The organism is Marinobacterium zhoushanense, assembly GCF_014641945.1.
Taxonomy (GTDB): domain Bacteria; phylum Pseudomonadota; class Gammaproteobacteria; order Pseudomonadales; family Balneatricaceae; genus Marinobacterium_D; species Marinobacterium_D zhoushanense.
This window is the reverse complement of sequence record NZ_BMIJ01000011.1, coordinates 1-57,501: the sequence shown is the minus strand read 5'-3', so window position 1 is coordinate 57,501 and position 57,501 is coordinate 1. Positions and strand designations below refer to the sequence as shown.

At 58.7% G+C, this 57,501-nt stretch carries 53 protein-coding genes (1 of these 53 only partly in view); 23 read left to right on the top strand and 30 right to left on the bottom strand.

What is annotated here, in order from left to right; translation table 11 throughout:
• From ctaD to ilvC, 10 genes are all read right to left on the bottom strand, one after another.
• Window positions 1–1,309 carry the 5' portion of a cytochrome c oxidase subunit I gene (ctaD, locus tag IEX40_RS21340; RefSeq protein ID WP_188752169.1) on the bottom strand. Its footprint begins 281 nt before the window's first position, so only the first 1,309 of its 1,590 coding nucleotides appear in the window; it begins with the start codon at window positions 1,307–1,309; its stop codon lies off the left edge, out of view.
• Entirely contained in the window at window positions 1,306–2,454 is a 1,149-nt protein-coding gene (gene coxB, locus IEX40_RS21335) for a cytochrome c oxidase subunit II (RefSeq protein WP_188752166.1), read from the bottom strand. The genes ctaD and coxB overlap by 4 nt, the downstream gene beginning before the upstream one ends.
• Before the next feature lie 215 nt (window positions 2,455–2,669).
• Window positions 2,670–2,879 carry a DUF2970 domain-containing protein gene (locus IEX40_RS21330; protein WP_188752164.1) on the bottom strand — a complete coding sequence of 70 codons (210 nt, stop codon included), beginning with the start codon at window positions 2,877–2,879 and terminating at the stop codon, window positions 2,670–2,672.
• 57 nt (window positions 2,880–2,936) lie between these two features.
• A complete protein-coding gene (locus IEX40_RS21325) occupies window positions 2,937–3,185 on the bottom strand; it encodes a DUF3144 domain-containing protein (RefSeq protein WP_188752162.1) in 249 nt (82 codons plus the stop codon).
• A 16-nt stretch (window positions 3,186–3,201) separates the two neighbouring features.
• Window positions 3,202–3,504, bottom strand: a complete 303-nt coding sequence (locus tag IEX40_RS21320; RefSeq protein ID WP_188752160.1) for a hypothetical protein — start codon at window positions 3,502–3,504, stop codon at window positions 3,202–3,204.
• Between the two features lie 155 nt (window positions 3,505–3,659).
• Window positions 3,660–4,295 carry a protein-methionine-sulfoxide reductase heme-binding subunit MsrQ gene (msrQ, locus tag IEX40_RS21315; RefSeq protein ID WP_188752157.1) on the bottom strand — a complete coding sequence of 212 codons (636 nt, stop codon included), beginning with the start codon at window positions 4,293–4,295 and terminating at the stop codon, window positions 3,660–3,662.
• Window positions 4,286–5,290 (bottom strand): protein-methionine-sulfoxide reductase catalytic subunit MsrP, encoded by a 1,005-nt coding sequence (gene msrP, locus IEX40_RS21310; protein ID WP_188752155.1) that lies wholly within the window; start codon window positions 5,288–5,290, stop codon window positions 4,286–4,288. Before msrP ends, msrQ begins: the two co-directional genes overlap by 10 nt.
• Before the next feature lie 189 nt (window positions 5,291–5,479).
• Window positions 5,480–6,241 (bottom strand): CDP-diacylglycerol--serine O-phosphatidyltransferase, encoded by a 762-nt coding sequence (gene pssA, locus IEX40_RS21305; RefSeq protein ID WP_188752153.1) that lies wholly within the window; start codon window positions 6,239–6,241, stop codon window positions 5,480–5,482.
• Window positions 6,242–6,315: 74 nt separating this feature from the next.
• On the bottom strand, window positions 6,316–7,305 hold the full coding sequence (locus tag IEX40_RS21300; protein WP_188752151.1) for a patatin-like phospholipase family protein: 990 nt from the start codon (window positions 7,303–7,305) through the stop codon (window positions 6,316–6,318).
• 206 nt (window positions 7,306–7,511) lie between these two features.
• Window positions 7,512–8,528, bottom strand: a complete 1,017-nt coding sequence (gene ilvC / locus IEX40_RS21295) for a ketol-acid reductoisomerase (protein ID WP_188752149.1) — start codon at window positions 8,526–8,528, stop codon at window positions 7,512–7,514.
• A 143-nt stretch (window positions 8,529–8,671) separates the two neighbouring features.
• Here ilvC and ilvY point away from each other — a divergent pair, with 143 nt between their 5' ends.
• Window positions 8,672–9,547 carry an HTH-type transcriptional activator IlvY gene (gene ilvY / locus IEX40_RS21290; protein ID WP_188752147.1) on the top strand — a complete coding sequence of 292 codons (876 nt, stop codon included), beginning with the start codon at window positions 8,672–8,674 and terminating at the stop codon, window positions 9,545–9,547.
• Between the two features lie 372 nt (window positions 9,548–9,919).
• Here ilvY and ilvN read toward each other — a convergent pair whose 3' ends face one another.
• Together ilvN and IEX40_RS21280 are read right to left on the bottom strand one after the other, a co-directional pair.
• Window positions 9,920–10,414: an acetolactate synthase small subunit gene (ilvN, locus tag IEX40_RS21285; RefSeq protein WP_188752145.1), complete on the bottom strand. Its 495-nt coding sequence runs from the start codon at window positions 10,412–10,414 to the stop codon at window positions 9,920–9,922.
• A gap of 2 nt (window positions 10,415–10,416) precedes the next feature.
• Window positions 10,417–12,138 (bottom strand): acetolactate synthase 3 large subunit, encoded by a 1,722-nt coding sequence (locus IEX40_RS21280; protein ID WP_188752136.1) that lies wholly within the window; start codon window positions 12,136–12,138, stop codon window positions 10,417–10,419.
• A gap of 416 nt (window positions 12,139–12,554) precedes the next feature.
• On the opposite strand from IEX40_RS21280, the gene IEX40_RS21275 reads away from it, so the two are divergent.
• Window positions 12,555–12,821, top strand: a complete 267-nt coding sequence (locus IEX40_RS21275) for a hypothetical protein (protein ID WP_188752134.1) — start codon at window positions 12,555–12,557, stop codon at window positions 12,819–12,821.
• Between the two features lie 19 nt (window positions 12,822–12,840).
• Here the strand turns inward: IEX40_RS21275 and IEX40_RS21270 are convergent, their stop codons facing one another.
• From IEX40_RS21270 to purT, 4 genes are all read right to left on the bottom strand, one after another.
• Entirely contained in the window at window positions 12,841–13,680 is an 840-nt protein-coding gene (locus IEX40_RS21270; RefSeq protein WP_188752132.1) for a 23S rRNA (adenine(2030)-N(6))-methyltransferase RlmJ, read from the bottom strand.
• A 40-nt stretch (window positions 13,681–13,720) separates the two neighbouring features.
• A complete protein-coding gene (locus IEX40_RS21265) occupies window positions 13,721–14,419 on the bottom strand; it encodes a hypothetical protein (RefSeq protein WP_188752130.1) in 699 nt (232 codons plus the stop codon).
• A gap of 11 nt (window positions 14,420–14,430) precedes the next feature.
• Window positions 14,431–15,210 (bottom strand): response regulator, encoded by a 780-nt coding sequence (locus tag IEX40_RS21260; RefSeq protein WP_188752129.1) that lies wholly within the window; start codon window positions 15,208–15,210, stop codon window positions 14,431–14,433.
• 106 nt (window positions 15,211–15,316) lie between these two features.
• Window positions 15,317–16,498 (bottom strand): formate-dependent phosphoribosylglycinamide formyltransferase, encoded by a 1,182-nt coding sequence (gene purT, locus IEX40_RS21255; protein WP_188752189.1) that lies wholly within the window; start codon window positions 16,496–16,498, stop codon window positions 15,317–15,319.
• A 402-nt stretch (window positions 16,499–16,900) separates the two neighbouring features.
• On the opposite strand from purT, the gene IEX40_RS21250 reads away from it, so the two are divergent.
• The 3 genes from IEX40_RS21250 to IEX40_RS21240 all read left to right on the top strand — a co-directional run bounded on the left by IEX40_RS21250 (window position 16,901) and on the right by IEX40_RS21240 (window position 22,143).
• Complete coding sequence (locus IEX40_RS21250; protein ID WP_188752127.1) at window positions 16,901–19,855, top strand: EAL domain-containing protein; 2,955 nt, start codon at window positions 16,901–16,903, stop codon at window positions 19,853–19,855.
• Window positions 19,856–19,960: 105 nt separating this feature from the next.
• Window positions 19,961–21,178 (top strand): ABC transporter substrate-binding protein, encoded by a 1,218-nt coding sequence (locus tag IEX40_RS21245; protein WP_188752124.1) that lies wholly within the window; start codon window positions 19,961–19,963, stop codon window positions 21,176–21,178.
• A 191-nt stretch (window positions 21,179–21,369) separates the two neighbouring features.
• The gene (locus IEX40_RS21240; protein WP_188752122.1) at window positions 21,370–22,143 is read left to right on the top strand and encodes a ferredoxin--NADP reductase; all 774 of its coding nucleotides are present in this window, start codon (window positions 21,370–21,372) and stop codon (window positions 22,141–22,143) included.
• 52 nt (window positions 22,144–22,195) lie between these two features.
• Here the strand turns inward: IEX40_RS21240 and IEX40_RS21235 are convergent, their stop codons facing one another.
• The gene (locus tag IEX40_RS21235) at window positions 22,196–22,990 is read right to left on the bottom strand and encodes a DUF5602 domain-containing protein (protein WP_229680879.1); all 795 of its coding nucleotides are present in this window, start codon (window positions 22,988–22,990) and stop codon (window positions 22,196–22,198) included.
• A gap of 256 nt (window positions 22,991–23,246) precedes the next feature.
• Here IEX40_RS21235 and IEX40_RS21230 point away from each other — a divergent pair, with 256 nt between their 5' ends.
• Window positions 23,247–23,657 carry a DUF4399 domain-containing protein gene (locus IEX40_RS21230; protein WP_188752120.1) on the top strand — a complete coding sequence of 137 codons (411 nt, stop codon included), beginning with the start codon at window positions 23,247–23,249 and terminating at the stop codon, window positions 23,655–23,657.
• 132 nt (window positions 23,658–23,789) lie between these two features.
• Here IEX40_RS21230 and IEX40_RS21225 read toward each other — a convergent pair whose 3' ends face one another.
• The 4 genes from IEX40_RS21225 to IEX40_RS21210 all read right to left on the bottom strand — a co-directional run bounded on the left by IEX40_RS21225 (window position 23,790) and on the right by IEX40_RS21210 (window position 26,879).
• A complete protein-coding gene (locus IEX40_RS21225) occupies window positions 23,790–24,521 on the bottom strand; it encodes an SDR family oxidoreductase (protein ID WP_188752119.1) in 732 nt (243 codons plus the stop codon).
• Window positions 24,522–24,527: 6 nt separating this feature from the next.
• Entirely contained in the window at window positions 24,528–24,959 is a 432-nt protein-coding gene (locus IEX40_RS21220) for a GFA family protein (RefSeq protein ID WP_188752117.1), read from the bottom strand.
• A gap of 115 nt (window positions 24,960–25,074) precedes the next feature.
• Window positions 25,075–25,884 carry a DODA-type extradiol aromatic ring-opening family dioxygenase gene (locus tag IEX40_RS21215; protein WP_188752115.1) on the bottom strand — a complete coding sequence of 270 codons (810 nt, stop codon included), beginning with the start codon at window positions 25,882–25,884 and terminating at the stop codon, window positions 25,075–25,077.
• A gap of 47 nt (window positions 25,885–25,931) precedes the next feature.
• Window positions 25,932–26,879 (bottom strand): glutathione S-transferase family protein, encoded by a 948-nt coding sequence (locus tag IEX40_RS21210; RefSeq protein WP_188752113.1) that lies wholly within the window; start codon window positions 26,877–26,879, stop codon window positions 25,932–25,934.
• A 177-nt stretch (window positions 26,880–27,056) separates the two neighbouring features.
• On the opposite strand from IEX40_RS21210, the gene IEX40_RS21205 reads away from it, so the two are divergent.
• From IEX40_RS21205 to IEX40_RS21180, 6 genes are all read left to right on the top strand, one after another.
• The gene (locus IEX40_RS21205) at window positions 27,057–27,953 is read left to right on the top strand and encodes a LysR family transcriptional regulator (RefSeq protein WP_188752111.1); all 897 of its coding nucleotides are present in this window, start codon (window positions 27,057–27,059) and stop codon (window positions 27,951–27,953) included.
• Window positions 27,954–28,129: 176 nt separating this feature from the next.
• Window positions 28,130–29,320 carry an EAL and HDOD domain-containing protein gene (locus tag IEX40_RS21200; RefSeq protein ID WP_188752109.1) on the top strand — a complete coding sequence of 397 codons (1,191 nt, stop codon included), beginning with the start codon at window positions 28,130–28,132 and terminating at the stop codon, window positions 29,318–29,320.
• Between the two features lie 269 nt (window positions 29,321–29,589).
• Window positions 29,590–29,889: a DUF1127 domain-containing protein gene (locus IEX40_RS21195; protein ID WP_188752106.1), complete on the top strand. Its 300-nt coding sequence runs from the start codon at window positions 29,590–29,592 to the stop codon at window positions 29,887–29,889.
• 401 nt (window positions 29,890–30,290) lie between these two features.
• On the top strand, window positions 30,291–31,337 hold the full coding sequence (locus tag IEX40_RS21190; protein ID WP_229680878.1) for an HAD family hydrolase: 1,047 nt from the start codon (window positions 30,291–30,293) through the stop codon (window positions 31,335–31,337).
• Window positions 31,338–31,491: 154 nt separating this feature from the next.
• Window positions 31,492–32,622, top strand: coding sequence for a metallophosphoesterase (locus tag IEX40_RS21185; RefSeq protein ID WP_229680877.1), 1,131 nt, complete (start codon window positions 31,492–31,494; stop codon window positions 32,620–32,622).
• 310 nt (window positions 32,623–32,932) lie between these two features.
• A complete protein-coding gene (locus IEX40_RS21180) occupies window positions 32,933–33,265 on the top strand; it encodes a hypothetical protein (RefSeq protein ID WP_188752101.1) in 333 nt (110 codons plus the stop codon).
• A 156-nt stretch (window positions 33,266–33,421) separates the two neighbouring features.
• Here the strand turns inward: IEX40_RS21180 and IEX40_RS21175 are convergent, their stop codons facing one another.
• Window positions 33,422–33,766 carry a cupin domain-containing protein gene (locus IEX40_RS21175; RefSeq protein ID WP_036189746.1) on the bottom strand — a complete coding sequence of 115 codons (345 nt, stop codon included), beginning with the start codon at window positions 33,764–33,766 and terminating at the stop codon, window positions 33,422–33,424.
• A gap of 109 nt (window positions 33,767–33,875) precedes the next feature.
• Entirely contained in the window at window positions 33,876–34,508 is a 633-nt protein-coding gene (gene rlmE / locus IEX40_RS21170) for a 23S rRNA (uridine(2552)-2'-O)-methyltransferase RlmE (protein ID WP_188752099.1), read from the bottom strand.
• Window positions 34,509–34,672: 164 nt separating this feature from the next.
• Here rlmE and IEX40_RS21165 point away from each other — a divergent pair, with 164 nt between their 5' ends.
• Window positions 34,673–36,310 (top strand): NAD(P)/FAD-dependent oxidoreductase, encoded by a 1,638-nt coding sequence (locus IEX40_RS21165; protein WP_188752097.1) that lies wholly within the window; start codon window positions 34,673–34,675, stop codon window positions 36,308–36,310.
• Complete coding sequence (locus IEX40_RS21160; protein WP_188752095.1) at window positions 36,307–37,038, top strand: TrmH family RNA methyltransferase; 732 nt, start codon at window positions 36,307–36,309, stop codon at window positions 37,036–37,038. Before IEX40_RS21165 ends, IEX40_RS21160 begins: the two co-directional genes overlap by 4 nt.
• Window positions 37,039–37,244: 206 nt before the next feature.
• On the opposite strand, the gene IEX40_RS21155 is transcribed toward IEX40_RS21160, so the two are convergent.
• Both IEX40_RS21155 and clpB read right to left on the bottom strand, forming a co-directional pair.
• Window positions 37,245–37,739, bottom strand: a complete 495-nt coding sequence (locus tag IEX40_RS21155; RefSeq protein WP_188752093.1) for a hypothetical protein — start codon at window positions 37,737–37,739, stop codon at window positions 37,245–37,247.
• 371 nt (window positions 37,740–38,110) lie between these two features.
• Window positions 38,111–40,687: an ATP-dependent chaperone ClpB gene (gene clpB, locus IEX40_RS21150; RefSeq protein WP_188752091.1), complete on the bottom strand. Its 2,577-nt coding sequence runs from the start codon at window positions 40,685–40,687 to the stop codon at window positions 38,111–38,113.
• A gap of 236 nt (window positions 40,688–40,923) precedes the next feature.
• Between clpB and IEX40_RS21145 the strand changes: the two genes are divergently transcribed.
• The 3 genes from IEX40_RS21145 (at window position 40,924) to dapA (ending at window position 44,627) form a co-directional block, all read left to right on the top strand.
• Window positions 40,924–41,361, top strand: coding sequence for a VOC family protein (locus IEX40_RS21145; RefSeq protein ID WP_188752089.1), 438 nt, complete (start codon window positions 40,924–40,926; stop codon window positions 41,359–41,361).
• 145 nt (window positions 41,362–41,506) lie between these two features.
• Window positions 41,507–43,408, top strand: coding sequence for a PhoX family protein (locus IEX40_RS21140; protein ID WP_188752088.1), 1,902 nt, complete (start codon window positions 41,507–41,509; stop codon window positions 43,406–43,408).
• 349 nt (window positions 43,409–43,757) lie between these two features.
• Window positions 43,758–44,627 carry a 4-hydroxy-tetrahydrodipicolinate synthase gene (gene dapA, locus IEX40_RS21135; protein WP_188752085.1) on the top strand — a complete coding sequence of 290 codons (870 nt, stop codon included), beginning with the start codon at window positions 43,758–43,760 and terminating at the stop codon, window positions 44,625–44,627.
• Between the two features lie 51 nt (window positions 44,628–44,678).
• On the opposite strand, the gene tdh is transcribed toward dapA, so the two are convergent.
• A complete protein-coding gene (gene tdh, locus IEX40_RS21130; protein WP_188752082.1) occupies window positions 44,679–45,704 on the bottom strand; it encodes an L-threonine 3-dehydrogenase in 1,026 nt (341 codons plus the stop codon).
• The gene (locus tag IEX40_RS21125) at window positions 45,704–46,897 is read right to left on the bottom strand and encodes a glycine C-acetyltransferase (protein ID WP_188752081.1); all 1,194 of its coding nucleotides are present in this window, start codon (window positions 46,895–46,897) and stop codon (window positions 45,704–45,706) included. Before IEX40_RS21125 ends, tdh begins: the two co-directional genes overlap by 1 nt.
• A 161-nt stretch (window positions 46,898–47,058) precedes the next feature.
• Between IEX40_RS21125 and IEX40_RS22140 the strand changes: the two genes are divergently transcribed.
• From IEX40_RS22140 to IEX40_RS21095, 6 genes are all read left to right on the top strand, one after another.
• The gene (locus tag IEX40_RS22140) at window positions 47,059–47,436 is read left to right on the top strand and encodes a metalloregulator ArsR/SmtB family transcription factor (RefSeq protein ID WP_188752078.1); all 378 of its coding nucleotides are present in this window, start codon (window positions 47,059–47,061) and stop codon (window positions 47,434–47,436) included.
• Window positions 47,437–47,452: 16 nt separating this feature from the next.
• On the top strand, window positions 47,453–48,445 hold the full coding sequence (locus tag IEX40_RS21115; protein WP_188752076.1) for a permease: 993 nt from the start codon (window positions 47,453–47,455) through the stop codon (window positions 48,443–48,445).
• Window positions 48,446–48,475: 30 nt separating this feature from the next.
• Complete coding sequence (locus tag IEX40_RS21110) at window positions 48,476–48,709, top strand: thioredoxin family protein (protein WP_188752074.1); 234 nt, start codon at window positions 48,476–48,478, stop codon at window positions 48,707–48,709.
• A 36-nt stretch (window positions 48,710–48,745) separates the two neighbouring features.
• Complete coding sequence (locus IEX40_RS21105) at window positions 48,746–49,759, top strand: ArsJ-associated glyceraldehyde-3-phosphate dehydrogenase (protein WP_188752072.1); 1,014 nt, start codon at window positions 48,746–48,748, stop codon at window positions 49,757–49,759.
• A gap of 157 nt (window positions 49,760–49,916) precedes the next feature.
• Window positions 49,917–51,134, top strand: a complete 1,218-nt coding sequence (arsJ, locus tag IEX40_RS21100; RefSeq protein WP_188752069.1) for an organoarsenical effux MFS transporter ArsJ — start codon at window positions 49,917–49,919, stop codon at window positions 51,132–51,134.
• A 131-nt stretch (window positions 51,135–51,265) separates the two neighbouring features.
• The gene (locus IEX40_RS21095; protein WP_188752067.1) at window positions 51,266–51,724 is read left to right on the top strand and encodes an ATPase; all 459 of its coding nucleotides are present in this window, start codon (window positions 51,266–51,268) and stop codon (window positions 51,722–51,724) included.
• 41 nt (window positions 51,725–51,765) lie between these two features.
• On the opposite strand, the gene IEX40_RS21090 is transcribed toward IEX40_RS21095, so the two are convergent.
• Genes IEX40_RS21090 through imuA form a run of 3 tightly spaced genes read right to left on the bottom strand, consistent with a single transcriptional unit; the run spans window position 51,766 to window position 56,927 of the window.
• Window positions 51,766–54,885: an error-prone DNA polymerase gene (locus IEX40_RS21090; RefSeq protein WP_229680876.1), complete on the bottom strand. Its 3,120-nt coding sequence runs from the start codon at window positions 54,883–54,885 to the stop codon at window positions 51,766–51,768.
• 10 nt (window positions 54,886–54,895) lie between these two features.
• A complete protein-coding gene (locus tag IEX40_RS21085; protein ID WP_188752063.1) occupies window positions 54,896–56,284 on the bottom strand; it encodes a Y-family DNA polymerase in 1,389 nt (462 codons plus the stop codon).
• A 1-nt stretch (window position 56,285) separates the two neighbouring features.
• A complete protein-coding gene (imuA, locus tag IEX40_RS21080) occupies window positions 56,286–56,927 on the bottom strand; it encodes a translesion DNA synthesis-associated protein ImuA (RefSeq protein WP_229680875.1) in 642 nt (213 codons plus the stop codon).
• Window positions 56,928–57,501 lie beyond the last annotated feature (574 nt).

The window sequence follows — 57,501 nt, the reverse complement described above, 5'->3', positions numbered from 1 at the left end:
CGCCGATAAAGCTGCACCAGAAATGGAGCTTACCCATCCCTTCGTTCAGCGCATGTCCGGTCCACTTCGGTAGCCAGTAATAGACTCCGGCCATGATCGAGAAGATCGCACCGGGCACCAGCACATAGTGGAAATGCGCCACCACGAAGTAGGTATCGTGATACTGGAAATCTACCGGTGCGATCGCCAGCATCAGCCCCGAAAAGCCGCCGATGGTGAACAGCACGACAAAGGCAATGGCGAACAGCATCGGTGTTTCAAAGGTCAACGAGCCGCGATACATCGTCGCCACCCAGTTGAACACCTTCACGCCGGTCGGCACCGCAATCAGCATGGTGGCAAACATGAAGAAGAGCTCACCGACCAGCGGCAAGCCCACGGTGAACATGTGGTGCGCCCAGACCAGAAACGAGAGGATCGCGATTGAGGCCGTGGCATAGACCATCGATGCATAACCAAAGAGCTTTTTGCGCGAGAAGGTGGGAAGGATCTGACTGACGATACCGAACGCCGGCAGGATCATGATGTACACCTCGGGGTGACCGAAGAACCAGAACACATGCTGGAAGAGAACCGGATCGCCACCACCTGCGGCATTGAAGAAACTGGTACCGAAGTGGATATCCATCAGCATCATGGTGACGACACCGGCGAGCACCGGCATCACCGCGATCAACAGAAACGCGGTGATCAGCCAGGTCCAGACAAACAGCGGCAGTTTCATCATCGTCATTCCGGGCGCACGCAGGTTGAGGATGGTCGCGATGATGTTGATTGCGCCCATGATCGAGCTGGCACCCATGATATGAATGGCGAAGATGAAGTAGGTCACGCTGGGTGGCGCGTAAGTGGTGGATAGCGGCGCGTAAAAGGTCCAACCGAAATTGGGTGCACCGCCATCCATGAACAACGTCGAAACCAGAATCGCAAAGGCAAAAGGCAGAATCCAGAAACTCCAGTTATTCATCCTCGGCAACGCCATATCCGGCGCTCCGATCATCAACGGCACCATCCAGTTGGCCAGCCCGACAAAGGCCGGCATCACCGCCCCGAACACCATGATCAGACCGTGCATTGTGGTCAACTGATTGAAGAATCCGGGCTCAACCAGCTGCAAGCCCGGCTGGAACAACTCACTGCGGATCAGCAGCGCCATCACACCACCGATGAGAAACATCAGCAGGCTGAACCAGAGATAGAGCGTGCCTATATCCTTGTGGTTGGTGGTAAAGAGCCAGCGCCCGATACCACTGGCCGGACCGTGGTGCTCCTCATGAACACCGGGTGCTGCGGTATCCATCGTACTCATTGCGCGCCCTCCCCTGCCGTATCTGCGTTACCTGCCAATATTCCCGCGATCTGACTGGGCGATACCGCCTCACCCGTGCTATTGCCCCAGGCATTGCGTTCATAGGTGATGACCGCAGCCAGCTCGGTAGCACTGAGCTGATCACGGAACGCCTGCATCGCAGTTGCCGGACTACCGTTCAATACGATGTCGATATGGGTGCCGACATCACCCAGCGCGACGGGACTGCCCTTCAGGGCCGGGAAGGCCGGCGGGATACCGGTGCCAGTGGGTTGATGACAGGCGGCACAAGCACGCAGATAGACCTGCTCGCCCTGGGTCATCAACTCATCCAGCGTCCAGCTTTTCTCAGCCGCGGCCACTTCCGCCTGCTTCTCGGCTTTGACCTCGGCGAGCCACTGCTGGAACTGCTCGGGGGGAACGGCCTCCACCACGATCGGCATGAAACCGTGGTCCTTGCCGCACAGCTCAGCGCACTGGCCGCGGTAGATACCGGGCTCATCGATCCGGGTCCATGCCTCGTTGATAAAGCCCGGCACCGCATCCTTCTTCACCGCCAGCGCCGGCACCCACCAGCTGTGGATAACATCATTGGCGGTCAGCAGCAGGCGGATTTTGGTGTCGGTGGGCAGCACCAGGTGACGATCCACCTCGAGCAGGTAGTGCTCGCCCTTGGCCTGCTCGTTGCCGATCTGCTCTTGCGGAGTGGTGAGGTTACTGAAGAAGTCGAGATCCTGGTCCAGATAGGTGTAACGCCACTTCCACTGGTAGCCGGTGATCTGAACATCCAGATCCGCCTCGCTCGGGTCGTACATCTTGACCAGGGTGGCCGTGGCCGGCACCGCCATGGCTATGAGGATACCCAGTGGCACTATCGTCCAGGCCACCTCGACCAGCGTGTGTTCGTGAAAATGGTGAGCTTCGGCGCCACGGGATTTGCGGTGGTGGAAGATCGACCAAAACATGACGCCAAACACGACGACACCGATCGCCACACAGATCCAGAAGATGGTCATGTGCAGGTCATATACCGAGCGGCTCACCTCCGTGACGCCCGGAGACAGGTTTAACGCCCACTCAGCATGCGCCGACAGCGACAGCAGAGTGAGCGATAGACCGAATATTATTGTTCTTATCGTTCCCATCACCAGGCCTCCATAAGCGGGTCTGCCCAGGTTCCATCCTGACCCGTTCGGGCAGGTCCGGACCCCTGTGAAAGCGGGGAGTCACAGGCCGGCAGATCCGTCTTTGGCTACTCATCTGCCGGGTGACTTCATAGCGGAGTATAGCAGGCGTTGGAAAAGTGCAAGGAAGATACGCGATAAAGTGGGGATCGTCGGGTTATATCAATAAACGGGTATCAGGCGCCTGTAATACTCAGCGCCCAACGAACGAGAACAATCACGAAAATCACGAAAACTACCGCCATCACGACGCCAATTACGACGAAGTGAAGCGCCCGTCCCTCCTTGAAGTCTCGCTCCCTCGCCGACTCGGAACGGACACCGAAAAAACCGGCCAGCACTCCTAGCAGAGTGCGCCAGCAGCGCTGTATGACATCGGTATGCATAGGGCTCACCTCCATCTACAGATATAGGTCAGATGAGCCGCATTTGCGAAAATGAGATTAAAAACTGCCCTCGCGTTTCATCTCCCGGATAGCCTCTTCCAGCATCTGACGATACTGACTGGTCAGGAAGCCAACCGCTTTGGCCAGATCCTGCTCTTCGCCCTGATCCAGTACATGAAAAGCGTTAAAGCGGGCCGCTGCATGCATGATGGCGGCACTGAGCATCGGCTGCGCCCACTCGTCGAGCATCTCATTAGCCAGGTTGACAAACTCGTCGGACACCTCAAAAAAATCGGCTTCCAGCATCGTGCTACTCCTCGCGTTACTCAACCATGTCGCCGCAGAGATACTCGTCAATCTCGCGCATGATGTAGTGGTTTGCACCGATATTACGGGCCAGTGCGACGCCCTCGGATGGACTGAAACCGTTCAGGTCGAACGATAGCGAACCGGTAGGCTGATTATCGTAGAACAGGCTCAACTGCAGGCGGATACTGTGATGGAGTTCGGTCGCCAGGCGCAACCGAGCCACGACACGTAGATGCGCATCGATCGCATTGATAAAACTGAGACCCGCCGCCTTGTGTGCAAGGCCGGCATCGCCACGCTCCCGCGTACCGGACATATCCCCTCCAGATCTGACCCATCCGTAAGGGGATACTGCAGGTAGAGTGCCAATCACTCAGCCACGTCCTGACACCCAAGTGATTGAAATTAATGGATTGATATAAAGCGCACATCGACAGACGCAAGCGGGTTTGTCGGCTTTCTGTCAAAAAATCAGTGCTGTTGTAGGACCCGCTGCCGGCGTTTGACTCTATACCCCACCCGGTAACCCAGCAGCACAAGCAGAATTAGCGCATAGAACATTACCTGCCCGTAACCGGCACGGATCAGCCAGGCAAAGTGGATCATCGCCAGAATCGAGATCGGATAGACCAGATAGTGCAGTTGCTGCCAATGCCGCCCAAGACGCTTTACCCAGCCGCGTGTCGAGGTAATACCGAGCGCGACCAGCCCCGACCAGGCAATAAAGCCAACGATGATATAGGGGCGTTCCGATAGTTCACGCGCAATAAGCTCGGGTCGCCAGCCGAGAATAAAGGTCGCAAAGGCAAGTAGGTGCAGACTGGCGTAAAACAGCGTATAGAGGCCGTACATCCTGCGATAGCGCTGCATCCAAAGCCAGCCGAACAGGCGCCGACAGGGGGTGACGGAGAGCGTAATCAGCAGATACCTCAGCGTCCAAAGACCCAGGAAGGTCACGATGGTCTGCGCAGGATCCGCGCCCAGATCCTGGCTGACCGCTTTGTGGACGATCCATACCAAAGGCAAAAGCGGCAACAGAAACAGCAACCACCAGAACGCCCGGCGACCTCCCTTCGAGCGATGAATTTCCGCGATACTCAGAACCATTTGCGCAGATCCATCCCGCTGTACAGATGCGCCACCTGGTCAGCGTAGCCGTTGAACTTGCGGGTATCGATGATATTGGGACTGAACAGCGACGATGGCAGACGGCGTTCGGTGGCCTGACTCCAGCGCGGGTGGTCCACCTCCGGGTTCACATTGGCATAGAAGCCATATTCGCGGGGCGCGGTCTGGTTCCAGGTAACCTCTGGCATCTGCTCGGTAAAGCGGATTCGCACGATCGACTTAATACTTTTAAAGCCGTATTTCCACGGCACCACCAGACGCAACGGGGCGCCATTTTGTGGCGGCAGCGCGTCACCATAGACCCCCACCGCAAGAATTGTCAGCGGATGCATCGCCTCATCCATTCGCAGCCCCTCCACATAGGGCCAGTCGAGGGTACTGAAGAAGCTGCGCTGACCCGGCATCTGGGATGGATCATGCAGAGTGGTGAACTCCACATACTTGGCATTCCCGGTGGGTTCAAAGCGTTTGATCAGATCGGCCAAGGAAAAACCGATCCAGGGGATCACCATTGACCAGGCCTCTACGCAGCGCAGGCGGTAGACCCTCTCCTCCAGTGCATGAGGTTTCAACAGGTCTTCAAGGGTATAGGTGCCTGGCTTGGCCACTTCACCGCTGATCTCCACCTTCCATGGATCGGTATTGAGCCCCTGCGCCTTCGCTTTCGGGTCCTCTTTACCCAGGCCGAACTCATAGAAGTTGTTGTGACCGATGACGTGGCCATAAGGGGTTAACGACTCGCCCGCTATGGGCGCGCCGACTTTGGCCGCACGCAATTGCGACTGCAGCCAGCCGGGACCGGGGTAGCGTTTCTCATCCCTCCCCAACGAGTAACGGTCAAGCGCCAGTGCTGGCCGCGCTGCCATCAGAGCACCGCCGGCCAGCAACGCTTTTATGAATTGCCGGCGCTGTCGATATACCGACTCCGGCGTAATCTCACTGGATGCAATATCGGGCGCTTGCTTGATCAACATGCTGAATTCTCCTGGGCTTCTATCCATTGGACCCGCATTTGCGAAGGCGTTCCGTTAAAGGTGTTGCGTAGTTGAGTCGACTGAAGCGTCGAAAACTTACACCGACGGCAGGAGTTTTCTTCAGCTCCGGATGGTACAAACGCAACAGGGGGCGCCGTAGCGCCCCCTGTCTTCGATCCACCCATCCCCTCAGTGAGGGCGCCGCCGCCATAGCCACAATAGCGGCCCGGAGAGCGCGTAGGCCAGAAACAGCAGCCACAGGAAGAGCGCGGGATTGGTCGCGATTATTGCGACCACAAGCACGATCAACGCCAGCTTGAGGAACTGGATCCTCCCCTTGAAATCCACATCCTTGAAACTGTAGTACAGCACATTACTGACCATCAGCACGCCGGCCAGCACCACATATGCCGCGAACGGATAGGCAAACCCGCTCGGATCGATCTCGTTGGAGCTGCAGAACCAGATCAGTCCTGCCACAGCGGCCGCCGCTGCCGGGCTCGGCAAGCCCATGAAATAGCGTTTATCGAGAGAGCCTATCTGCGTGTTGAATCGCGCCAGGCGCAAAGCACCGCCAGCACAATAGATAAATGCGGCCAGCCAGCCGAGCTTGCCGATATCCTCCAGCACCCAGGTAAAAGAGACCAATGCCGGCGCCACACCGAAAGAGACCATATCGGACAGGGAATCGAACTCCGCACCGAACTTGCTCTGGGTGTTGGTCATACGTGCAACACGCCCATCCAAACCGTCAAAAATCATGGCCAGGAAGATCGCCACCGCAGCCGCTTCGAAGCGTCCGCTCATACCCGCGATCACCGCATAAAAACCCGCGAACAGCGCGCCCGTGGTGAACAGGTTGGGCAACAGGTAGATACCGCGTGGCCGACGCGTCTCCTGGTCCGACGCCTTTTCACTATCCTGATGCTGCGGATCACTCTGATCAGTCATATCGGTCTGTCTCTCCATAGGCGGTAAGTCGCCGATATTCTACGCTACGCCCGCGCCGACGCCCACCCGCTCCGTCACAGGAAATAGCGTTGCAGTACACAACTGGTACGCACGCCGAGCTTGGCACGGTGCAGGCCGATGAAACGCTCGGCACGCTCCCGTCCGCGTTCACGCAACTGATTGAGGAAAGTCTTACTGGTGTCCAGCTTGGTAGAACGATGCAACGCGGCCAGCGTCTCATCCGGCCCGATCAGGTGGAAGCGCAGATGGCGGAAGCGACGCGCCAGCGACCCCAGCAGCCAGGGGCGCCGGCGCATCTTGTTCTGCATCAGTACGATCGCGCGCATCTCGCGCATGAAGGTGGTCAGAAAACCCAGCTCAGCCACGCGATCGGCAATCGCCTGGGTCGTGGTCGGCACGCCGGTACGCTCAAGAGGCTGCAATAGCACCATCAGCAGGTCCCGCTGCCTCCCCTCCATCACCAGCGGATAGAGCACAGGGTTACCGGCAAAACCACCATCCCAGTAATAGCGACCATCCACCTCAACCGCCTGATGCAAGTTCGGCAGACAGGCCGAGGCCAGCAGATGCTCTACACGCAGCTCAGGTTCACGGAACAGTCGCAAGCGACCGGTTTCGATCTCGGTCGCGGCGATAAAGAGCTTGAACGGGCAGTCACGATTCAGCGCTTCGAAGTCGACCTGCTGCTCCAGCGTGTCGCGCAACGGATTGATATCGAAGGGATTTAGATCATAAGGGGATAGATGCGTGCTCAGATTCTGCCATAGCAGTCCTACCGAGCCAGCCAGCCCCGTCGATGCAACCTCCTCCGGCAGCATCAATTGGGTCCAGAACGCTGCCAGTTGCTCTTTCGCACCGACAGGCCCACCCTTGCGCCAGCCCTCGGCCAGCATCAGCGCGTTCATGGCACCGGCGCTGGTGCCACTGACCCCCTCAATGGCGAACCAGGGCTCCTCCAGCAAGCGGTCCAGCACCCCCCAGGTAAAGGCTCCATGAGCCCCACCGCCCTGCAGGGCCAGATTGATCACGATCCGATTGGTCACGGTACACCTCCGATTTTGTGCACTGCACAAAACAGTGTGACAGTTTGACCAGCCAGTCAAATGAAAGAATTATGATCAGCGTGGCAAGCTCAGCGCCGTTCCAGGGCCACCCAGGCTCCTGCGCTGCCCTGCGCCCGCCAGATAGCGTAGATCCTGTAGCAATAAAAAACCCGGCCGAGGCCGGGTTTCTTTGCTTGATCGAAAGATCAGTTCTTCTCTTTGTCGACCAGCTTGTTAGCAGAGATCCACGGCATCATCGCACGCAGTTTCTCACCAACCTGCTCGATACCGTGCGCCGCATTGTTGCGACGGTAGGCCGTCATGGACGGGTAGTTGGTAGCGCCTTCACTGATGAACATCTTGGCATATTCACCATTCTGGATACGCTTCAGTGCGTTGCGCATAGCGGCACGGGATTCGTCGTTGATCACTTCCGGACCGGTCACGTACTCACCATACTCCGCGTTGTTGGAGATGGAGTAGTTCATGTTGGCGATACCGCCTTCGTACATCAGGTCGACGATCAGTTTCAGCTCGTGCAGACACTCGAAGTAAGCCATCTCCGGCGCGTAACCCGCTTCGACCAGAGTCTCGAAACCGGCTTTAACCAGCTCGACACAGCCACCACACAGAACAGCCTGCTCACCGAACAGGTCGGTTTCGGTCTCATCCTTGAAGGTAGTTTCGATGATACCGGTACGACCGCCACCCACGCCGGAAGCGTAGGACAGTGCAACATTTTTGGCGTTGCCGGACGCGTCCTGGAAGATCGCGATCAGGTCAGGGATACCGCCGCCCTTGACGAACTCGGAGCGTACAGTGTGACCCGGCGCCTTCGGTGCGATCATGATGACGTCCAGATCCTTGCGCGGCACGACCTGGTTGTAGTGGATGGAGAAACCGTGAGCAAACGCCAGGGTAGCGCCCTGCTTGATGTTCGGCTCGATCTCGTCCTTGTACAGCTTGCCCTGGAACTCGTCCGGAGTCAGGATCATAACCAGGTCGGCAGAGGCAACAGCATCAGCCACGTCAGCCACTTTCAGGCCGTGTGCTTCAGCCTTGGCGCGGGTAGAAGAACCTGCACGCAGACCGACGGTAACGTCAACGCCGGAGTCCTTCAGGTTGCAGGCATGGGCGTGACCCTGTGAGCCGTAACCGATGATGGAAACTTTCTTGCCCTGGATGATCGACAGGTCGCAATCTTTATCGTAATAAACTTGCATTTGAGCTCTCCGCTTGGATCTCAACAGCGTTCATGGAATAGGTGACGCGCACGCCCTAGCGTGCGATGGGTGAACCTTAGGCTATCCGAAGCATTGCGTAAAATGATATATATGCAACGCAGTGTGCTAATATTTAAAACATTATGGATACCAAGCCTTTACGCCTGTTTCTCGCCCTGGCCGACAGCCTGCACTTCGGCCGTGCCGCCGAAAGCTGCCATGTCAGCCCATCCACCCTGAGCCGCTCGATCAAGCTGCTGGAGGAGGAGCTTGGGGTCGAACTGTTCGAGCGCGATAACCGTAGCGTCGAGTTAACCCGGGAGGGTGAGCGCTTCCAGGCCTACGCCCGCGACACACTGACCCAGTGGGACCTGATCCGTAACTCGCTGCTCGAGGATGCCAAGGAGCTGCACGGCGAAATCAGCGTGTACTGTTCGGTCACCGCCAGTTACAGCTTTCTTTACCAGATACTGCGCAAGTTTCGTCGCCGCTACCCCCGTGTCGAGATCAAACTGCACACTGGAGATCCGGAGCACGCCATCGGTCATGTTCTCTCCGGCAGCGAGGAGATCTCCATCGCGGCACGCCCGGACACGTTAAACAAGGGTCTGGCCTTCCGTTCCATCGGTATCACTCCGCTGCTGTTTATCGCCCCGCTCGAGCCGCAGGAGCAGATTCCGCACAGCCTGCCGTTCAGCCGCCAGCAGTGGCAGGAAATTCCGCTGATTCTGTCGGAAAGTGGCGTGGCGCGAAACCGGGTCAATCAGTGGTTCAGCGAACGCGGGATCAAGCCCCGCATCTATGCCCAGGTAGCAGGTAACGAGGCGATCGTCAGCATGGTCAGCCTGGGCTTCGGTATTGGCGTCGTGCCGCGCATCGTGCTCGATAACAGCCCACTGGCCGACAAAGTGCGGATTCTGGAGGTCAAGCCGGAGCTGGAGCCCTATGAGATAGGCCTGTTCGCGCTGGAGAAGAAACTGCGCAGCCCACTGATCAACGCCTTCTGGTCCCTACCTTGAAGGTTGCTTGCCATAAGGCAGACGACAACCGGCGTCAGAAAAAGGGCCGCCGGCCTTGACCCAACCTTCGCCCGGCGGGTACTGCAAACAGATGCGATACTGGTCGATGCGACTCTCCCAGAGATACCAAGGCGCAGGGGCGGCAAAGGTCCGCACCGCCCAGATCGTCAACAGACAGGCAAGAATAGCGAGTGCTAACCGCATATACACCTTATCGACTCCGCTTCAGTTGCTCTACGTTTACTAGACTGCAAACCTTGGGCGCAGGTTCCCACCACGGACGTCCAGAGCCGTCATAGATGAGATTTCCGCCGGTCGGAAAATAAAAAAGCCGCCCTAAGGCGGCTTGATTCACACTGCGCATACCGGCGATTACAGGCTAAGCACCTTCTCACCGCGCGCAATACCGGAAACACCGGAGCGCACCACCTCCATGATGCTGGTGGTATTGCCCAGCGAGGCGATAAACGCATCCAGCTTATCGGATGCACCGATCAACTGTACGGTATAGGTGTTCGGCGTCACATCGATGATCTGGCCGCGGAAGATATCGCAGGTACGCTTAATCTCCGCCCGCATCTGACCGTTGGCCTTGAGCTTGATCATCATCAGCTCACGCTCGATATGATCACCCTCGGTCAGATCGACCACCTTGACCACATCGATCAGCTTGTTCAGCTGCTTGGTGATCTGCTCCACCACCCGGTCATCGCCGATCGTGGTCACGGTCAGGCGCGACAGCGTCGAATCTTCGGTCGGCGCCACAGTCAGCGACTCGATGTTGTAGTTACGCTGGGAGAACAGACCCACAACCCGCGACAGCGCACCCGGTTCGTTTTCCATCAGAACTGAAATGATATGGCGCATGATCAGGTCCTCTCCGTCTTGCTCAGCCACATGTCACGCATGGAGCCTCGCGGCACCTGCATCGGGTAAACATGCTCGAACGGGTCGACGGCGATGTCCATGAACACCAGACGGTCCTTCAACGCGAAAGCCTCGCGCATGGCACCCTCAAGATCGGCATACTTGTCGACCTTCATGCCGACATGGCCGTAGGCCTCGACCAGCTTGACGAAGTCCGGCAGCGATTTCATGTAGGACTGCGAGTGACGGGACTCGTAGTTCATGTCCTGCCATTGACGCACCATGCCCAGCGACTGGTTGTTCAGACAAAGGATCTTCACCGGCAGATCGTACTGCTTACAGGTGGACAGCTCCTGAATGTTCATCTGAATACTGCCCTCACCGGTGACGCAGGCCACGTCGGCATCCGGGAAGTTCATCTTGACGCCCATCGCCGCCGGCAGACCGAAGCCCATGGTGCCGAGGCCCCCTGAGTTGATCCAGCGGTTCGGCTTGTTGAACTTGTAGTACTGCGCCGCAAACATCTGGTGCTGACCCACGTCGGAACAGACATAGGCGTCACCATTGGTGACCTTGCTCAGCATCTCGATCACCTGCTGCGGCTTCATCAGCTCGGAGTCGTCGGTGCGATAGTGACCGCCATGGCGGCCACGCCACTCGTCGATCTGCTTCCACCAGCTGTCAAGCGCCTGTGCATCGGGCTTCTTGCTGCTCTCCTTGACCAGGCCGACCATCTCTTCGAGCACCACCTTGGAGGGTCCGACGATCGGTACATCAGCGCGTATGGTCTTGGAGATCGACGCCGGGTCGATATCGATATGGATGATTCGTGCGGTCGGACAGAACTTATCGGTGGCGTTAGTGACGCGGTCATCAAAACGCGCACCGACGGCCAGGATCAGGTCGGCATGGTGCATCGCCATGTTGGCTTCGTAGCTGCCGTGCATCCCCAGCATACCGACGAACTGACGGTCGGTACCCGGATAACCACCGAGCCCCATCAGTGTGTTGGTGACCGGGAAGTTGAGCAGCTGCGCGAGTTCGGTCAGCTCGGCACTGGCATCACCAATGACGATACCACCACCGGAGTAGATCACCGGACGGCGCGCCTGCAGCAGCATATCCACCGCTTTGCGGATCTGGCCGCTGTGACCGCGGCTGATCGGATTGTAGGAGCGCAGTTTGACCGACTTCGGATACTCATACGGGAAACGATCGGTCGGCGTGGTCATATCCTTGGGGATATCCACAACCACAGGACCGGGACGGCCGCTCTGGGCGATATAGAACGCCTTCTTGATCGTTGCCGGAATATCTTCGGCGCGTTGTACGCTGAAGTTGTGTTTAACGATCGGACGGGAGATACCGAGCATATCGGTCTCCTGGAAGGCGTCCTCGCCGATCAGGTGACTCATGACCTGACCGGTGATCACCACCATCGGGATCGAGTCAGTGAAAGCGGTGGCGATACCGGTGACCGCATTGGTCGCGCCGGGGCCCGAGGTCACCAGCGCGACACCGGCCTTGCCGGTCGCACGCGCGTAGGCATCGGCCATATGGGTCGCTGCCTGCTCGTGGCGCACGAGAATATGCTGGACATCCTCCTGCTGGAACAGCGCGTCATACACATGCAGAAGCGCGCCACCGGGATATCCGTAGATGTACTTAACGCCCTCGTCGCGGAGAGCGCGTACTACCATTTCTGCGCCTGAAAGTTGTTCCACGTTATTACCCTCTACTCAGCACCGACAACCCAGTGTGCCGGTGGTAAACAGTTCAAGTTAAGTGCTTCTGAACCCACACCCGTAACCCCAGCGTTGGTGACGCCGTCACGGACACGATCCGATCAGTTCGGATACCCATCTGAATGAGCGGTGGATTCGGAGCAGACCTGAGCAAGGATCGCTTCGCTTGGTCTTATCTGTTCTGAGCCCTAAGCCGGGTACTGCTTATATAGCCACATACAATGAGCCGGCGAACGGGGGTTACCCGTGCAGCAGGCCAAAAGAGCCCGACATTCTCGCACTTAGCCATATTTTGATCAACCGGACAGCCCGTTTATCCGGCAAAAATGGGCCTATAGGCAGCTTTCAGCGCTCGGGTTATAGTGAAGGGTATAAGGCGCCAAGGAGTAGCACTGATGAAAGTATCTGAGATCAAAAACAAAGAGCGGGTTATCGATGAGCTGTTGCTGTTCGTTCGCAAGGTGTTCAACGAGCCCGAAATCTGCGATATCGCCAAGCAGATTGCGCGCAAGCACATCAATGAGAAGGATGCGGACCAGCTGATCGCGGACGAGATATCCAACACCACCAACGTCAAGATCGGCATCGAAAAAAGCGACGCGGACCGGCTGTTTCTCGAGCTGCTCAAGGATCTGGTCCGGGACGAAAAGGCGCTCTACTGAGGCAATGCGCCCTGTCCAATTACTGCGCGGCGACCAGCCATTCGTTGCGCACGGCCTTGTCGGGGTCACACCCTAGTGACTTGGCCAGCACCGGTACCGTCTGCTGCAACTGCTGGTCGAGTTGCCAGGGCGGATTGACCACCAGCATTCCCGAACCGTACATACCACCGCTGTCGGCGGCCGCGACCTGCAGTTCGCTACGCAGTACCGCGCCCTCGGCTGCGGCCTTGACCCCATCGACCAGTGCCTGCCAGCGGTTGGCCGCTAACAGCGGATACCAGATCGCGAACATGCCTGTCGGCCAGCGCCGCTGCGCCTTGCTCAGGAAGCGCACCACCTGCGCATACTCCTCCTTGACCTCATAGGCAGGATCGATCAATACCAGACCTCGACGGGGCGTCGGCGGCAGCAGCGCACTGACCCCTTCATAACCGTCGCGATGATGTACCGCCACCCGCTCGTCACGATCAAACACCTGGCGTAGCGCGTCGACCTCAGCCGGATGCAACTCCATCAGCCGGATACGGTCCTCGGTTCGCGCCATGCCCGCCGCAATGGTCGGCGACCCGGGGTAGTGGGTCAGCGCTTGACCGCTGTTAACCCGCTTTACCTGCTGCAGATAGGTCTGCAACGGCTCCGGCCACTCCTGCTCCCATAGCCGTGCAATCCCTTGACGATACTCGCCGGTTTTCTGTGCTTGGGCATCGGCAAGGTCATACAGCGCACGACCGCTGTGGGTTTCCAGATAGCTCCAGGGCTTTGGCTTGCGATTCAGCGCCTCGAGCAACGCGGTCAGGACCAGATGTTTGTGCAGATCGGCAAAGTTACCGGCGTGAAAGCCGTGCTGATAGCTGAGCATGAAAGCAGCCTATTCGAGAGATCAGAGAGGCAGCGCCGCGTCACTGGATACGCGGCACCTGCAGATGGGGGAACAAGCTGGCCAGACCGGACGCAATATCCTTGAGACGCGGCCAGCTTTCGCCATAGAGCACCGTATCGCCGGACTCGGCGTAGACCCCCATCAGTCCCGGCATGCCGCTATAAGGCTGGTAGAGCGAGCCATTGGTCTGCCCGCTGCACTCAAAATGACCCGGTCCGGTTCTTGAGAACGCCCAGCCGCTTCCGCTCCAGACCGGAAGTTGATCGGCGCCCTCTACCAGACAGATACGCGCATGCTTCAGTACCAATGCGTAACCAGGCTGACCGTTACGCACCACATCGAAGGCGTTCATCACCGCACCGGGCGGTATCGACAAGGTCACCAGCGCCCAGCGACTTTCATCCAGATTCCGCATCGTCACCACAGTCTGATGGCCGTTAGGCGAGTGGATCGCACCGCCGACCCGGTAATCCCGGCTCATCGGCAGCGGATTGGACATGCGGTACAACGGCGCGCCCAAGTAGTGAGCGATCAGTGACAGCGCCAGCTGCTGCTCTACGCCATACCCGCCCAACGTGGTGATATTCAGTGGTTTGGGTGTTACCGAGTCGGCCGGTTTGACCGGCTTGACCGGTTCCACCTTCCCGGCACAACCGGCCAACAGCGCTGCCACCATGGCAGCAGCGCACAGCGGCTTAATAGAGTTACCGAACAGCATGCATAAGCTCCTTAACGTACGCTGGCAATATACTTCGACAGGTGTGCCATCTTTTCCGGATCATCGTCGGCAAACTGCACCCGCACCTCGACATAGGGGGAGTCCTGACGCGCTTCCGTGGCCTGGACCGACAACACGAAGCCGTTAAGGCGCGCCACCGCGTCGCCCGACAGCTGCTCTATGTCCACCACGACCTGGTCGAGCAGCACCGGGAAGACCCACTCGTTTTTGATCACCACCTTCACTTCACGCAGGTTCAGGTCCTTGATCGCACATTTGAAGGTCTGGTTGCTGCAACGCAACTGCGCCAGTCCCTTGGGCTTGGGCATCGATTTGGCGGTCGGCTCCTTGCGGCCGCCGTCCTCCTGCAGCAGCTTCGCCGCACGCTCCTGCTGCTCCGGGCTCAAGCGTCCGCCCTTGCCCAAGGCCTTGACGATCTTCTGTACCAACTGTTCGCTGGTAAAGGGCTTGCCGAGGTAATCATTAACCCCGGCCTGGATCGCTTTGAGCACATACTCGCGCTCACCGCGGCTGGTCACCATCAGGAAAGGTACCGTATTGTATTCGGGCCGCGTCCGGGTCCACTGCAGCAGTTCCAGGCCGCTCATCTGCGGCATCTCCCAGTCGCACAGGATGATGTCATACTGGCGTGCCTGCATCGACTTCATCGCGTCCCGGCCGTTTTCAAACGCATCGACACTGCTGTCGGGAAAAGCATTGCGCACCATCGATGCTACTCGCTCACGGATGAACCGCGCGTCATCGACCACCAACACCTTAATTTTGCTCATCGATCAACTTAATTCCGTTTGTTCGCGAATTGTGACACTGTCCCATAATCGGCCCGATGACAGAAGCCCCACACCAAGTGCAGCAATCGTCACACTGGCCTCGAGTTCAGTATTCGATCAGGACACCGGTAGCGGCACGCTTGGCTTTATCGATCGCCTCGTCCACCGTCTCGGCACGTGCCAGCGCGACACCGAGCCGGCGGCTACCGGCAATCTCCGGCTTGCCGAACAGCCGCAGTTGAGTATCCGGCTCGGCCAGCGCCTCGGCTATACCGCCGAAACGCAGGTTCTGGGATTCGCCCTGGCCAAGGATCACCGCCGAGGCACTGGCGCCGCGCTGACGAATAGGGCCGATCGGCAAGCCCAGTATCGCGCGTACATGCAGCGCAAACTCGGACAGATCCTGGGAGATCAGGGTCACCAGTCCAGTGTCATGCGGACGCGGCGAGACCTCGCTGAACCAGACATGATCTCCCTTCACGAACAGCTCGACGCCGTAGATACCGTAACCGGCCAGGTTCTCGACTACGGCCTGCGCCACCTGCTGGGCACGCTGCAGCGCCAGCGGCGACATCGCCTGGGGTTGCCAGGACTCGCGATAGTCGCCAGCCTCCTGGCGGTGTCCGATCGGCGCACAGAACTGAACACCGTCCACAGCATTCACGGTCAGCAGCGTGATCTCATAATCGAAATCGATAAAGCCCTCGACAATCACCCGTCCCCTGCCGGCCCGGCCACCTGCCTGGGCATAGTCCCAGGCCGCCTGAATATCACTCTCGTCGCGTACCAATGACTGGCCCTTGCCTGAAGAGCTCATCACCGGCTTGACCACGCAGGGCAGGCCGATCTCGCTGATTGCCGCCCGGTATTCGGCTTCGTCATCGGCAAAACGATAGGCAGAAGTGGGTAGCCCCAGCTCCTCGGCGGCCAGGCGGCGGATCCCCTCACGGTCCATGGTCAGCCGCGCAGCGCGCGCCGTCGGCACCACCCTGTACCCTTCGTTTTCCAGCTCCAGCAGGGTCTGAGTGGCCAACGCCTCGATCTCCGGCACGATCAGGCTCGGTTGCTCCTGTTCGATCACAGCACGTAGTGCTGCGCCATCAAGCATATTGATAGTGTGGCTGCGGTGCGCCACCTGCATCGCCGGCGCGTTGTCATAGCGATCGACCGCAATCACCTCGATACCGAAACGCTGCAACTCGATGACGACCTCTTTACCGAGTTCGCCACAACCGCAGAGCAATACACGTGTCGCGCCGGGGGTAAGGGCTGTTCCCAACATCACAATTTCCTTCCACAGGAATCCGAATTGCCCGCTATTGTAGCAGCGAAGCTCGGTAATGCAGTGGCTTTACCGCCGCGACCTCGACATTGTCGATAGCGCGCGCGGCATGACTCCTCTACTCCTGTCGATTCCGGTCTCAAGCTCACGACAGGCACTCGACCGACGTTGATCTCACCCTAAATCACGCAAATTAGTGATAGATTCGCCTTTAACCGTCTTGGTTTGCGGTCGGAGATTGGCGCTACAATGACACACAGGAATCGGAGAAGAAGTTCTCATTTAAGGAAAGAGGGAGAGGATGACGCTAGGGATTTGAACGAAGAAAGATCTGTCTGAATAGAAACCTCTTCAGGTTACTTTCGGTATGGACCTACACAAAACTGGTCTGGCACTGAGGAGTCTCCATTGAAAAAATGGATGCGGATGCTGGCAAGCCGCCTTCGTTTCAAGGCGCTCTGCGCTGCCTTGGGTGTGGTACTGATAACCTGTATCAGCGGCTGGATCGGATTACGCTACACCCATACCGTTTCAACCTCTGTCACAGACACGACCCAGACCTACCTACCTCTGCTTACCCAAGCCATCAACGCCTCCAACTCGATGCGCAGCCTGACCAGCCGGGCGCACGGCCTCTTGCAGGCGTGCAAGATCGCCGACGGTTCCCACCGTGTGTCACTGAATGGCTCAAGGGAGAAAGATTTCGCGATCATCGAGGAACTGGCCACCTTTTTACACAACGTGGATACGACGTACGAAATGAAGGTGCGCTCCGCAAAGGAGGAGCTTCAGCACGCATTCAATAACCTCATCAGCAGCTGCGATACCCAGACCAGCCTGCAGATGGAGTTCGAGGTACAGCGATATAACGCCAGCACAGCCATCATCGAGTTGGACAACCTCATGGCAGCGCTGCATGCACAAATTGCAAGCAGCTCTATACCATTAGGCGACGGGCAAGTCCGGCGCGATGTCGCTAACCTCCCGCTGGATGCAAACCTGATATTTACACAGCTGGAGTTGATCAGAGCCCGTCTTGGCGAACTGGATAACAGGCTGCAGCATGCCCACTCGATCCAGCTGGTCGAGGGCGATACACAGGCGATCCAGCTTAACGAGTCCGAACTGGGAACACTCGCATCCAACTTCGAGCGTTTAACGCCCTTACTGCTCAACGCGCCGTTCGCATCATTCAAAGCGCAGATCGACCAACAGTGGAATAAGCTGTCGCAAGCGATTCTAAGCCCTACAGGCATCCACGATATCTGGCAACGGACAAGCCTGTTTTACTCCGGCTCTGTCATCACCCGGATGGCAATGAGCCGCACGGATATCGCGCTGACATCGGCGCTCAATGGCCTGGAAAAGGAGGCTCGAATCCGCTACCAGCAGGCGCTTGATACAACCCAAGTGACCGTTGATGAGGCAAAGTGGGTGATTATTGGCGTGACGGCTGTAACGGCGGTTGTGCTGCTAGGCTTAAGCTTGCTACTGGCAGCAGGACTTGTCAGGCCGATAGAACGCCTGAACGCCTTTGTTGTTCGGTTACGGGGAACAGAAGATCTTTCGCAGCAGATGCCGGCGCAGTTGATTACCCGAATGGATGAGGTCGGCACCCTGGCACGAAGTTTCAACGCGCTGCTGGTCGATCTGATCGACGCCCGCCAACGCCTGCTGTCGGAATCGAGCAGCAAAATCAATACCCAGTACGAGCGTCTGTCCGCAGCCATAGAGAGCATCCCCCAAGGATTGTGTCTTATCGACGCCGATGACCGTATGCTGATGAGTAATAGCCGGTTCATGACGCTGTATGACTTGACCCCCGATGAGGTACGAGAAGGCACACCGCTCCGGACGGTTATGGATACCTGCATGGCCAAAGGCGCACGGGAGATAAAGCCCGACGACTCGGAAGCCACAGCTGAACGCTATTCCGCTTTCTCGCGCAGACCGTTGGTACTCAACTACCGTAACGAGCGTACGATCATGGTGCGCACCGCACGGACTCCGGAAGGCGGCTTGGTATCGGTACATGAAGACATTACCGAAAGGCGCCAGCAGGAGCAGCAGATTGCACACCTGGCCTACCACGATACGCTGACCGGTCTGCCGAACCGCCGCTTGTTCCGGGACTCCTTCGGCAAGCTGCTGAGCAACCTGGAACAGAAGCGGGACGTCGCACTTCTGTTCATGGACCTGGACCTGTTCAAAACGGTCAACGACACCCTGGGCCATCCGGTGGGCGATCAGTTGCTTATCGCGGTTGCCGAACGTCTGCAGACCTGTATGCGCGATACGGACGAGGTCGCCCGCGTGGGCGGTGATGAGTTCGCCATACTGCTGAAGGATGAACGAAACGAGGAAGAAGCTATCAGGATCTCGCGCCGCATCATCGACAAGATCGGCCAACCCTACGATATCGAAGGTCACATAATCGTGGTCGGCATGTCCATCGGCATCGCGATCAGTCCACGGGACGGCTATGATCCCGACCGGCTGATGAAATGCGCGGATCTGGCGCTATACCGGGCCAAAGGAGAGGGGCGCAACCGCTTCTGTTTCTTCGAACCGGAAATGGGCGCTCTGGTCCAGGCACGCAGAACTCTGGAGATGGAACTCAGGAAAGCCACCGATGCGCAAGATCTGCAGCTGGCCTACCAACCGCAGGTGGATATTGCTACCGGCAACATCGAAGGATTCGAGGCACTGTTGCGCTGGCAGCACAAAGAGCGCGGCTTCATCTCACCGGAAGAGTTCATCCCGATCGCAGAGGAGACCGGCCTGATCAAGACCATCGGCCGCTGGGTATTGGAGCAGGCCTGCCGGGAAGCCCGCAAATGGCCGGCAAATTTGCAAGTCGGTGTAAACGTGTCACCGGTGCAGTTCCGTGCCAACACGCTGCTGGCCGATGTCGAAGCGGCACTTAGCTCTTCAGGCCTGCCCCCCGAACGTCTCGAGCTGGAGATAACCGAGGGCATACTCATGCAGGATACAGTGGCCAATCTGGATACGCTTGAAGCCTTGCGCGGGTTGGGGGTCCATATCGCCATGGACGATTTCGGTACCGGCTACTCCAGCCTCGGTTACATACGCAAGTTTCGTTTTGACCGAATCAAGATCGACAAGTCCTTTATTCACGATGTCCTCACCTCCAGTGACAGTCAGGCTGTGGTACAGGCCGTTTGCGGCCTCTGTACAACCCTGGAAATACAGTCTGTGGCCGAGGGCGTGGAGGATGAGCAACAGTTGGAGTTCCTGAGACAGGAGGGGTGTCACCAGGCGCAGGGCTACTATTTCGCAAGACCCATGCCCGCGGTGGCAGCACTGGAGATGGCAACTTCAGGGATAGCGACCACGAGATGATCGAGATGCCTGCGACATTAATAACCAGGGCCTGACGCCATGAGAAACGAGCTGCTAACCCGACGTGGATTCCTCAATGCGGTCGCAGGAATCACCGGAACCCTTATGTGTTCCAAACTCTGGGCGACCGACGCCCGCCTTAGATTTATATGGTGGGGCAGCCCTGAACGCGCCAAACTGACCCAGCAGGCGCTCGACCTGTTTACCACTGCCAACCCCGGTATCGATATCGATACCGAATTTCTCGACTGGCTCGATTACTGGCAACGCTTCGTGTCGCTGGTTGCCATACGCCAGACACCGGATCTTATCCAGATGGATTACCGTTATCTGAGGCTCTATGCCGGTCACGGTGTACTACTACCGCTGGACAAGTACCTGGGAAACGAGCTCGATATCGGCTCTTTCGGTCAACACAACATCGACTCCTGCAGGGTCGATGGTACCCTCTACGGGGTGAACCTCGGCATCAACTCGACGGCTCTCATCATTGACAGTGAGAGCTGGGCCTCGGCCGGTGTGCAGCCACCTACATTCGGTACCACCTGGGACAGTTTCAGCGACAAATGCGAAGCCTTTGCCAAAGGTAACCGGCAACAAAATTTATACGCCTCCCCCGACGCCAGCGGCACGGCGATCGCCTTTGAAAACTGGCTTCGACAAAGAGGCAGAGGCCTGTATACATCCGAGGGTTCACTGAATTTCGAAATCGACGATGCCGTCGAGTGGTTCAGCTACTGGGCGAAGATACGTGCCTTTGGCGGTTGCGTGCCCGCCGATATCCAGATGTTGGACAAGCACTCCATCGAGACCTCAGTGCTAGTGCTCGGTTACGCGGCCATGGACTTTGCCCACTCCAATATGCTGTCCAACTACCAGCAGCGCATCAATAAGTCGCTCGACATCACCGCATTCCCAACAACAGCCGGCGGCCAACCCGGGCATTATTACAAGCCCTCGCAGATGCTTTCCGTGGCCGCCAGCTCCCAGTGGCCGGATCTCGCCGTGGAACTGGCCAACTTCCTGGTAACTTCGCCCGAAGCGGTCAAGATTCTCGGGGTCGACCGCGGGATACCCGCCTCCCCGGACCTGCGCGGGCTGCTGTCCTCTCAACTAAGTGCTGTGGACAGGAAAACGATCAACTATATCAACAACCTGACCCAGTACGTCGACCCCTTGCCACCTACACCACCCCAAGGCGCCGGTGAGATTGCCATCACGATTCAGGCCGTAGGGCATGAGATCGCCTTCAACCAGCTAACGCCAAAACTCGGGGGTGAAAAACTGGTCAGAATGGCTAAGGAAATACTGTCCAAAACTTAATGTCGCCGCTGACGCTTGTCGCGCCACCGATTGCCATCGGCCACTTACGTGAGACTAAAGCCTGGCCATAGAGCGACAATCTACCTATTAATTCGATAGCATCTACACAATTAACCCGTTTAGACGATTGAAATAACTCCGCTACACTCGTCCCTGTTGGTTTATTGACCAGAAAAGGGGAGTAGAGACCTATGACAAGCCTGGTAAAAGAGACTGTGACCCATGTGCATCACTGGAATGACACGCTGTTTTCCATCCGCACCAGTCGCGGCCAGTCGATGCGCTTTGAGAACGGTCACTTCGTCATGCTGGGCCTGGAGGTTGAGGGTCGCCCCCTGATGAGGGCCTACAGCATCGCCAGCGCCAATTATGAAGAGGAGCTGGAGTTTTTCAGTATCAAGGTGGCCGATGGCCCCCTCACCTCCCGCTTGCAAAATATCCGGGTAGGCGATGAGGTACTGGTTAGTACCAAGCCGACCGGCACGCTGGTCAGCGGCCACCTGCTCGACGGCAAACACCTCTACCTGGTCTCCACCGGTACCGGTCTGGCGCCTTTTATGAGCATCATCAAGGATCCGGAGATCTATGAGCAGTTCGACAAGGTGATTCTGACCCACGGTGTCCGTTACCGGTCGGAACTGGCCTATATGGACTACATCGAAAACGAACTGCCCAACCATGAAATCTTCGGTGACCTGGTCAGGGACAAACTGATCTATTACCCGACGGTGACTCGCGAAGCGTTCACGAACAACGGTCGCCTGACCGACCTGATGCTCTCCGGCCGCCTGTTTCGCGACATCGGTCTGCCCCAGCCGAATACCGAGGACGACCGGTTCATGATCTGCGGCAGCCCCAGTATGCTCAAAGACACCTGCGCCATATTGGATGGCTGGGGCTTCAACGAGTCACGCCACGGTGAGCGCTCCCACTACGTCATCGAACGGGCTTTCGTGGAACGTTAACAGAGGTAGAAACAACGGCTTCGGATAGCAAGAGGCTCCGGAGCCGTTGGATTCAGTGCATGCTCAACCCATCCAGGGTAATCCTGTACTCTTTGTTGCCAGCGTCGAAATAGACACCGTAAAACGCCGGGTAGGCAAAGTGCGATACATACGCCTGGGGCTGTTTCACCGGCGTAGAGATGTTCGGTCGGGACTGAAGGAACGTCATCGTCATCATCGGCTCCATGAAGATGATCTCGCCATCGTAGAAGCCGTAGATAAAGGTGTGGGTAAACGGCTTGCCGTTGAACTCGTCGCTGCCCGGATCGATCGCATGTGCCCCCATGTTCGGCACCTCCGTACCCTCCGGCAACACATAGTCCACCGGCATATGGCTCGTCTCGGGCTGCTTATGGGCTCGGGCCAGATCCTCGCCGGTAGCGGTGATCGCACCGCGTGCGCCCTCGTCGATCAGGTAGAAGTGGAAATCGAAATGGGGCACGTCATACACCCCCGAGGGAATATGCCCCTGCGGATTCCACCCCAGGCTGACATGATCATAACCGCTGTCACGCGCCTGAGGCGGTAATGCCAGGTGAAACTCCAACTCTCCATGCGGCACCTGCTCCGGCAAGCCTTCCAGCGCACCCTCGCTCATCAGGATGCCCAGAGTCGCCACCTCCCCCTGCTCATCCAAGGTAGCAAAGGTACGCGCCTCACCCATACCGACCACTACCGGCGGTCCTTCGTAGGTACCCGCCTGGGATTGCTCCTGCTGTAATTGACTGCAACCCACGATCGACATCGCCAAACCGGACAATATCAACGTATTCAGTGTGACGACTCTCATTTCAGGGATTTGTAACATGGGCCCCTCCTTGCTCCAACAGGAATGGCTGGGGCAGACCTGCCCTGAGCCTAACCCCCTAAGGATGGTAGTGGCGAAGCGTTTTATCCAGCCACGCACAGGCACAGCTCAAGAAAAGTTATGCGCAGAACAACGCCCCGGCCTTGGTCTTACTCACAGCACCGACTAAAGTTGTTGTGTTGGAGCGCATTCGCGCCCTACACATCCAATCAACTCGCATGTAACCCAACAGCATGCCAGATAGGGATATTCAACGATGAAGAAAGCGATCATCACCGCAGGACTCACGGCCATTATCAGCTCTGTATGTTTCGCGGAGACCCCCTCCCCCGAGGGCGCTGAAGCCTACATCATCTCCCCGGCGGACGGTGCCACTGTTCCGCAGACCTTCAGCGTGCAGTTTGGGCTCAGGGGAATGGGTGTCGCCCCGGCGGGTATCGACAAGGAGAACACAGGCCACCACCACCTGATGATCGACGGTACCGAGATGCCGATGATGGGGCAGGCGATGGGCCAGAATGTGAAGCACTTCGGCGGTGGCCAGACCGAAACAACGCTGACTCTGGAGCCCGGTACTCACACCCTGCAACTGTTTATGGGTGACATGGGGCATATGCCGCACAACCCACCGGTGATGTCACCGAAAATCACCATTACCGTGGAGTAACCCACTCGTAATACTCGCCGGGGCCGCACCACGCAACCCGCTCAAACGCCCCGGCGTATTCACCTGGATCGGCTGGCTCACCGAACACTCAGCAGCCTAGGGGCGTCGCACCTCGCTTGAACAGGTTTTGCCCTAACGACCTCCGGCCACATCGACGATGGAGCCGGTCACGTAGGATGCCTCGTCAGAAAGCAGCCAGGCGATCGCATTGGCCACCTCTTCGGGTTGGCCGCCCCGCTTCATCGGCAGCGAGGGTCCCAGTCGATCGACCCGTCCCGGTTCGCCACCGTCAGCATGGATGTCGGTGTAGATCAAACCCGGACTGACCGCATTGACCCTGATCCCCTGCCCGGCAAGCTCGGTCGACAGCCCCTTGGTCAACGACTCGATCGCGCCTTTGGACGCCGCATAATCGATATACTCGAATGGCGCGCCCAGCCTGGCCGCCACAGAGGATAGATTGACCACAGCCCCGCCGGCGGGCAGTCGTCTTGCAGCTTCTCGGCAACACAGGAAGCAACTGGTCAGGTTGGTTTGCAACACCCGGTTAAACCGCTCCAGGTCGATATCCACCAGTCGGGACTGGGCGAACAGCCCCCCCGCATTATTGACCAGATGCGTGATCGACCCCAAGGCGCGCTCCGTTTCGTCAAACAGACGAATCACATCGGATTCGTTGGACACATCGGCCTGCAGCGCCACCGCCTTGCCTCCCGCCGCGATAATCTGCGCCACGACCTCGTCGGCCTGCTGAGCTCGGGTACGGTAGTTAACGCCGACCGCATAGCCCCGCGTTGCCAACAGCCGCGCCGTCGCAGCCCCTATGCCCCGGCTGGCGCCGGTAACAATCACCACCTTAGCCATCAACGGTCAGCCTTTGTTGTTGGTTCTTGGGGGAAACGCGTCGTATGACGCCAGGGTATCGGGATCGCTGAACCAGACGGCCCGCGATGCACAAAAGATGTTCTGCGTTGGTCGCAGCAGGGGATCACCATCCAGGGTGCCCGCTGGCACCACGACCGCTTTGCCGGTTTGCGCCAGCCAGGGCAGCGCGGAGCCGCAGTGCCGGCAAAATGCCGTGGCAAAATGTTTCGCCTCGGGCAGGGCAAATCTTGCCACCAGCTCCTCGCCCTTGATCCAGCGGAACTGCTCGGGCAATACAAACATATTTGCGGCAAAGGCGCTGCCGGTAAACTTACGGCAGCGCGAACAGTGGCAGTACTGGAAGACGCCCAGATTGCCTGTTATCTCGAAGGTTACCTTGCTGCAAAGGCAACTGCCGGACACGCGATAGTCGGACATGACGGAATCCCCTAGTGTTAACGGCACGATACAACTCTCATTCATTTTGGCCGCCAATCCCGCCTCACGCCAAGCCCAACACCGATTTCACTGATGTAACGACACCAGCTTTACGCTACTGAGTCCGTGACCAGCGAAATAATCCCGACTTTTTCCTGAGGATAGTGGCCTCCCTATATTCATCACTGGGCCGACCTGCCATGCCGTAGCATACGTGCAGCGGTAACAGGTGCTCCTCCCGCGGGTGGCAGAAGCGCGCATAAGGCGCCTGTTCCCACTCGATGAAGCGCCTAGAACGCTCTGCCTCATCGAGTTCGGGGTTAGCGCAGGTATCCAGCAGCCACTCCTCGAAGGCCTGGTTGCGCGCTCTGATATCCGGTGTATCAGGCGCAAAAAACGCCCGCATGTTGTGGAACGAAAAGCCGGAGCCGATCACCAGCAGGTTATCGTAGTCCAGCGCCTGCAGCGCGCGGCCGATCCGCAGATGGGTTTCGGCGTCCAGGTTGTTGACCAGCGACAGCTGCACACAGGGTATATCCGCCTGCGGGTACATGATCTTCAACGGTACAAACATGCCGTGGTCGTAACCGCGCTGCTCATCCAGCCGCGCGCTGATGCCCGCCCCCTGCAACGCCTCATAGACCTGCTGCGCCAGTGCCGGCTCACCGGGACTGGGATACTGGATCTGGTAGGACTCGGGTGGAAAGCCGTAGTAGTCATAGATCAACCCAGGCGCGACCCCCGAGGTAAGGGTCGGCACCGCCTCCTCCCAGTGAGCACTGATCACCAGAATCGCGGAAGGCTTGCGCATCTCAGCGGCAAAGCGTTTCAGGCAGTCGACCATCTCCTGATGATCGGCGTCGCCCAGCAGCGGCATCGGACCACCGCCATGGGAGAGAAACAGGATATCGGTCAGCTTATTCATGTCATATCACCTTTAGAGGCTCAGCGATTCACAACCTATCGCCCAGTTTAAATCGATGCAGGCCCCACCGGCACAATGCCGTTGGGATTAAGCGTTTTAATGGAGTAATAACCCGCTTTGATGTGATCGAGGTTCACCGTTTCGGCTACCCCCTCCTGCGCCAGTATTCGTCTGACATAGGCGTGCAGGCAGGGCATCTCGCTGAGTTTATTGCGGTTGCACTTGAACAAGCCGTGATAGGCGAGATCGAAACGCACCAGCGTCACGAACAGGCGTATATCGGTTTCGGTCATACGATCACCGAAAAGGTAGTGCCGTCCGTCCGCCAGGCGCTGCTCCAGCTCATCCAGCGCCGCGAACACCTTTTGGTACGCCTCCTCATAGGCCTGTTGCGTGGTCGCAAACCCCGCCTGATACACACCGTTATTCAAGTCGGTATAGAGGTAGGCGTTCAAGGCATCGATATCGGCGGCGAGGTCTGACGGGTAGAGGTCGGGACCTCGATCCCGGGTAGCGCTGAACCCGGTGTTCAGCATCCTCAGGATATCGGCCGACTCGTTGCTGACGATGCTGCTCGTCTGCTTGTCCCACAACACCGGGACCGTTGCGCGCCCCGACACAGCGGGGTCGGCACGGGTATAGAGTTCATGGACATAGCGCGCCCCCTGGATCGAATCCTCATCGGCGCCCTCATAACCGCCAAACCGCCAGCCCTGGTCGGTGAGCTGTGGATTCACCACCGTCACGCCAATCAGGTCGTCGAGTTGCTTCAGTTTCCGTACCATCAGCGTTCGCGATGCCCAGGGGCAGATATAAGCCACGTAGAGATGGTAACGATCCCTCTCCGCCTTGAACCCACCCTGACCTGTTGGCCCTGCTGCGCCATCGGGCGTGATCCAGTTTCGAAACGACGAGGTCTGGCGAACAAATCGTCCCTGCTCGTCCTGGGCCTGCACCGGTTGCCACTTTTCTGTCCAGATGCCGTTTACCAGCATAGCCTGACCTCCTGCATTACGGTGCAGCGCCAAAAGAGATCTGGGCACTACCGCCTAAAAATGGATTAGGCATACCTTACTATCATCAAAATCAATCATTAATTCGATCTATATTGCATAATTAACAACAAATTGTTGATAAAACTGTTTCAACCCGGCCCAGAGAAGGAGAAAGCGGTGGACCGTATCGAGGCGATGCGCACGTTTATAACTGTCGCGGACGAAGGCAGCTTCACCCGAGCGGCCGAGCGGCTCTCCATATCGCCACAGCTGGTCAGTAAGTATGTCGGTCAGTTGGAGCGGCAGCTCGGTGCCCGGCTGCTTAACCGCACAACACGGAAAGTTCATCTGACCGAGGCCGGCGCACGTTACTGCCAGCGAGCACAGCAACTGCTGGACGAACTGGACGAACTGGACAGTCAGGTCAGCGATATGCAGACACAGGCCCAGGGGTTGTTGCGGATCAGTGCTCCGGTCTCCTTTTCCACCCGACACCTGGCGCCACTGCTCTGCGCTTTCCAACAGGCGAACCCGGCGGTCGGGATCGACCTGCAGCTCAGCGACCGGAAGGTGGATATCGTAGATGAGGGGTTTGATGTCACCCTGCGCATCGGCCGGTTGAAAAGCTCATCTCTAGTGGCCAAACGTATCGCCCCGGTGCGTCTGGTGTTATGCGCCTCGCCCGACTACCTGGCCCGGTATGGCACGCCAACCCACCCTGAACAGTTGAGCGAGCATCACTATCTACGCTACAGCTACTTGGAGAGCGACCCCAGCTTGGCCCTGTCGAGCTGGCTGCGGGAAAGCAGCAGCAATCTGGTCAGCAATAATGGCGATGTGCTGGTACAGGCGGCCCTGCAGGGGGCCGGAATCGTGATGCAACCGACCTTCATCTGTGGCCCAGCGGTCGCCGAGGGCAAGCTCAAAGTGGTCCTGCCCGAATTCGAGCCGGAGCCGATGGGTCTCTATGCGGTCTACGCCCACCGGCAGCTCATGGCGAGCAAGGTGCGCAGTTTTATCGACTTCGTAAGCGACTATTTCGACGACGTCCCCTATTGGGATCGATTCGAGTGATCACGCCGGGTGTCCTGGGTTATCATGGTCGCTCACCTCGGGTCTAGTCTGGCGTCCATCCATATTGGCGCCCGCACCGTACGTTAAACCGTTCGGTTCGGACGAATAGAGACTATGCTCAGTTGACCGGCATGCTTCATGGAGTCCCGACCTTGCCCGACACGCCTCAAGTTCTGATGGCCAGACAGCCCATCTTCGACCGCAATCTGCGTGTTGTCGCTTATGAGCTGCTCTACCGCAGTGACGACGAAACCAAAGTCGCCAATGTGCTCAATGGCCAGCACGCAACCTGCAACGTGCTGATCAACGCCTACAGCAGCGTCGTCGACAATCAGAGCCTGCGCCAGCTTCCGGTATTCCTGAACCTGCCCCGGCAGATGCTGGAAACCGATTCGCTACCGGCACTGTCGCCCAAGCAGGTGGTGTTTGAGCTACACGAGGAGCTGGCGGCCAACGATGTGTCCATCGAATCGATCAAGCGCTATAAGCGCGCGGGATACCGCTTCGCACTGGACAACTTCGTTTACGATAGAGCGTTCGATGAACTGCTCGATCATGTCGATATCGTTCGCCTCGACATCCGTAAACTGGGCATCGCCAAGACCCATGATCAGGTACGGCTGCTGAAACGGTTCGGCACCCGGCTACTGGCCGAAAAGATCGAAACCCATGCCGAGCTCGAAGATTGTAGTGGACTGGGCTTTCACCTGTTCCAGGGCTACTTTCTGAAACACCCCGAGATCGTTGCCGGACGCCGTATCGAGTCCAATGAGACGATCCTGCTCCAGCTCCTGTCGGAGCTGCTCAAGCCCGAGCCTAAGGAGAAACGCCTGGTCGAGTTGATCGAGCAGGACCCAAGCCTGAGCTACCGTTTACTCTCCATCGTCAACTCGGCAGCGATGTCACGCAAGCGCAAGATCGACAACCTGATGGAGGCCCTGGTCATTCTCGGCCTCACCGAAGTGCGCAAATGGGTCTCGCTGATCGCCCTCTCCGGGCAGAAGTCCAAGCCTGTCGAACTGACCCGCCAGGTACTGATCACCGCCAGCATGTGCGAACAGCTTGCGGAAGAGCTCAAACTGCCGGGGATCTCACCGAGCACTGCGTTTTTATGCGGCATGCTCGATCGCATCGATGCACTGCTGGATATCGAGAAAAGCGCTCTGATCGAGCAGATTGCGATCAGCGATTCTGTTAAAGCCGCGGTTATCGACCACGAGGGCGAACTGGGCCAACTGCTCACTCAAGTCTCGGCGTTCTGTGACGGCTTTTGGAACCGGATACGCATATCTGATCACCCTGTCTATCATCGCGCCAATCTGGACGCGATAGACTGGGCCAACCGGACGCTGGCGATGATGGGCTGAAGCCCGGAGTCAGCCTGCCGGAAAACCACCCCTGCCGCGCTTTTTCGCGCCTCTAACAGCCTGCCTGCTGTACCCACAGCCCTGATAAAAACCCCTGCCGATCAGCCCAAAAAATAGATGAGAAAAAGTTAATCAATCGCGGATTTTTTGTACTTTGAACTGATCAATTTTTAGGCGCATTATTCGCTGCAAATACCGATATAAACGAAGATTTATATCTAACTAAAGAGCGATTTCCATGAGATATCGCCACGAAAGAGGCCCCTCTAATGTCTACATATGATCTGAAACTGAGTTCAAACCCCAATCATCCACTGTCTTGGGATGCGCTGCGCATCCAGTTTCCGGCCGATAATCTGGCCGTGCGTATCTACCGTTCCCTGGGCCAGCGCCTGACCGAATGGAAATACCGCAGAGCCCTGGTCAACCTGCTCGACTACGATGACCATGTACTGGCCGATATCGGCATGACCCGTGGCGAACTGAACATGGCGATAGAGCTGCCGCTGACGCAGGATGCCAAGCAGGCAATGGCCAAATGGCAGGCTGAACGTCGGATCACCGGCTAAGCATGCTTAAGAAACACAGCAGCGCCCGGCTTTAAACTGCTGACTTGATCTCCCCCATAAGCGATCAAGTAGCAGATACGCCTCACCCGGGACGCTGCTGATTCTATCCAGTTGTACCCCCGCCCGATCCAGTTTTCTCCCCGGCTATCAATCCCCGTCCCCCACGTTCAGGCCAAGCTGACGCTGAGCATGACGAACACCGCACCCAAGCTCGCCACAGGCAATCGCGTTCCAGAATCCACAGGCCCAGTCAAGACAGAAAAGGATATGCAGAGGTCGTATTCAGGCTCTCTTATCACCTCCCAACGCTCTAGCCTCCAGAATGTTTCACTTTTGTTACATGCAACCTCAGGCCTATCTATGCGGGCATAATTATATTAAGGAAGAACGATATGAGGAGAATGAACAAAATTCTGGCTGGTCTGACGCTGGCTGTCGCCAGCCTGAGTGCCGGCGCAACCGAGTTGATACATTGGCCAGCCGATGTCGCCAAGCAGCTGGACAGCATGATCAGCGCCAACGCCAACAGCGGCGCCTACGCCGTATTCGATATGGACAACACCAGCTACCAGTACGATATCGAAGAGTCGCTGCTGCCCTACCTGGAGATGAAGGGCGTACTGACCCGAGAGACGATGGATCCTTCGTTGAAGCTGATCCCATTCAAGGATACAGCGGAGTTTAAGGAGAGCCTGAACAGCTACTACTACCGCCTATGTGAGATCGACAACCTGGTCTGCTACCCCTGGGTGGCGCAGATCTTCTCAGGCTTTACGCTGCAGGAGCTGAAAGGCTACGTCGACGAGGTGATGGCCTACGACAAGAAGATCACCATTCAGTACTACGACGGCGATAAGGTGGTCTCCGGTGGCGTCAATCCACCCAAGGTGTTTGCCGGCATGACCGAGCTGTACAACAGACTGCAGGAGAACGGCATCGAGGTCTACGTCATGACCGCGGCCAGCGAGGAGATCGTGCGCATGATCGCCAGCGATCCCAAGTACGGCTACAACGTGAAGCCGCAGAACGTCATCGGCGTCAACATGCTGCTGAAAGACCGCGACAGCGGTGCCCTGACCACCTCGCGCCTGCAGATCAAGAATGGCAGCTACGACCAGGCCAAGAACCTGTCGCTGGAACTCACCCCCTACCTGATGAACCCAATGACCTGGTACGAGGGCAAACTGGGCTCGATTCTCGGTTGGATCGATCAGTGGAAAAAACCGGTTCTCGTTGCCGGCGACTCCCCGCTCTCCGACGGTTATATGCTGTTCAACGGCACCGACATGGACAAGGGCGGCCTGCGTATCTGGGTCAACCGCAAGGACAAGTACATGAAGAAGATGGAAGCCTGGTGGGCAGATGCGGCAGCCCAGCAGGAAGCGCTGGGCCAGGCGGTTACCGCGGACAAGTCCTGGCTGGTGGTCAAGCCTGATCAGATTCACTGATATGACCGATTAGTCCGGCGCGGCATAAGCGGCTGGTGGCAGAAAAAACAGGGGGCGGGGTAACACCAGCCCCCTGTTTATGCCGGGTTCCGTCCCCATTAACAGAGTGAGCACTCGATTCACTGCTCCCCCCATCCCGAGACGAGAACAGCCCGTGAAATCCCGTTATGGCATTCTGATCATCCTGGCTCTACTCCACGCCTACATCGGCTGGCGCCTGTGCAGCGGACTGCAACTGGAGACAACCGCCATCCTCCTGGTCGGGCTGGGGTTAATGACCTCATGGGCACTGATGCCGCTCAGCATCTTTGTTCGCGGTATACCGCGGCAGTGGGCGGACCTTATCGCCTGGGCTGGCTATCTGATAATGGGACTCTTCTCCTCGCTGTTAATTCTGACCCTGGCGCGCGATCTGGTGCTAGGGGGGCTGGCACTGTTCTCAGTGCTTACACCCTGGCTGTCATATGGCTCGGCGCTGGCCGTGGCCGGACTCGCACTGCTGGTCACCGCCATCGGTCTGATCAACGCGCGGCGTCTGGCCCAGGTGATCCATGTGGATATCCCGCTGAAGGCGCTGCCGCCGGAGCTGGAGGGGTTCACCATCGCCCAGCTTAGCGATATCCATGTCGGCCCGACCATCAAGCAAAGCTATCTGCAGGCGATCGTGGAACGGGTCAATGCGCTCGATCCGGACCTTATCGCGATCACCGGCGATGTGGTCGATGGCAGCGTCGAACACCTGTCGACGCATACCGAACCGCTGGCCAATCTGCAGGCTCGCCACGGTGTCTATCTGGTCACCGGTAACCATGAGTATTACTCGGGGGCAAACGCCTGGATCGAGGAGTTTCGTCGCCTGGGACTCAGCGTGCTGCTGAATCAACATGTCACGCTCGAGCATCAGGGCGCCACGCTGCTGGTCGCCGGGGTGACCGATTTCAGCGCCGGACATTTTGACCAGAGCCAGCGTAGCGCCCCCCAGCGTGCACTGGCCGGCGCACCGGACCATGCCTTTCCCCGCGTTCTGCTCGCCCACCAACCCCGCTCAGCCCAAGCCGCAGCGGAGGCTGGCTTCCATCTGCAGCTCTCGGGTCATACCCATGGCGGCCAGTTCTGGCCCTGGAACCTGTTCGTGACGATGCAGCAGCCCTATGTCGCCGGGCTGGACCGTCTGCGCGATCTCTGGATCTACACCAGCCGGGGGACCGGCTATTGGGGGCCGCCCAAACGCTTCGGCGCACCGTCGGAGATTACGTTGATTCGACTGGTCAGGGAGCTGCTCTGACGGTCAGTTAGTTTTCCTTAACCCACAGGGCCCACACCCTGCTAGGACGGCCTGTACCCAGCCCGGGATAAACGCATCCCCGTCCCCGGTTCCTGTGATCGACCAACGCTGCTGCTAAGCGATGCACCTGATTCAGCGCCGCCAATATCACACCAAAAAATGAATAAAACTCAACCTTCTTTGTACTATTTGTCGTTTGTATCAATCCCGACCTATCAGCACAATTTACTATATAAAGTTTTCACGCTGATATTTATATCCATACCAACATAGATATCCACAAGATATCGCCAATATAAGGGGACGTACCATGTCCACATTCGACTTTTACTTTAATGCAGTTGAGTTAAAGCATCCCGTTAACCGCGGCGCCTCACGCAGCAAGCCGCATGGCGAAGGTTTCGTGGCGCGGATCTATCAGGCGGTGCAGCAGCGTTTGACCGAATGGAAATACCGCAGGCAGCTGGCGAGCCTCCTCGATTATCGCGACGCTGTGCTGGAGGATATGGGGACCAGCCGGGGCGAGCTGATCGCGGCACTTGAACTGCCCCTGTCTGAAGATGCTGGCGAGATCCTGGCAAAATGGAAATCCGAACGCCAGACCTTTGACAACAGCCCGTTCAAGTTCAATCTGCAGGGTTGAGTACTTGTCTTATGGCGAGAGGGGCTCAGCCCGCTTCTCGCCGTAAAGAGGCAGCGACAACATGCAAAAAGAGCCCACCGATTGATCAGCAGGCGCAGTTAGATCAAACATAGGCGGTTCAGTCTTGGCAACGTTCCAGACTCACCACCTGAGAGATCAGGCAAACACGAAGTACTTGCGTACGGTCTCAACCACTTCCCAAGTCCCCTTCATGCCGGGTTCGATAACGAACACGTCACCGGCTTTCAGGTGCTTCGGCTCTTCACCTTCCGGGGTGATAATGCAGTAACCGTCGAGGAAGTGGCAGAACTCCCACTTCTCGTAATTCACCTCGAATTTGCCCGGGGTGCAGATCCAGGTACCCATGATCTTGCTGCCGTCGGCGGAGGTGTAGGCGTTCAGGTTCACGGTATGTGGGTCGCCGCCGATGCGCGTCCACTTGGTGGCGTCAACCACGGGAGTCGGGCAGGTTTCGCGCAGAACGGTGATAAAGTCGGACATGTCAGCTCCAAGAAAATCGGATGAAAAAGGGCCGACATTATGGAGGTTGTCATGTCACGACAGATGTCTGGTTTCGACACTTGAATACGCCAATGAGGCGGCTGAGCGGTTAACCGGCCCGGAACCCCTTTCCGACCAGATAAACTTCACGGGAGCGCGCTCTGGACGCTTCGGGCTTGCGCACAACGACGCTATCGAAGTGCTCCTTCACGGCTTTGACGAACTCTTCGTAGCCTTCTCCGTGAAATACCTTGGCGATAAAGCTCCCCTTGGGCTTGAGCACCTGACAGGCCATATCCAGCGCCAGCTCGACCAGATAGATTGATGACGCCTGATCGGCAGAGGCCACGCCACTTATATTCGGCGCCATATCGGAGATCACCACGTCCACCGGCGCACCACCCACGGCGCTCATGATCCGGTCGAACACCTCCTGCTCGGTGAAGTCGCCCTGGATGAACTCCACATCGGCCATCGCATCCATCGGCAGGATATCGGACGCGATCACCCGCCCCTTGGGTGCCACCAGCTTCGACGCCACCTGTGACCAGCCACCGGGAGCGGAGCCCAGATCCATCACCAGCATCCCGGGTTTGATCAGCTTGTCCTTGTCGTTGATCGCCAGCAGCTTGTAGCTGGCACGGGAGCGATAGCCGTCGACCTGGGCCTGCTTCACGAAGGGATCATTAACATGCTCGTCGAGCCAGCGAGCACTGCTTTTGGAACGGGTAGGACGGGCCATGACACACAACAACCGGATTAAAATGAAGGGCCCAATTGTACGCGCTCGATGCGGTACAGGCCAACGGCCCAAACGCCGCCGCTTGCCTGACTTCACCTCCGGCGGCGGGTATAATCGGGCCATCTTTTATGCCTTTGCCGGGTCAACCGGCCGGAAGCCCTAGCATGATTCGCCTCACCGAACTCTCTCTGCCGCTCGATCACCCCGAAGCGGCGCTGCGCCAAGCCATTCTGCAACGCCTGTCACTGGCCGATGATCAGCTGCTCGATTTCACCGTGTTCAAGCGCAGCTACGACGCGCGCAAGAAGAGCACCGAGATCACCTTCGTCTACATCATCGATCTGCAGACCACCGATGACGACGCAGTGCTGGCGCGTTTTGCCAACGACTCGCATGTCAAACCGGCACCGGATACCCACTACTATCCGGTCGCGGTGGCACCGGCGGAGCTGACCGAACGCCCTGTGGTGATCGGCTTCGGCCCCTGTGGCCTGTTCGCGGCGCTGATTCTGGCACAGATGGGATTCAAGCCGATCGTACTCGAGCGCGGCCGCAACGTGCGCCAGCGCACCCAGGATACCTGGGCGCTGTGGCGCAAGCATGTACTCACTCCGGAATCGAACGTACAGTTTGGCGAGGGCGGCGCAGGCCTGTTCTCCGACGGCAAGCTGTACAGTCAGGTCAAGGACCCCAAGTTCTATGGCCGCAAGGTGATGCAGGAGTTCGTCAAGGCGGGCGCCCCGGAGGAGATCCTCTATGTCAGCAAGCCGCATATCGGCACCTTCCGCCTGACCAGCGTGGTCGCCAAGATGCGCGCCGAGATCATCGCGCTCGGCGGCGAGATCCGCTTCGATTCCAAGGTCAGCGATCTGCTGCTCGATGATGGCGAGATCCGTGGAGTGGTACTCGAAGACGGCTCGGAGCTGCACAGCCGCCATGTGGTACTGGCGCTGGGACACAGTGCCCGCGACACCTTCCGCATGCTGCACGCCCGTCAGGTGCACATTGAAGCCAAGCCGTTTGCGATCGGTTTCCGCATCGAGCATCCGCAGTCGATGATCGACAAGGCACGCCTCGGCAAGTATGCCGGCCATGAAGAGCTGGGCGCTGCCGATTACAAGCTGATCCACCACGCCAAGAACGGCCGGGCCGTGTACAGCTTCTGCATGTGTCCGGGCGGCCAAGTGGTAGCCGCCACCTCGGAAGAGGGTCGCGTGGTGACCAACGGTATGAGCCAGTACTCCCGTCAGGAGCGCAACGCCAACGCCGGTATCGTCGTCGGCATCAATCCCGAGCAAGACTTCCCCGGCAGCCCACTGGCCGGCGTCGAGCTGCAGGAGCGTCTGGAAGAGATCGCATTCAAGCTCGGTGGCGAAGACTATAGCGCCCCGGCCCAGCTGGTCGGTGACTTCCTGCGCGACCAACCCTCCACCGCGCTGGGTCAGGTCGAGCCCTCCTATCAACCGGGGGTGAAGCTGTGCAACCTGGCCGACGCCCTGCCCGATTATGTGATCGAGGCGATGCGTGAAGCCCTGCCCGCCTTCGGCAAGAAGATCCGCGGCTTTGACCGTGACGATGCGGTGCTGACCGGCATCGAGTCGCGCACCTCGTCACCGGTGCGCATCACCCGCGATCCGCAGACGCTGCAAAGCCTCAACGTGCGCGGTCTCTACCCCGCCGGTGAGGGTGCCGGTTACGCCGGCGGCATCCTCTCCGCCGGTATCGACGGCATCAAGGTCGCCGAGGCGGTGGCGCTGGATATGCTGCAGCAGCTGCAACCACAGGGCTCTGCACAGTCATGAAGCTGGACGAGATCAAGAAGCTGCAGCAGAAGAAGTACCGCGCGCAGCTGGGCTACTGCCTGGTCGAGGGCGAACATCTGGTGCTGGAGCTGCAGCGTGCCGCCGTCCAGCGCCCGGCCCTGCTCGGCGCCGAACTCTACCTCACCGACAGCTATCAGCACTGGGACAGCCCGTTTCCCCATCACCTGATCAGCGAACGGCAGATGGCGTCGATCAGCGATACCAAAACCCCGCAGGGGATCGTCGCCCTGGTGCCGATCGAGGCGCTGCAACCCGCAGCCTCAAGCGGCGAACCCGCGATCTATCTGCACCAGATTCAGGATCCGGGTAACCTGGGTACCATTCTACGCACCCTGGCCTGGTTCGGCGGCTACCGCTGCCTGCTCAGCCCCGGCAGCGTCGATCCGTACAACCCGAAGGTGATCCGCGCCAGCATGGGCGCCATCTTCCATGTGCCACTGGAGACCGAGGTACCGATCGATGCCCTGAGCGGTCGTTACCATCAGCCCGGCTATCTGGATATGCAGGGAGATCCGATCAGCCGCCCCGGATTTGCCAACTGTGACTGTTATATCTTCGGCAACGAAGCGCGGGGGGTACCGCACGAATCGCTGAGTGCGCTGAATGCCCGGGCGTTTACCATTCCCGGCAGCGGTCTGATCGAGTCGCTCAATCTGGGTACTGCCGTGAGTCTCAGCGTCTATGAGCGCCAGCGCGGTAAGGCATAGACCTGATCGTCTCTGCTAGATCGGGTTTCGCCTGATGGCGAGTTCATTTTCTTTGCTTGCACAAAGAAATACCCAAAGGGCACGATGACAGAACCAAAAGAAAGTGCACCCCGAGGCGCAGGCCTTCGGCTGCCCCAAGGGGAAATTCCACACCACTGCAGACCAACTGCAGCATTCCTCAGACTCAGACTTCTATTCTCATAGAATCATCGGACACGCAACCTCCTTCTAACAGCCATAGGGCTTTTCTTGGATCTTAAGATATCTGGATAACGCCGCCCTAGCACCAGAAGGACAACATTTAGTATATTCAGAAAATTAATCCCATATCCCAAGATAGACCCACCATACAACCGTATAAAGGCTATTCCCACAAAAGAAAATATAAATTTTACTTTTTTATCAGTCTTAGTTTTATTCCCTATAAATTTCAACTCATGATGAGTATTAAGATAATAAATAGCAGTTGGAGGAATAACCGCATACTGAAAAGAATTAGATATAAATATAGGTGTTGTAATAATATTCAGCACGATAGAAAAAGTTATGGCCGGCTTTCTCAAAAAAACTAACAACAAACTAGAAATTAAAACCAAAAATACATATATGAGTGATTCAAAATCTTTTTCTAATAATCCAAACAAAGCCAGAAAAACAATACCAACTAACTGAATAATCCCTACAAATCTTATAAGCCGCATAAAATAGATCCTTCTATTTTAAAATTCTAATTAATAAAGTCTACCGTTAACTTTATCATTAACTTAAACAATGATAAACCACGCCTCATCTAAAGCAAAGGCCTAGAACTAATCAACGATGGCATGAGTAGTTCAAGAGAAGTGCGCATTGCGATTAGCGAAGAACAATCACAACTAATATTATCACTCCACCAAGAATATCGAAAATTAAATTTTACTGAAGTATCAGCTCTATGTGTTATTTTAATTTCATTTTCCAGTGAATCACTTTAGCCAAGTTTCGCCCCAGGGCGAAACACTGAACAAATAAAAAAGAGCCCACCGAAACACCGGCAGGCTCTTTTCTCATGCAGGCGGAAGTACCGAAACAGTTATCGGAACACAAACTCCCCTGCCTCAACATCCACCCCAATCTCATCACCCGGTGCGTAATCGCCCGAGAGAATCTTCTGCGCCAGCGGATTCTCGATCCACTGCTGGATCGCCCGCTTCAGCGGACGGGCGCCGTAGATCGGCTCGAAGCCCACGTCGACCAGCTTGTCCATGGCGGTGCTGGTCAGCGTCAGCGTCAGCTCGCGCTCGGCCAGGCGCTTGCGCAGGCGCTCGAGCTGGATGTTAGCGATACCGGCGACCTGCTCCTTACGCAGGCTGTGGAACACCACCACCTCGTCGATACGGTTGATCACCTCGGGGCGGAAGTGCATGCCCACCGCCTCCATCACCGCGCTCTTCATCAGGTTGTAGTCGTCGTCCTCGGTGTAGTTCTGGATCAGGTCGGAGCCCAGGTTCGAGGTCATGACGACGATGGTGTTGCGGAAGTCGACGGTACGGCCCTGGCCGTCGGTCAGGCGTCCATCTTCCAGCACCTGCAGCAGGATGTTGAACACATCCGGATGCGCCTTCTCCACCTCGTCGAGCAGCAGCACGGAGTAGGGTTTGCGGCGTACCGCCTCGGTCAGGTAGCCGCCCTCCTCGTAGCCGACATAGCCCGGAGGTGCGCCGATCAGGCGGGCCACGGAGTGTTTCTCCATGAACTCGGACATGTCGATGCGCACCATCGCCTCTTCGGTATCGAAAAGGAAGCCGGCCAGCGCCTTGCACAGCTCGGTCTTACCGACACCGGTGGGACCGAGGAACAGGAAGGAGCCGTGCGGACGGTTGGGGTCGGCAAGCCCTGCACGGGATCGGCGTACGGCGTTGGACACGGCGATCACCGCCTCGTCCTGGCCAACCACGCGCTGGTGCAGCGCTTCTTCCATGCGTAGCAGTTTCTCGCGCTCACCCTCGAGCATCTTAGCGACAGGGATGCCGGTCCAGCGGGAGACCACCTCGGCCACCTCCTCTTCGGTGACCTTGTTGCGCAGCAGCTTGGTTTCGGTCTGCTCCTGCTCGGCGCTGTCGGCGGCCTGCAGCTGTTTTTCCAGCTCCGGAATCTTGCCGTATTGCAGCTCGGACATCTTGGCCAGGTCGCCGGCGCGGCGCGCCTGCTCCATCTCGATACGGGCCTGGTCGAGCTGTTCCTTGATCTGGGCAGCGCCCTGCAGTGTGGCTTTCTCCGCTTTCCACACCTCTTCGAAGTCGGCGTACTCCTTCTCCAAGCTGGAGATATGCTCTTCGAGTTCGGACAGGCGTTTACGTGAGGCTTCGTCCTTCTCCTTTTTCAGCGCTTCGCGCTCCATCTTCAGCTGGATCAAGCGGCGGTCGAGGCGGTCCATCTCCTCCGGCTTGGAGTCGATCTCCATGCGGATACGGGAGGCGGCTTCGTCGATCAGGTCGATCGCCTTGTCCGGCAACTGGCGGTCGGTGATATAGCGCTGACTGAGCTTGGCGGCGGCGATGATCGCCGGGTCGGTGATATCGACACCGTGGTGCACCTCGTAGCGCTCCTTCAGGCCGCGCAGGATGGCGATGGTGTCCTCCTCGCTGGGCTCATCCACCAACACCTTCTGGAAGCGGCGCTCCAGCGCGGCGTCCTTCTCCACGTACTGGCGGTACTCGTCCAGCGTGGTGGCACCGACGCAGTGCAGCTCGCCACGCGCCAGAGCGGGCTTGAGCATGTTGCCGGCGTCCATGGCGCCCTCGGCCTTACCGGCGCCGACCATGGTGTGAAGCTCATCGATAAACAGGATGATCTGGCCTTCCTGTTTCGACAGCTCGTTCAGTACCGCCTTCAGCCGCTCCTCAAACTCGCCGCGGAACTTGGCGCCGGCGATCAATGCGCCCATATCCAGCGCCAGCACGCGCTTGTGCTTGAGCCCTTCCGGCACCTCGCCATTGACAATGCGCTGCGCCAGCCCTTCGACGATGGCGGTCTTGCCGACGCCGGGTTCACCGATCAGTACCGGGTTGTTCTTGGTGCGGCGTTGCAGCACCTGGATGGTGCGGCGGATCTCGTCGTCGCGGCCGATCACCGGGTCCAGCTTGCCGGACTCGGCGCGCTCGGTCATGTCGATGCAATACTTGTCCAACGCCTGGCGATTCTCTTCGGCATTGGGATCGGTCACCGCCTGGTCGCCGCGCACATTGTTGATAGCGCCCAGAAGCGACTCGCGGGTGACACCGCACTCCTTCAGCAGCTTGCTGGTATCGCCCTTGTCCTCGAGCATCGCCAACAGCACCAGTTCGCTGGCGACATACTCGTCGCCGCGCTGCTGCGCCAGCTTGTCGGTGAGGTTGAACAGCCGCGCCATGTTCTGCGACAGGCGGATCTCGCCGTCGGGATTGGAGACGACGGGCAGGCGGTCGAGCGCTTCGCCCACCTTACGGGTCAGTTGCATCGGTTCGGCACCGGCCTGCTTCAGCAGTGGGCGAATGGAGCCGCCGCGCTGCTCGAGAAACGCCGCCAGCAGGTGGATCGGCTCGATCATGTTGTGGTCTTTGCCGATCGCCAGCGACTGGGCATCGGCCAGGGCCTCCTGGAGTTTGGAGGTGAATTTGTCAGGACGCATAGGCTCTCCTTCTGAACTCTGCGGCGCCGGATTGGACTCCGGTTTACTGTTACCACAATAGATGAGGGTGTTTATTGCGCTGTTCAAGAGCAGAACGTATAAAAATTAGACAACGCTCATATATGAGGGGAATACCGCGGCCAATTCAACCGCGCATTTCCGCCCCAAGCTGAGTGAACACCAGGGGCAAAAGGCTCTACACTGATGGGCACAGCCAACCGCATCTGGAGAGTCCGATGAGCCAACCCAAGCAAACGATTCACCCCTTTCACCTGGCATTCCCGGTTCGCGATCTTGAGCAGGCCCGTCAGTTTTACGGTTCCGTTCTAGGCTGCAGCGAGGGGCGTTGCGCACCCAACAAATGGTGCGACTTCAACTTTTACGGCCATCAGATCGTCGCCCATGTGGCACCCGAGGAGTGCGGCTGCGATGCATTGAGCGATGTGGATAACCACAAGGTGCCGGCACGTCACTTCGGCATCGTATTGCCAATGGAGGAGTGGCAGGCACTGGCCGATCGGTTGAAATCCCAGGGTATGTCGTTCGTGATCGAGCCCTATATCCGCTTCGCCGGCGAGGTGGGCGAGCAGGCCACCATGTTCTTCCTCGACCCCTCGGACAACGCCATCGAGATCAAGGCCTTTAAAAATCTGGAAACGCTGTTCGCCAAATAGCGCCAGTCTGCTCCACTGCTAGCCCCAGCCCACTGCACCGGCCCCTCCGGCGCCTGGCTTTTCGGTTCTGGTTTCTTATTTCTGTCATCTACACCTGCTATCAAATGCGCATCACATTTTTCTTGAACGACAGGACAACAAAACCATGAGCCACAAACCCTACGACGACGAAGATCATATCGAGCTTGAACACAGCGACTTCGATCGCCTTGTACAGAAAGGCCTGAGCCGCCGCGGCTTCCTCCAGGGCAGCGCCGCTGCCATGGGCCTGTTCCTGGCCGCCACACCACTGGCCAAGGCGGTTGCCGCTGCGACTCAAAGCACACTGCTCGGCTTCAAACAGGTCCCGGCCAGCACCGCCGATACCTTCGTCGTACCGGAAGGTTATATCGCCGAGCCGCTGATCTCCTGGGGCGATCCAATTCTGCAGGGTGCTCCGGCGTTCGATGAGTCCGGCATGCAGGACTCGGCGGCTCAAGCCGGTCAGTTCGGTGACAATACCGATGGTATGAGCTTCTTCCCGCTGGCTGACGACCACGCGCTGATCGCCGTCAACAACGAGTACACCAACTACGAATACCTGTTCGCCCATCAGGGCAAGCAGACGCTGAGCGCGGACGAAGTGAAGAAATCCCAGGCGGCGCACGGCGTCTCCATCTTCGAGATCAAGCGCAACGCCAAGGGCCAGTGGCAGGTAGAGCCGGGTGCCAAGCGGAACCGCCGTATCACCGCCTACACGCCGATGGAGCTGACCGGCCCCGCCGCCGGCCACGAGCTGATGAAGACCGCTGCCGACAGCTCCGGCCGCAAGCCGCTGGGCACGTTCAACAACTGCGCCAACGGCCAGACCCCCTGGGGCACCTACCTGACCTGTGAAGAGAACTTCCACGGCTACTTCGGTGCCAGCGGCGCGCTCGACCTGCCGGCACGGGAGAAGCGTTATGGTCTTAAGGAGAAGAGCAGCTACCAGTGGTTCACCCAGGATGAGCGTTTCGATCTGTCCAAGCACCCAAACGAGCCGCACCGCTTCGGCTGGATCGTCGAGATCGACCCGATGGATCCCACCTCCACACCGAAGAAACGTACTGCGCTGGGTCGCTTCAAGCATGAAAATGCTGCCGTCACCGTCGATAACAACGGTCATGTAGTGGTCTATCTGGGTGACGACGAGCGCGGCGAGCACCTGTACAAGTTCGTCTCCAAGAATACCTACAACCCGGACAACCAGGCCGCCAACCGCGACCTGCTGGAACAGGGCACACTGTACGTGGCCCGCTTCAATGCCGAGGATGGTGCACTGAAGGGCCAGGGCGAGTGGCTGGAGCTGACCCACGGCAAGAACAGCCTGACCCAGGAGAACGGCTTTGCCGACCAGGCCGAGGTGATGATTTTCGCCCGTGAAGCCGCCACCCAGGTCGGCGCCACCACCATGGACCGTCCGGAGTGGGTTGCCGTCCACCCGAACGGCAAGAGCGTCTGCTGCACCCTGACCAACAACAAGAATCGCGGTGTCGAGGGCAAGAACCAGCCGGTGGGCGGCCCGAACCCGCGTGCGAAGAACAACTACGGTCAGATCGTACGCTGGTGGCCGCGCGGTGGCGATCACACCTCCACCGCCTTCGACTGGGATCTGTTCCTGATCGCCGGTAACCCGACCGTCGGCGAAGGCCTGTACAAGGGCAGCAGCAACATCAACGCCGACAACATGTTCAACAGCCCGGACGGCATCGGCTTCGACGCCGACGGCCGCCTGTGGATCCAGACCGACGGCAACTACTCCAACGAGGGCGAGTTTGCCGGCATGGGCAACAATCAGATGCTCTGCGCCGACCCGTCCACCGGCGAGATCCGCCGCTTCGCCACCGGCCCGATCGCCTGTGAGATCACCGGCCTGACCTTCGCGCTGGATCATCGCACCATGTTCGTCGGCGTACAGCATCCGGGGGAGGATCTGGCACCGTCGCACTTCCCGGCCGGCGGCAACAGTAAACCGCGCTCCACCATCATGGTGGTGCGTCGCCAGGATGGCGGCATCATCGGGGCGTAACAGGACGCTCCCGAACCCCGACGACAAGGGAATGTCAGCCCGGCCTTGGTAATAGGGCCGGGCTTTTTTATTGCGTCCTCATTGACCGACCCACGGGTGCTTGCTAGATTCGACCGATCGACAACTGACGATTCGTACGTTTACACCATGATCTTCGCTTTTTTTTCCAACAAACCGGTATCCAAGAAACGGGCATCAAAATGTCCGGGCCGGGTGCCGTATGGAAAAATCTGATCGAAGGTTAATGTCAGAATTCTCAAGAAACCCGGTCGCGGATAACGCCACCGGGTTTTTTAATGCCTGGAATAGTTTTCCCGACCTTCGATACCGCTAACGCAAGGACAACATAATGTTTGAAGGTTCATTAGTCGCCATGATCACTCCCTTCTCAGAGGGACGCATCGATTACGCCGGGGTGAAGCGCTGCATCGATCTGCATCTGGAGCATGGCACCGAGGGGCTGGTCATCGCCGGCACCACCGGTGAAGCACCGACGCTGAGCAAGGCGGAGTACCAACAGCTGCTCACAGAGGTTTGCCGATATGTGGCCGGCCGTATACCGGTTATCGCCGGGGCCAGCTCCTATAATCCGGTGGAGGCACTGGCACTGATCCGTATCGCCGAAACGACAGGAGTCGATGCGCTACTCTGCGCCGCCGGCTACTACAACCGGCCCAACCAGCAGGGCCTGTACGAACACTTCCGCTACCTGCACGACAACTCCAGCCTGCCGCTCCTGATCTACAACATTCCGCCACGCACCATCGTCGATATCCAGCCGGAGACAATGGCCCGTCTGGCTCAACTGGAACGGGTCATCGGGGTCAAGGATGCTTGCCGCGATCTGGCGCGGCCGATGCAGGAGCGGGTGTTGATCGGTGACGACTTCTGTTACCTGTCCGGTGACGACTGCACCGCGGTGGCCTATAACGCCATGGGCGGTCACGGTATCATCAGCGTCATCGCCAACCTGCTGCCCGCGCAAAGCCGACAACTGCAGGACGCCTGTCGCGCCAACGACTTCGCCACCGCGACCGCAATCCAGCATCGGCTGACACCGATGATCCAGGCGCTGGGGCTGGAGCCCAATCCGGCCGGCATCAAATATGCTTGTTCGCTGCTCGGGCTGTGCACGCCGGAGTGCCGACTGCCGATGGTGGAGCTGCAGGCGAGCAGCAAGGAGATAATCAGGCAGGCGCTGCAGCAGATCGGGGGCTGATAGCTCTCACTGGGGAGGTAGGGCACAACCTCTCCAGTGACCGCTGCATGGCTAATCCCACTCCAGAATCACCTTGCCCGCCTCGCCGGAACGCATCACATCGAAGCCCTGCTGGAACTGATCGATCGGGAAGCGGTGGGTGATGATCGGGGTCAGGTTCAATCCCGACTGCAGCACCGAGGCCATCTTGTACCAGGTTTCGAACATCTCGCGGCCGTAGATCCCCTTGATGATCAGCCCTTTGAAGATCACCTGGGTCCAGTCGATCGCCATATCGCCTGTTGGGATGCCAAGCATGGCGATCTTGCCGCCGTGGTTCATCGCCTTGAGCATCGCGCCAAAGGCAGGCTCGGCACCGGACATCTCCAGTCCGACATCGAATCCCTCGTTCATCTGCAGCTCGCGCATCTTGTCATCCAGCGACTGCTCGGTCACGTTGACGGTGTGGATCACGCCCATCCGCCGTCCCAGCGCCAGCCGGTAGGGGTTCACATCGGTCAGCACCACATGGCGGGCGCCGACATGGCGGGCGATAGCTGCCGCCATGATACCGATGGGGCCAGCGCCGGTGACCAGTACATCCTCCCCTACCAGGTCGAACGACAGTGCGGTGTGCAGGGCGTTTCCGTAGGGATCAAAGATCGCCGCCAGGTCGTCCGGAATATTGTCCGGGATCTTGAACGCGTTGATCGCCGGAATCACCAGGTACTCGGCAAAAGCGCCCGAGCGATTGACGCCGACACCGACGGTATTACGACAAAGGTGACGGCGTCCGGCGCGACAGTTACGGCAATGACCACAGGTGATATGACCTTCACCCGAGACCCGGTCGCCGAGTCTGAACCCTTCCACCTCGGAACCGATATCGACCACCTCGCCGACATATTCATGCCCCACGGTCATCCCGATCGGGATGGTCTGCTGCGCCCACTGGTCCCAGTTGTAGATATGCACGTCGGTACCGCAGATCGCGGTCTTGTGGATCTTGATCAGCAGGTCGTTGTGTCCCATCTTCGGTCGCTGCGTGGTGTGCAGCCAGATCCCCTCTTCAGGGTGCAGTTTTGCCAGTGCGCGCATCAGTTCCCTCCCAGTTCACGCCTGATCCGTGTAAAGGCTTCCACCGCCCGCTCCAGTTGCATCAGGTTATGGCCGGCCGACATCTGGGTACGGATCCGTGCCTGCCCCATCGGCACCACCGGGTAGGAGAAGCCAATCACATAAATATCCTCAGCCAGCAAACGCTCCGCCATCTCGCCGGCCAGGGCCGCGTCACCGATCATCACCGGTATGATCGGATGCTCGCCACCGGCAAGCGTAAAGCCGGCACTCTCCATCTCGTGGCGGAAGTAGCGGCTGTTCTCATGCAGCCGTTCGCGCAGCGCCAGGCCATGCTCCTCCACCAGCTCCAGCGATTTCAGCGTCGCCTGCACGATCGGCGGCGCCAGCGAATTGGAGAACAGGTAGGGGCGCGAACGCTGGCGCAGCCAGTCGACAATCTCGCGGCGTGCCGCGGTATAACCGCCGGAGGCACCGCCGAGCGCCTTGCCGAAGGTGCCGGTCAGGATATCCACCCGATCCATGACGCCATGATATTCCGGGGTACCGCGGCCATGTTCGCCGACGATGCCGACGGCGTGGGAGTCGTCTACCATCACCAGCGCATCATAGCGCTCGGCCAGATCGCAGATCGCAGGCAGATTGGCGATCACTCCGTCCATGGAGAACACACCGTCGGTGGCGATCAACCGCATCCGGCAATCCTGGGTATCCTTAAGCTGCTGCTCCAGCTCGTTCATGTCGTTGTTGGCGTAACGGCAGCGACGAACCTTGCTCAACCGCACACCGTCGATGATGCTGGCATGGTTCAGTGCATCGCTGATCACCGCGTCCTCGGTTCCGAGCAGGGTCTCGAACAGACCGCCGTTGGCATCGAAACAGGAGGAGTACAGGATGCTGTCCTGCAAACCGAGAAACTGCGCCAGCCGTGCCTCCAACTGCTTGTGGATATCCTGAGTGCCGCAGATAAAGCGCACCGAGGCCATGCCGAAGCCGTGTGAGTCCAGGCCCTGTTTCGCCGCCTCGATCAGCTCCGGGTGATCGGCCAGCCCGAGGTAGTTGTTGGCGCAGAAGTTGATGACCGTATGTCCGCCATTGAGGTCGATATCCACCGCCTGCGGCGAGGTGATCTGCCGTTCATGTTTGTAAAGCCCCTCCTGTTTAAGCTCTTCGCTCTGTGCTTTCAAGGTTTCAAGAAACTGTTCACGCTTCATGCTGCACTCCACTCGCTCTGCGCTGTGCCTTTAAAGATAGTGCCTGACTCACAGGACGCGAATTTGTCCGATCGCTGCGCCAGATCAGCTTCCCGGCTTTTATATATGGTTTTTCATATATATAATTTTCCATATATAAGGATCCCTTGAGACAGTACGCCATGAGTTCTGATTGCTTCACACCAATCCAGTTCTTTAAAAGCCTTGCCGACGAGCTGCGCCTGAAAAGTCTGCTGCTGATCGAGGCCAGAGGCGAGCTCTGCGTGTGCGAGTTGATGCAGGCGTTGGATGAGAGCCAGCCGAAAGTCTCGCGTCACCTGGCCCAACTGCGCCGCTCGGGCCTATTGCTGGATCGCCGCCAGGGGCAGTGGGTGTTCTATCGACTGCACCCGGAAGCACCGCGGTGGATGGTCGACGTGCTGCGCCGGACGCGGGAACACAATCCGCAGTTGCTTACACAACCCGAATCGCGACTGCGAGCGATGACAGACCGTCCCTCTGACAGCGGTCGACTATGTCAGTCAGGAGCCGCGGGTTAGGACAGGGAGGTAAGGTATGTTCGAGCTCTTTACCCGGCTGGCCGACTGGCTGGTCTACGATCTGCTAAGCCTGTCGCCTGAGACCAAGCTGGGCGATGCGCTGCACTTTTTCGTCGAGGATGTCAGCAAGATCTATGTATTGCTGGTGGTGATGATCTACCTGATTGCATTGGCGCGCGCATCGCTCAATGTGGAACGGGTGCGCGACTATCTCGCCGGGCGCCGTCGTGGCATCGGCTATCTGCTCGGCTCCGGCTTCGGCGCCATCACACCGTTCTGTTCATGCTCCAGCATCCCGGTGTTTCTCGGTTTCACCTCGGCCGGTATCCCGGTGGGTATCACCATGGCCTTTCTGCTCACCTCACCGCTGATCAACGAGGTGGCGGTGCTGTTGCTGATGAGCCTGCTGGGGTGGAAATTCACCCTGCTCTATGTGGCCGTTGGCATGCTGGTGGGCATACTCGGAGGCCTGCTTCTGGACCGAATACATGCCGAGCGCTGGTTGCAGTCGTTCGCTCGCAAGGCGCTGGAACGGGGACAACAGGTGGGCACCATCGGCCGGGTCAGCCAACCTGCAACGCTGAGCCTGACTGAGCGGCACCGATTCGCCAAAGGGGAAACCGGCGAGATCTTCGGCCGGGTCTGGAAATGGGTCATTATCGGCGTCGGCCTCGGCGCCGCACTGCACGGTTTTGTTCCCGACGGCTGGATACAGACTCACCTGGGCGATGGTCAGTGGTGGTCGGTACCGGCGGCGGTGGGTCTTGGCATCCCGCTTTACTCCAACGCCACCGGCGTCATTCCAGTGATGGAGAGTCTGATCGTCAACGGCCTGCCGGTCGGTACTACACTGGCATTCTGCATGAGTACAGTAGCCGCCAGTTTTCCCGAGTTCATTTTGCTCAAGCAAGTGATGCAGTGGCGCCTGCTGGCAACGCTGTTCGTGCTTCTGTTGACCGCCTTTACGCTGGTGGGCTGGATATTCAATCTGCTGACGCCGTTTATCTAAGCGCCGGCTTGATCGCTCAAGGAGCTAACGATGAAACAGATTAAGGTATTGGGCAGCGGGTGCAGTAAGTGCATCAAGACTGCCGAAATCATCGCCAAGGTTGCCGCGGATAGCGGTGTCGAAGTGGCTGTCATCAAGGAGACCGATCCGGAGGCGATCATGAACTACGGCGTGATGAGCACACCGGCCGTGGTGATCGATGAACAACTGGTGCACGCCGGCAGCATCCCGACGCAGGATGCGATACGGGGCTGGCTGGCATAACTCATTTAACAGGACAGGATTGAGAGAGTTTTTCCGATGCAGAAGATCAAAGTCGGTATCAATGGTTTCGGCCGCATGGGACGGCTGGCACTGCGCGCCGCCTGGGCTTGGGACGAGATCGAGTTTGTGCAGATCAACGACCCGGCCGGCGATGCCGCCACACTGGCCCACCTGCTTAACTTCGACTCAGTGCACGGGCGCTGGAACCATGAAGCGAGTGCCGAGGCCGAGACGATCCTGATCGATGGCCAGCGTATTCTCACCAGCCGCAACAAGACGATCGGCGAAACCGACTGGTCCGACTGCGATCTGGTCATCGAGGCCTCCGGCAAGATGAACCAGAAGGCACTGCTGCAAGCCTATCTGGAGCAGGGGGTAAAGCGTGTCGTGGTTACCGCACCGGTCAAGGAGGAGGGTGTACTGAACCTGGTCATGGGCGTCAACGACCAGCTTTACGATCCCGCCGAGCATCGCATCGTCACTGCCGCATCCTGCACCACCAACTGTCTGGCACCGGTGGTCAAGGTGATCCATGAGCAGTTGGGCATCAAGCACGGCTCGATGACCACGATCCACGATATCACCAACACCCAGACCATCCTCGATGCCCCGCACAAGGATCTCAGACGCGCCCGCGCCTGTGGCCAGAGTCTGATCCCGACCACCACCGGCTCCGCCACGGCGATCACCCATATCTTCCCTGAGCTGAAGGGCAAACTGAACGGCCACGCCATCCGCGTACCGCTGGCCAACGCGTCGCTGACCGACTGTGTGTTCGAGGTCGCACGTGAAACCACGGCCGACGAGGTCAATGCCCTGCTCAAGGCGGCAGCAGGGGGCGAGCTGAAGGGGATTCTCGGCTACGAGGAGCGTCCGCTGGTCTCAGTCGATTACAAGACCGACCCACGCTCGAGCATCATCGACGCACTGTCGACCATGGTGGTCGACGGCACCCAAGTGAAGCTCTACGCCTGGTACGACAACGAATGGGGCTACGCCAACCGCACCGCGGAACTGGCGTTGAAGGTGGGACGCCTGGACCGGGAATGAAAGCCGACACCCAAGGCTTCAAAGGCCCGGGGGCATCGTGTTGACGACCATACGGCGCCATGGACGGCACCGTCCGAGCGAACAGGGATGTATTCGGCATGATGTCCTCCGGCCGATACCAGCACAACAGGAACCGAGGTTAGACGCGAGTGCGCCTATGCTAAGCCAACTCTCCGCCGAGATTCGCCAGTACCTGGTCGTTACCGGCAACTACTGGGCCTTTACCCTGACCGACGGCGCCCTTCGCATGCTGGTGGTGCTGCACTTCCACAGCCTGGGTTACTCGCCACTGCAGATCGCGCTGCTGTTCCTGTTCTACGAGATCTTCGGCGTGATCACCAACCTGGTCGGCGGCTGGCTCGGCGCCCATCTGGGCTTGAATCGCACCATGAATATCGGCCTGGGCTTGCAGGTTGTAGCACTGGCGATGCTGCTGGTGCCGGCCGCGATGCTGACCGTACCTTGGGTGATGTCGGCACAGGCTCTGTCGGGCATCGCCAAGGACCTGAACAAGATGAGTGCCAAAAGCTCGATCAAGCTGCTGCTGCCCAGCGAGGCACAGGGTGCTCTCTACAGATGGGTGGCGCTGCTGACCGGGTCGAAGAATGCGCTCAAGGGCGCGGGGTTCTTTCTTGGCGGTGCGCTGCTGATGGGTCTGGGTTTTGCCGGTGCGGTCGCGGCCATGGCAGCGGCCCTGACACTGGTCTGGCTGGGAAGTCTGGTGCTGCTGAAACGGGATCTGGGCCGGGCTAAATCCAAGCCCAGGTTCCGCGATATTTTCTCCAAGAGTCGTGCGATCAACATACTATCCGCGGCGCGTCTGTGCCTGTTCGGTGCCCGCGATGTCTGGTTCGTCGTCGCTCTGCCGGTGTTCCTGTCCCAGAGCCTGGGTTGGGATCACTGGCAGACCGGTGGTTTTCTTGCCCTGTGGGTCATCGGCTACGGCATGGTACAGGCCCTGGCGCCGCGCATCACCGGCAGGGCCAGTGGTCAGCTACCGGATGGCCGGTCGGCGCTGACCTGGGCTGCGCTCCTGGCCTCGACCCCGGCACTGATCGCGTTGGGACTCAGCGCCGAAATTGCACCCACACCACTGGTGATCGGCGGTCTGTTGCTGTTTGGTGTGCTGTTCGCGATCAACTCTTCACTGCACAGCTATCTTATCGTCAGCCTGGCGCGGGCCGACGGGGTCTCGCTGGATGTGGGGTTCTACTACATGGCCAACGCCCTGGGACGGCTGCTCGGCACGCTACTGTCGGGCTGGGTGTTCCAGGCCGCGGGTGTAGGCGCTAGCGGGCTTGCCGCCTGCCTGTGGATATCCACCGCGCTACTGCTGCTGACGGCATTGATCTCGGCCTGGTTGCCGCGGGATTAAGCTCGTCATCGCTGGTAATCCTGTGCTGCTGGAATATGCTTTAAGCAGAGCGCCCCGAAAGCGCGTGAAGCCTCGACGAGAGACTGTTCGGTAAACCTCTATCAATGGCGAATCAAGCCCAGGAGCGTCACATGCAGATCGACACTTTCCGCGACATCATCCACTGGACGCAAGCCTATCATCACCAGCTTGCCGAAAGTCTGAAGCACAGCAGCGATGCGAACCAGAATGAGAAAGCCAGGCTGCTATTGGACTACCTGTCGGAGCACGAAGCCAAACTGGCCAAGGCGGTCAGTGCCTTCGAGCACAGCGATAATGTGAAGGCGCTCAACACCTGGGTCATGGAGTATCTGGACAAAACCCCAATCTTGCCGGATGCCGAGATCAAGGCGCCCTACGCCGATCTATCCTCCGATGAGATCATCCGCCGAATCGAAACGGAGCACAGCAATATCATCGAACTTTACAAGTTCCTTGCCGGCCGCGCCGTTGCGACCCCGGCCGTCGACCTGCTTGAGGAGCTGGCCGCGCTCGAGAAGCACGAAGCGATGCGGGTGTCCAGCGCCTCCAACATGCTCGGCGACCTCTGAACCGCCATAGCCAAGGCAAAGGCAACTTAGCGAAAATCAGCCTAGTGAAAATCCCGGGAGCGATTGTTCAACCCTCCCCAGAGCGGGGTGATATCGGTCAGCCGACCGGCAATCACGTGGATCAGCTCCCCCTCCCGCTCCAGAATGCCGTCCACCTGCAGTATCCGGCTGCCCAGTAGCGCTTTGCGCTGGGCGCGGGCGGTGGCCTGCCAGACCACCAGATTGATCTGGCCAGACTCATCCTCCAGGGTAACGAAGGTGATCCCCGTCGCCGTGCCCGGGCGCTGACGATTGGTGACCAGGCCGGCAACACGCACCGGGCGTCCGCTCTCGATCCGGTGCAGCTGATCGGCGGGCACGCAGCGCGGCAGCTTGTCCTGCTCACGCAGCAGAGCCAAAGGGTGGCGCCCAAGCGTCAGCCCCAGGTGGCGGTAGTCGGCCTGCAGCTCGCTATGCTCATCCGGTCTCGGCATGATCGCCCCAGTCTCCGGGAGTTCGCTGTTGTCGCGCTCCGGTGCCCCGGTGTCCAGTTCCAGCACCGCCTGGTCATCGAGCAGCGCCCAGCGCGCCTGATGCCGATGCCCGGCGATCACCTGCAGGGCGTTGGCTGCGGCCAGGGCATCGTAATCCCGCCGACTGAGTCGAACCTTGGCGCGAAGATCCGCAACGTTGCGAAACCCCTGAGGCGGGCGCGCTTGGACCAGCTGTTCCGTCGCGGCCTGGGATAACCCCTTCACCATCCTCAGCCCCAGGCGCAGCACGCCCTGCTGTCCGTTTCGTTCGCGACCAGCATCGTATTCAAGGGTGCAATCATAAGCACTGGCATTGATGCACACCGGTCGCACCTGCACCCCATGCCGTCGCGCATCCTGAACCAGCTGCGAAGGGGAGTAAAACCCCATCGGCTGGCTATTGAGCAGTGCACAGCAAAAGATCGCCGGTTCATGGCACTTGATCCAGGCGGATAGATACACCAGCAACGCGAAGCTAGCGGCATGGGACTCGGGAAAGCCGTACTCGCCGAACCCTTCGATCTGGCGACAGATACGTTCGGCGTATTCGACACTGTAGCCCCGGGCCAGCATCCCCTCGCGCAGCTTCTGCTGATAGACCGCGATATGTCCACTCCGGCGCCAGGCCGCCATCGCCCGGCGTAACTGATCCGCCTCGCCGCCGCTGAACCCGGCCGCGACCATCGCCAGCCGGATCACCTGCTCCTGAAAGATCGGTACGCCGAGCGTCGGCTCGAGTACCTCCCGCACCGCTTCGCTCGGGTAGTCGATCGCCTCCCTGCCCTGGCGACGCAACAGATAGGGGTGCACCATATCGCCCTGAATCGGACCGGGGCGGACGATCGCCACCTGCACCACCAGGTCGTAATAGCCTTGCGGTCGCAGGCGCGGCAGCATATTCATCTGCGCCCGTGACTCAACCTGAAATACCCCCATCGAGTCCGCGTCGCTGAGCATGTCGTACACCGCCGGCTCCTCCCGCGGGATATCCTGCAACTGCCAGTCACGGCCATCCCGCTCACCGAGCAGATGCAGGGCTCGGCGCAACGCACTGAGCATCCCCAGCGCCAGTACATCGATCTTCAACAGCCCCAACGCCTCAAGATCATCCTTGTTCCACTGGATCAGGGTGCGACCCGCCATCGCCGCATTCTCGATCGGCACCAGTTCGTGCAAAGGCCCCGCCGAGATCACGAAGCCGCCCACATGCTGCGACAGATGACGCGGGAAATGCAGGATCTGCGGCACCAGGGTCAACAGATGCCGGAACATGGGCGCCGGACGGTTACCGCCGATGGTGCGAAGCTGCTCCAGCCAGGGTTGCTGGGTATCCCGTCGATCGAGCTGGCTGACCAACCAGCCCAGGTACGCCTCATCGAACCCCAGCGCCCGGCCCACATCGCGAATGGCGCTGCGACTGCGATAGCTGATCACCGCCGCGGCCAACCCTGCCCGCTCACGTCCGTAGCGGCGATAGATATACTGGATCACCTCTTCGCGCCGCTGATGTTCGAAATCCACATCGATATCCGGCGGCTCGTTACGCTCCCTGGAGAGAAACCGTTCGAACAGCAGATTGACCCGGCGCGGATCCACCTCAGTGATGCCCAGGCAGTAGCAGACCACCGAGTTGGCGGCGGAGCCCCGGCCCTGACAGAGGATCTGGTTGTCGCGTGCGAAACGCACGATATCTTCGATGGTCAGGAAGTAGGGTTCGTAGTTGAGTTCGGCGATCACCTGCAGCTCACGTTCGATCTGTCCCCGCACCCTGTCCGGCACTCCCTCCGGGAAGCGTCGCTGGACGCCTGTCTCGACCAGCGCGCGCAGATGCGCATGAGGCGTCAGCCCCCTGGGAACCAGTTCATCGGGATATTCATAGCGCAGCTCATCGAGCGAGAAGTCGCAGCGGGAAGCAATCTTCAGTGTCTGCTCGCGCAGCGCCTGTGGATAAAGCTTTGCCAGCTTGGCCAGCGGTCTCAGGTGGCGTTCGGCATTGGCCGCCAGCCGCCAGCCCGCCTGGGTGATCGTCGTATGCAGACGTATCGCGGTCAGCACATCCTGCAGAGGCTGGCGGGATGCATCGTGCATATGTACATTGCCGGCACAAACCAAGGGGGTAGCACACTGCTCAGCCATACAGAGTAGACGCCGGTAGCGCCAGAGATCATCGGAATCGAGCAACCGTTCCAGCAGCAACCAGCTGCGTCCGGGATAATAGCGTTGCAGCCAAGCCAGATCGGATAGCAACTGGTTATCGTCGGCGCTCGGCTGGAACAGCAGCAGACACTGCTCCAGCCCCTGCTCGAAATCCTCCAACGTGAGTAAGTAGTTACCTTTCTCGGCGCGCCGTCGACCTCGGGTAATCAGGCTGCAAAGCTGGGCATAGCCCTGGCGATTCGTTGCCAGTACAACCAGTACACGTCCCGCAATGCGAAACTCGCTGCCGACCAACAGCTTGAGCCCCTGCTCTTTCGCCTCCTGATGCGCACGCACGCTGCCGGCCAGTGAACACTCATCGGTCAGGGCCAGCGCCGAGTAACCCAAGGACGCCGCCTGCGCCACCAGTTCCTCCGGATGGGAGGCACCACGCAGAAAGGAGAAGTTAGACAGTGCATGCAGCTCGGCATAGCCGCCCTGATAACCAGACACGACGCCACCTTCAACCAAACCAGCCGTGGATAAACCAACGTCCGTCAGGGTCGCGATACAACCAGCCACAGCGCCCATCCGGCCAGCGCGCCACGAAGTAATCCCGCACAACGGCCTGATCCCACCAGCCACTGCTGATCCTTTCCGGTCCACTAAGCAGCTCAAGCCGGCGCCGCTGCACAGCCGGCAGGTATTGGGGCCGGTGCAATAGCCAGCCTGGCCGTTTCATCGCAACCGGGGGTGGCTCACGGCTGCAGAGAAGGCTATTCAAGACGGACTCCGGGCGATGGTCGGCATGGTATTGCAGAGGCCGTACCGCATCCGCACCCAGGCGGCTACACAAGCGGCTGATCAGTTCATCCACAGAGCTCTGAGAACGGCCAGGTGCAAAGAGATTGCCATTGCTCTTCTCATCTAACTCACTCTCCTCCGCACTCAGCTGCAGTGCCAGCACCGGTCCACGGAGCTGCTCACGTTCAAGTCGCAAGCGACACAGATCCAGCCAACGCGAGGCGGATGCACTGCCACCGGCATGACCAACCCGCAACACCTGTATCGAGCCATCCCGCAGCTTCAGCTGCAGGCAGAGCTGCGACACTTTCTGCTGCCTTTGCACCAGATAGCCCTCCAAGGCCGCAAGCAGACGACGCAGCGGAAACAGCACCCCCTGGCTGTGACCAACCTCCACCCCCAGCTCACAACGCTGCGCAAATTGCTCCGGTGGGATAAAGGCCTCGGGGGGGGGCATAGCGGGATCGACGATAGCATCCAAGTCTCGCAGCATCGCCTGCCCGAAACGCTGGGCCAGCTCACTCCGTGGCAGTTTGCGCAGGTCATCCAAGGTCCGCATACCGATTCCCTGGAGCTGTTCCACCTGCGCCGGTGACAGCTGTAGCTGATCCACTCTCAACGCATGCAGACGCTGCCACCAGATAGTGGTGTCGGCGTCGAGATACTCCTCTACAGCCGCAATCAGCTGCGCCCCACGTGGGGTTTCACCTATCGCCAGCCTGGCTGAGTAGCCGCTATGCTCAAGCGCCCGAAGGAGATGGCCCGTCAACGCGTCGAGACCACCGAAATAGTGCAGCATGCTGGCGATCTCCAGCAACAAGGCCTGGGGGGGGCAAAGGCTGATACGGGCACTGAAGGCTCCAGCCCAGAGTGCCAACTGCTCGAGGCTCGTTCGCGCACGCTTATCCGATGTTTCAAGCAGGGCGAGATCCGGACTCAACGCCAGCGCCGTTGCCAGCGCCTGACCCTCCTTGATGCCCTGCGCCTCCGCACGGGTATTAACTGCCCGAATCCGCTGCCGCTTATCGAGCAAGACCTGAGGTATCTCTGGCGGTAAACCGTGCAGTTCCAGGGCCAAATACGGGAAATACAGGCAAAGCCAACGCATCTCAGATCACCTCGGGAAGCTCTAAGACAAAAGGCGGCAAAGGCCAACCACTGCGGCGTTTGAGCAGCGTGAGTTCTGTTCCTGTTTCACTGCTGTTCAACAGCACTCGATACGCCGCAGGCGAGGAGGATTCGCTCATCTCTGCCGCACGCATTACCCAGCCCAGCACACCTCCCGCTTGTGCGGCCAGTTGTAGACGTCGAAGTGCCGAGGACGGCACTTCAGAGTCAAGCCAACTTAACACCATTGGAACGGCTCCACTTTTCAACGCCTGCTCTATCGCCCACAAACGCTCCTTATTGGAGTGCGTACTCACAATACGTTGTGACGACAGGCTTATACCGGCCTGAAGCAGGGCCAGGGAATAGGGTTGATGAGGAGGATCGATCCATAGTATTGCCCGCCCCTCGGACGAAAAGCGTTTTAAAAGCGGCCACAGCAAACGCAGCTCACCCCGCCCCTCACCTGAATAGAGCAATTCGATCAGCTGGCCTTTTAGCCAGCCGCCCCCGGATAAAAGCTCATCCAACGCCGTATAACCGCTGGGCTCGACCTCCTCGGTTGGAGCAACGTCCGTGTGCGATCCACGCCATAACTGCCCTCGCTCCAACAGACTGACAAGTGCCACGGCTGCCTCACGCATACACTGTTTATATATACAGTATTTTGAGACAAAACAGCCAGTTTCACAAGGCGTAGAGACGGCACTCACAATCACTGTGAAATGACCACAAGCTTATCTGTGCAAGCAAAAAAGATTTGAAGATCTGAAACAGAATGAGTTGCGCTGCCTGACTGAACCCCCAACGTTCAATCGATGCTGAGTCTGGAGAGGCGGGAGAGGCGGGAGAGGCGGAAATAAGTTGGGGCCCGTACACATCCGTGATCCGGGCCCCTGGAGTGTTGCAGCATCCGTGCCGCGCCCACGCCTTCCCTGACGTGGGGTGAGGGTAAAGCATCCCGCTTTTTCAATACGCTTCCCTGCGTCCCTCGAAGCGCATAGTCCCCTAATTCCCTTCCGGTTTATATAGGAATTTTTCCTATTTTTCCGTCGCCGATACAAGACGAGTCAAATAGTTTTTCAACGACTGAGGGTTCTGTGCGCAAACCTGAATGCAAAAAACCCCGACACCTTTCGGTACCGGGGTTCTTCACTCCCTCTCGGGATCATTAGGTGCCTGGCGATGAATGACGCGTTTCACGACTGAGTTCGGCAT

What these genes read in the sequence shown, in the direction of transcription:
- coxB (WP_188752166.1), bottom strand. Translation starts at nt 2,454, where the DNA reads ATGGGAACGATAAGAACAATAATATTCGGTCTATCGCTCACTCTGCTG.
- IEX40_RS21330 (WP_188752164.1), bottom strand. Translation starts at nt 2,879, where the DNA reads ATGCATACCGATGTCATACAGCGCTGCTGGCGCACTCTGCTAGGAGTG.
- IEX40_RS21325 (WP_188752162.1), bottom strand. Translation starts at nt 3,185, where the DNA reads ATGCTGGAAGCCGATTTTTTTGAGGTGTCCGACGAGTTTGTCAACCTG.
- IEX40_RS21320 (WP_188752160.1), bottom strand. Translation starts at nt 3,504, where the DNA reads ATGTCCGGTACGCGGGAGCGTGGCGATGCCGGCCTTGCACACAAGGCG.
- msrQ (WP_188752157.1), bottom strand. Translation starts at nt 4,295, where the DNA reads ATGGTTCTGAGTATCGCGGAAATTCATCGCTCGAAGGGAGGTCGCCGG.
- msrP (WP_188752155.1), bottom strand. Translation starts at nt 5,290, where the DNA reads ATGTTGATCAAGCAAGCGCCCGATATTGCATCCAGTGAGATTACGCCG.
- pssA (WP_188752153.1), bottom strand. Translation starts at nt 6,241, where the DNA reads ATGACTGATCAGAGTGATCCGCAGCATCAGGATAGTGAAAAGGCGTCG.
- ilvC (WP_188752149.1), bottom strand. Translation starts at nt 8,528, where the DNA reads ATGCAAGTTTATTACGATAAAGATTGCGACCTGTCGATCATCCAGGGC.
- ilvY (WP_188752147.1), top strand. Translation starts at nt 8,672, where the DNA reads ATGGATACCAAGCCTTTACGCCTGTTTCTCGCCCTGGCCGACAGCCTG.
- ilvN (WP_188752145.1), bottom strand. Translation starts at nt 10,414, where the DNA reads ATGCGCCATATCATTTCAGTTCTGATGGAAAACGAACCGGGTGCGCTG.
- IEX40_RS21275 (WP_188752134.1), top strand. Translation starts at nt 12,555, where the DNA reads ATGAAAGTATCTGAGATCAAAAACAAAGAGCGGGTTATCGATGAGCTG.
- IEX40_RS21270 (WP_188752132.1), bottom strand. Translation starts at nt 13,680, where the DNA reads ATGCTCAGCTATCAGCACGGCTTTCACGCCGGTAACTTTGCCGATCTG.
- IEX40_RS21265 (WP_188752130.1), bottom strand. Translation starts at nt 14,419, where the DNA reads ATGCTGTTCGGTAACTCTATTAAGCCGCTGTGCGCTGCTGCCATGGTG.
- IEX40_RS21260 (WP_188752129.1), bottom strand. Translation starts at nt 15,210, where the DNA reads ATGAGCAAAATTAAGGTGTTGGTGGTCGATGACGCGCGGTTCATCCGT.
- IEX40_RS21245 (WP_188752124.1), top strand. Translation starts at nt 19,961, where the DNA reads ATGTGTTCCAAACTCTGGGCGACCGACGCCCGCCTTAGATTTATATGG.
- IEX40_RS21240 (WP_188752122.1), top strand. Translation starts at nt 21,370, where the DNA reads ATGACAAGCCTGGTAAAAGAGACTGTGACCCATGTGCATCACTGGAAT.
- IEX40_RS21235 (WP_229680879.1), bottom strand. Translation starts at nt 22,990, where the DNA reads ATGTTACAAATCCCTGAAATGAGAGTCGTCACACTGAATACGTTGATA.
- IEX40_RS21230 (WP_188752120.1), top strand. Translation starts at nt 23,247, where the DNA reads ATGAAGAAAGCGATCATCACCGCAGGACTCACGGCCATTATCAGCTCT.
- IEX40_RS21225 (WP_188752119.1), bottom strand. Translation starts at nt 24,521, where the DNA reads ATGGCTAAGGTGGTGATTGTTACCGGCGCCAGCCGGGGCATAGGGGCT.
- IEX40_RS21220 (WP_188752117.1), bottom strand. Translation starts at nt 24,959, where the DNA reads ATGTCCGACTATCGCGTGTCCGGCAGTTGCCTTTGCAGCAAGGTAACC.
- IEX40_RS21215 (WP_188752115.1), bottom strand. Translation starts at nt 25,884, where the DNA reads ATGAATAAGCTGACCGATATCCTGTTTCTCTCCCATGGCGGTGGTCCG.
- IEX40_RS21210 (WP_188752113.1), bottom strand. Translation starts at nt 26,879, where the DNA reads ATGCTGGTAAACGGCATCTGGACAGAAAAGTGGCAACCGGTGCAGGCC.
- IEX40_RS21200 (WP_188752109.1), top strand. Translation starts at nt 28,130, where the DNA reads ATGGCCAGACAGCCCATCTTCGACCGCAATCTGCGTGTTGTCGCTTAT.
- IEX40_RS21195 (WP_188752106.1), top strand. Translation starts at nt 29,590, where the DNA reads ATGTCTACATATGATCTGAAACTGAGTTCAAACCCCAATCATCCACTG.
- IEX40_RS21190 (WP_229680878.1), top strand. Translation starts at nt 30,291, where the DNA reads ATGAACAAAATTCTGGCTGGTCTGACGCTGGCTGTCGCCAGCCTGAGT.
- IEX40_RS21180 (WP_188752101.1), top strand. Translation starts at nt 32,933, where the DNA reads ATGTCCACATTCGACTTTTACTTTAATGCAGTTGAGTTAAAGCATCCC.
- IEX40_RS21175 (WP_036189746.1), bottom strand. Translation starts at nt 33,766, where the DNA reads ATGTCCGACTTTATCACCGTTCTGCGCGAAACCTGCCCGACTCCCGTG.
- rlmE (WP_188752099.1), bottom strand. Translation starts at nt 34,508, where the DNA reads ATGGCCCGTCCTACCCGTTCCAAAAGCAGTGCTCGCTGGCTCGACGAG.
- IEX40_RS21165 (WP_188752097.1), top strand. Translation starts at nt 34,673, where the DNA reads ATGATTCGCCTCACCGAACTCTCTCTGCCGCTCGATCACCCCGAAGCG.
- IEX40_RS21160 (WP_188752095.1), top strand. Translation starts at nt 36,307, where the DNA reads ATGAAGCTGGACGAGATCAAGAAGCTGCAGCAGAAGAAGTACCGCGCG.
- IEX40_RS21155 (WP_188752093.1), bottom strand. Translation starts at nt 37,739, where the DNA reads ATGCGGCTTATAAGATTTGTAGGGATTATTCAGTTAGTTGGTATTGTT.
- clpB (WP_188752091.1), bottom strand. Translation starts at nt 40,687, where the DNA reads ATGCGTCCTGACAAATTCACCTCCAAACTCCAGGAGGCCCTGGCCGAT.
- IEX40_RS21145 (WP_188752089.1), top strand. Translation starts at nt 40,924, where the DNA reads ATGAGCCAACCCAAGCAAACGATTCACCCCTTTCACCTGGCATTCCCG.
- IEX40_RS21140 (WP_188752088.1), top strand. Translation starts at nt 41,507, where the DNA reads ATGAGCCACAAACCCTACGACGACGAAGATCATATCGAGCTTGAACAC.
- dapA (WP_188752085.1), top strand. Translation starts at nt 43,758, where the DNA reads ATGTTTGAAGGTTCATTAGTCGCCATGATCACTCCCTTCTCAGAGGGA.
- tdh (WP_188752082.1), bottom strand. Translation starts at nt 45,704, where the DNA reads ATGCGCGCACTGGCAAAACTGCACCCTGAAGAGGGGATCTGGCTGCAC.
- IEX40_RS21125 (WP_188752081.1), bottom strand. Translation starts at nt 46,897, where the DNA reads ATGAAGCGTGAACAGTTTCTTGAAACCTTGAAAGCACAGAGCGAAGAG.
- IEX40_RS22140 (WP_188752078.1), top strand. Translation starts at nt 47,059, where the DNA reads ATGAGTTCTGATTGCTTCACACCAATCCAGTTCTTTAAAAGCCTTGCC.
- IEX40_RS21115 (WP_188752076.1), top strand. Translation starts at nt 47,453, where the DNA reads ATGTTCGAGCTCTTTACCCGGCTGGCCGACTGGCTGGTCTACGATCTG.
- IEX40_RS21110 (WP_188752074.1), top strand. Translation starts at nt 48,476, where the DNA reads ATGAAACAGATTAAGGTATTGGGCAGCGGGTGCAGTAAGTGCATCAAG.
- IEX40_RS21105 (WP_188752072.1), top strand. Translation starts at nt 48,746, where the DNA reads ATGCAGAAGATCAAAGTCGGTATCAATGGTTTCGGCCGCATGGGACGG.
- arsJ (WP_188752069.1), top strand. Translation starts at nt 49,917, where the DNA reads ATGCTAAGCCAACTCTCCGCCGAGATTCGCCAGTACCTGGTCGTTACC.
- IEX40_RS21095 (WP_188752067.1), top strand. Translation starts at nt 51,266, where the DNA reads ATGCAGATCGACACTTTCCGCGACATCATCCACTGGACGCAAGCCTAT.
- IEX40_RS21085 (WP_188752063.1), bottom strand. Translation starts at nt 56,284, where the DNA reads ATGCGTTGGCTTTGCCTGTATTTCCCGTATTTGGCCCTGGAACTGCAC.
- imuA (WP_229680875.1), bottom strand. Translation starts at nt 56,927, where the DNA reads ATGCGTGAGGCAGCCGTGGCACTTGTCAGTCTGTTGGAGCGAGGGCAG.